Annotated in this window: 62 protein-coding genes, 1 tRNA gene and 5 other annotated features (2 of these 68 running past the window's edge); of the genes, 6 read left to right on the top strand and 57 right to left on the bottom strand. The window is 30.9% G+C overall.

Annotation, left to right across the window (positions count from 1 at the left end):
* The 48 genes from pheT to ychF all read right to left on the bottom strand — a co-directional run.
* Nucleotides 1-419, bottom strand: partial view of a phenylalanine--tRNA ligase subunit beta gene (gene pheT / locus KQI68_RS09880; RefSeq protein ID WP_216549956.1) — the start only. Its footprint begins 1,954 nt before the window's first position; the window shows 419 of its 2,373 coding nt (coding positions 1-419); it begins with the start codon at nt 417-419; its stop codon lies off the left edge, out of view.
* 11 nt (nt 420-430) lie between these two features.
* On the bottom strand, nt 431-1,453 hold the full coding sequence (pheS, locus tag KQI68_RS09875) for a phenylalanine--tRNA ligase subunit alpha (RefSeq protein WP_216549955.1): 1,023 nt from the start codon (nt 1,451-1,453) through the stop codon (nt 431-433).
* 376 nt (nt 1,454-1,829) lie between these two features.
* Nucleotides 1,830-1,905 (bottom strand) — tRNA-Trp (locus tag KQI68_RS09870).
* 83 nt (nt 1,906-1,988) lie between these two features.
* Nucleotides 1,989-2,594: a dephospho-CoA kinase gene (coaE, locus tag KQI68_RS09865; protein ID WP_216549954.1), complete on the bottom strand. Its 606-nt coding sequence runs from the start codon at nt 2,592-2,594 to the stop codon at nt 1,989-1,991.
* Nucleotides 2,581-5,229: a DNA polymerase I gene (polA, locus tag KQI68_RS09860; protein ID WP_216549953.1), complete on the bottom strand. Its 2,649-nt coding sequence runs from the start codon at nt 5,227-5,229 to the stop codon at nt 2,581-2,583. The genes coaE and polA overlap by 14 nt, the downstream gene beginning before the upstream one ends.
* A 79-nt stretch (nt 5,230-5,308) precedes the next feature.
* On the bottom strand, nt 5,309-5,599 hold the full coding sequence (locus KQI68_RS09855; protein WP_216549952.1) for a rhodanese-like domain-containing protein: 291 nt from the start codon (nt 5,597-5,599) through the stop codon (nt 5,309-5,311).
* Nucleotides 5,600-5,637: 38 nt separating this feature from the next.
* Nucleotides 5,638-6,015, bottom strand: coding sequence for a RidA family protein (locus KQI68_RS09850; protein ID WP_246541304.1), 378 nt, complete (start codon nt 6,013-6,015; stop codon nt 5,638-5,640).
* Nucleotides 6,008-6,352: a ribosome silencing factor gene (gene rsfS / locus KQI68_RS09845; protein ID WP_216549951.1), complete on the bottom strand. Its 345-nt coding sequence runs from the start codon at nt 6,350-6,352 to the stop codon at nt 6,008-6,010. The genes KQI68_RS09850 and rsfS overlap by 8 nt, the downstream gene beginning before the upstream one ends.
* Nucleotides 6,349-7,242, bottom strand: coding sequence for an LCP family protein (locus KQI68_RS09840; RefSeq protein WP_216549950.1), 894 nt, complete (start codon nt 7,240-7,242; stop codon nt 6,349-6,351). Before KQI68_RS09840 ends, rsfS begins: the two co-directional genes overlap by 4 nt.
* The gene (gene yqeK / locus KQI68_RS09835) at nt 7,239-7,808 is read right to left on the bottom strand and encodes a bis(5'-nucleosyl)-tetraphosphatase (symmetrical) YqeK (protein ID WP_216549949.1); all 570 of its coding nucleotides are present in this window, start codon (nt 7,806-7,808) and stop codon (nt 7,239-7,241) included. Before yqeK ends, KQI68_RS09840 begins: the two co-directional genes overlap by 4 nt.
* Nucleotides 7,801-8,406, bottom strand: a complete 606-nt coding sequence (nadD, locus tag KQI68_RS09830) for a nicotinate-nucleotide adenylyltransferase (protein WP_216549948.1) — start codon at nt 8,404-8,406, stop codon at nt 7,801-7,803. The genes yqeK and nadD overlap by 8 nt, the downstream gene beginning before the upstream one ends.
* On the bottom strand, nt 8,403-8,693 hold the full coding sequence (yhbY, locus tag KQI68_RS09825) for a ribosome assembly RNA-binding protein YhbY (RefSeq protein WP_216549947.1): 291 nt from the start codon (nt 8,691-8,693) through the stop codon (nt 8,403-8,405). Before yhbY ends, nadD begins: the two co-directional genes overlap by 4 nt.
* A gap of 8 nt (nt 8,694-8,701) precedes the next feature.
* On the bottom strand, nt 8,702-9,970 hold the full coding sequence (obgE, locus tag KQI68_RS09820; RefSeq protein WP_216549946.1) for a GTPase ObgE: 1,269 nt from the start codon (nt 9,968-9,970) through the stop codon (nt 8,702-8,704).
* Between the two features lie 157 nt (nt 9,971-10,127).
* Nucleotides 10,128-10,427, bottom strand: coding sequence for a 50S ribosomal protein L27 (gene rpmA, locus KQI68_RS09815; RefSeq protein WP_216549945.1), 300 nt, complete (start codon nt 10,425-10,427; stop codon nt 10,128-10,130).
* Nucleotides 10,420-10,758: a ribosomal-processing cysteine protease Prp gene (locus KQI68_RS09810; RefSeq protein ID WP_216549944.1), complete on the bottom strand. Its 339-nt coding sequence runs from the start codon at nt 10,756-10,758 to the stop codon at nt 10,420-10,422. Before KQI68_RS09810 ends, rpmA begins: the two co-directional genes overlap by 8 nt.
* Nucleotides 10,758-11,063, bottom strand: a complete 306-nt coding sequence (gene rplU, locus KQI68_RS09805; RefSeq protein ID WP_216549943.1) for a 50S ribosomal protein L21 — start codon at nt 11,061-11,063, stop codon at nt 10,758-10,760. The genes KQI68_RS09810 and rplU overlap by 1 nt, the downstream gene beginning before the upstream one ends.
* A 202-nt stretch (nt 11,064-11,265) precedes the next feature.
* Nucleotides 11,266-13,176 carry a threonine--tRNA ligase gene (gene thrS, locus KQI68_RS09800; RefSeq protein ID WP_216549942.1) on the bottom strand — a complete coding sequence of 637 codons (1,911 nt, stop codon included), beginning with the start codon at nt 13,174-13,176 and terminating at the stop codon, nt 11,266-11,268.
* A 32-nt stretch (nt 13,177-13,208) separates the two neighbouring features.
* Nucleotides 13,209-13,387 (bottom strand) — a binding site (T-box leader).
* A gap of 453 nt (nt 13,388-13,840) precedes the next feature.
* Nucleotides 13,841-14,524 carry a DUF6873 family GME fold protein gene (locus KQI68_RS09795; RefSeq protein ID WP_216549941.1) on the bottom strand — a complete coding sequence of 228 codons (684 nt, stop codon included), beginning with the start codon at nt 14,522-14,524 and terminating at the stop codon, nt 13,841-13,843.
* Nucleotides 14,521-15,267 carry a TrmH family RNA methyltransferase gene (locus KQI68_RS09790; RefSeq protein WP_216549940.1) on the bottom strand — a complete coding sequence of 249 codons (747 nt, stop codon included), beginning with the start codon at nt 15,265-15,267 and terminating at the stop codon, nt 14,521-14,523. The genes KQI68_RS09795 and KQI68_RS09790 overlap by 4 nt, the downstream gene beginning before the upstream one ends.
* Nucleotides 15,268-15,304: 37 nt before the next feature.
* On the bottom strand, nt 15,305-15,808 hold the full coding sequence (locus KQI68_RS09785; RefSeq protein WP_216549939.1) for a DUF4342 domain-containing protein: 504 nt from the start codon (nt 15,806-15,808) through the stop codon (nt 15,305-15,307).
* Between the two features lie 51 nt (nt 15,809-15,859).
* Nucleotides 15,860-16,933, bottom strand: a complete 1,074-nt coding sequence (locus tag KQI68_RS09780; RefSeq protein WP_216549938.1) for a DUF3048 domain-containing protein — start codon at nt 16,931-16,933, stop codon at nt 15,860-15,862.
* An 83-nt stretch (nt 16,934-17,016) separates the two neighbouring features.
* Nucleotides 17,017-17,667, bottom strand: a complete 651-nt coding sequence (locus KQI68_RS09775; RefSeq protein ID WP_216549937.1) for a potassium channel family protein — start codon at nt 17,665-17,667, stop codon at nt 17,017-17,019.
* Nucleotides 17,668-17,669: 2 nt separating this feature from the next.
* Entirely contained in the window at nt 17,670-18,998 is a 1,329-nt protein-coding gene (locus KQI68_RS09770) for a TrkH family potassium uptake protein (RefSeq protein ID WP_216549936.1), read from the bottom strand.
* A gap of 115 nt (nt 18,999-19,113) precedes the next feature.
* On the bottom strand, nt 19,114-19,464 hold the full coding sequence (gene rplT / locus KQI68_RS09765) for a 50S ribosomal protein L20 (RefSeq protein ID WP_216549935.1): 351 nt from the start codon (nt 19,462-19,464) through the stop codon (nt 19,114-19,116).
* Between the two features lie 15 nt (nt 19,465-19,479).
* On the bottom strand, nt 19,480-19,671 hold the full coding sequence (rpmI, locus tag KQI68_RS09760; protein WP_216549934.1) for a 50S ribosomal protein L35: 192 nt from the start codon (nt 19,669-19,671) through the stop codon (nt 19,480-19,482).
* Nucleotides 19,672-19,683: 12 nt separating this feature from the next.
* Entirely contained in the window at nt 19,684-20,247 is a 564-nt protein-coding gene (infC, locus tag KQI68_RS09755; RefSeq protein ID WP_216549933.1) for a translation initiation factor IF-3, read from the bottom strand.
* Nucleotides 20,226-20,334: a sequence feature (ribosomal protein L20 leader region), on the bottom strand. It overlaps the preceding gene by 22 nt.
* Nucleotides 20,335-20,384: 50 nt before the next feature.
* Nucleotides 20,385-20,999 (bottom strand): uridine kinase, encoded by a 615-nt coding sequence (gene udk, locus KQI68_RS09750; RefSeq protein WP_216549932.1) that lies wholly within the window; start codon nt 20,997-20,999, stop codon nt 20,385-20,387.
* On the bottom strand, nt 20,992-22,221 hold the full coding sequence (locus KQI68_RS09745; RefSeq protein WP_216549931.1) for a peptidase U32 family protein: 1,230 nt from the start codon (nt 22,219-22,221) through the stop codon (nt 20,992-20,994). Before KQI68_RS09745 ends, udk begins: the two co-directional genes overlap by 8 nt.
* Complete coding sequence (locus KQI68_RS09740; protein WP_216549930.1) at nt 22,208-22,864, bottom strand: O-methyltransferase; 657 nt, start codon at nt 22,862-22,864, stop codon at nt 22,208-22,210. The genes KQI68_RS09745 and KQI68_RS09740 overlap by 14 nt, the downstream gene beginning before the upstream one ends.
* Before the next feature lie 45 nt (nt 22,865-22,909).
* On the bottom strand, nt 22,910-24,571 hold the full coding sequence (locus KQI68_RS09735) for a ribonuclease J (RefSeq protein WP_216549929.1): 1,662 nt from the start codon (nt 24,569-24,571) through the stop codon (nt 22,910-22,912).
* Nucleotides 24,558-25,028, bottom strand: a complete 471-nt coding sequence (locus KQI68_RS09730; protein ID WP_216549928.1) for a Fur family transcriptional regulator — start codon at nt 25,026-25,028, stop codon at nt 24,558-24,560. The genes KQI68_RS09735 and KQI68_RS09730 overlap by 14 nt, the downstream gene beginning before the upstream one ends.
* 8 nt (nt 25,029-25,036) lie before the next feature.
* Nucleotides 25,037-25,276, bottom strand: a complete 240-nt coding sequence (locus KQI68_RS09725; protein ID WP_216549927.1) for a DUF1292 domain-containing protein — start codon at nt 25,274-25,276, stop codon at nt 25,037-25,039.
* A gap of 10 nt (nt 25,277-25,286) precedes the next feature.
* Nucleotides 25,287-25,700: a Holliday junction resolvase RuvX gene (gene ruvX / locus KQI68_RS09720; protein ID WP_216549926.1), complete on the bottom strand. Its 414-nt coding sequence runs from the start codon at nt 25,698-25,700 to the stop codon at nt 25,287-25,289.
* Between the two features lie 70 nt (nt 25,701-25,770).
* Nucleotides 25,771-26,028: an IreB family regulatory phosphoprotein gene (locus KQI68_RS09715; protein WP_216549925.1), complete on the bottom strand. Its 258-nt coding sequence runs from the start codon at nt 26,026-26,028 to the stop codon at nt 25,771-25,773.
* 47 nt (nt 26,029-26,075) lie between these two features.
* The gene (gene alaS, locus KQI68_RS09710) at nt 26,076-28,688 is read right to left on the bottom strand and encodes an alanine--tRNA ligase (protein ID WP_216549924.1); all 2,613 of its coding nucleotides are present in this window, start codon (nt 28,686-28,688) and stop codon (nt 26,076-26,078) included.
* An 80-nt stretch (nt 28,689-28,768) separates the two neighbouring features.
* Nucleotides 28,769-30,067 (bottom strand): AI-2E family transporter, encoded by a 1,299-nt coding sequence (locus KQI68_RS09705; protein ID WP_216549923.1) that lies wholly within the window; start codon nt 30,065-30,067, stop codon nt 28,769-28,771.
* 8 nt (nt 30,068-30,075) lie between these two features.
* Nucleotides 30,076-31,200: a cysteine desulfurase family protein gene (locus KQI68_RS09700; RefSeq protein WP_216549922.1), complete on the bottom strand. Its 1,125-nt coding sequence runs from the start codon at nt 31,198-31,200 to the stop codon at nt 30,076-30,078.
* A gap of 7 nt (nt 31,201-31,207) precedes the next feature.
* On the bottom strand, nt 31,208-31,603 hold the full coding sequence (locus tag KQI68_RS09695; RefSeq protein ID WP_216549921.1) for an RrF2 family transcriptional regulator: 396 nt from the start codon (nt 31,601-31,603) through the stop codon (nt 31,208-31,210).
* Nucleotides 31,604-31,615: 12 nt separating this feature from the next.
* The gene (gene sufU / locus KQI68_RS09690) at nt 31,616-32,068 is read right to left on the bottom strand and encodes a Fe-S cluster assembly sulfur transfer protein SufU (protein WP_216549920.1); all 453 of its coding nucleotides are present in this window, start codon (nt 32,066-32,068) and stop codon (nt 31,616-31,618) included.
* On the bottom strand, nt 32,055-33,299 hold the full coding sequence (locus KQI68_RS09685) for an aminotransferase class V-fold PLP-dependent enzyme (RefSeq protein WP_216549919.1): 1,245 nt from the start codon (nt 33,297-33,299) through the stop codon (nt 32,055-32,057). The genes sufU and KQI68_RS09685 overlap by 14 nt, the downstream gene beginning before the upstream one ends.
* Nucleotides 33,299-34,351 (bottom strand): SufB/SufD family protein, encoded by a 1,053-nt coding sequence (locus KQI68_RS09680; RefSeq protein WP_216549918.1) that lies wholly within the window; start codon nt 34,349-34,351, stop codon nt 33,299-33,301. The genes KQI68_RS09685 and KQI68_RS09680 overlap by 1 nt, the downstream gene beginning before the upstream one ends.
* A gap of 7 nt (nt 34,352-34,358) precedes the next feature.
* A complete protein-coding gene (sufB, locus tag KQI68_RS09675; RefSeq protein ID WP_425516620.1) occupies nt 34,359-35,738 on the bottom strand; it encodes a Fe-S cluster assembly protein SufB in 1,380 nt (459 codons plus the stop codon).
* A gap of 37 nt (nt 35,739-35,775) precedes the next feature.
* A complete protein-coding gene (gene sufC, locus KQI68_RS09670) occupies nt 35,776-36,522 on the bottom strand; it encodes a Fe-S cluster assembly ATPase SufC (protein ID WP_216549916.1) in 747 nt (248 codons plus the stop codon).
* Nucleotides 36,523-36,649: 127 nt separating this feature from the next.
* On the bottom strand, nt 36,650-37,009 hold the full coding sequence (locus KQI68_RS09665; protein ID WP_216549915.1) for a YraN family protein: 360 nt from the start codon (nt 37,007-37,009) through the stop codon (nt 36,650-36,652).
* Nucleotides 37,003-37,620, bottom strand: coding sequence for a ribonuclease HII (locus KQI68_RS09660; RefSeq protein ID WP_216549914.1), 618 nt, complete (start codon nt 37,618-37,620; stop codon nt 37,003-37,005). Before KQI68_RS09660 ends, KQI68_RS09665 begins: the two co-directional genes overlap by 7 nt.
* On the bottom strand, nt 37,610-38,458 hold the full coding sequence (gene ylqF / locus KQI68_RS09655; protein ID WP_216549913.1) for a ribosome biogenesis GTPase YlqF: 849 nt from the start codon (nt 38,456-38,458) through the stop codon (nt 37,610-37,612). Before ylqF ends, KQI68_RS09660 begins: the two co-directional genes overlap by 11 nt.
* Before the next feature lie 4 nt (nt 38,459-38,462).
* Nucleotides 38,463-39,284, bottom strand: coding sequence for an HAD-IIB family hydrolase (locus KQI68_RS09650; RefSeq protein WP_216549912.1), 822 nt, complete (start codon nt 39,282-39,284; stop codon nt 38,463-38,465).
* Between the two features lie 7 nt (nt 39,285-39,291).
* Nucleotides 39,292-40,380 (bottom strand): redox-regulated ATPase YchF, encoded by a 1,089-nt coding sequence (ychF, locus tag KQI68_RS09645; RefSeq protein WP_216549911.1) that lies wholly within the window; start codon nt 40,378-40,380, stop codon nt 39,292-39,294.
* 122 nt (nt 40,381-40,502) lie between these two features.
* Here ychF and KQI68_RS09640 point away from each other — a divergent pair, with 122 nt between their 5' ends.
* On the top strand, nt 40,503-41,792 hold the full coding sequence (locus tag KQI68_RS09640; protein WP_246541303.1) for an ATP-binding cassette domain-containing protein: 1,290 nt from the start codon (nt 40,503-40,505) through the stop codon (nt 41,790-41,792).
* On the top strand, nt 41,782-42,621 hold the full coding sequence (locus KQI68_RS09635) for an ABC transporter permease subunit (RefSeq protein ID WP_216549910.1): 840 nt from the start codon (nt 41,782-41,784) through the stop codon (nt 42,619-42,621). Before KQI68_RS09640 ends, KQI68_RS09635 begins: the two co-directional genes overlap by 11 nt.
* 30 nt (nt 42,622-42,651) lie before the next feature.
* Here KQI68_RS09635 and KQI68_RS09630 read toward each other — a convergent pair whose 3' ends face one another.
* The 8 genes from KQI68_RS09630 to hflX form a co-directional block, all read right to left on the bottom strand.
* On the bottom strand, nt 42,652-43,446 hold the full coding sequence (locus KQI68_RS09630) for an ABC transporter ATP-binding protein (RefSeq protein WP_216549909.1): 795 nt from the start codon (nt 43,444-43,446) through the stop codon (nt 42,652-42,654).
* Nucleotides 43,433-44,317, bottom strand: coding sequence for an ABC transporter permease (locus tag KQI68_RS09625; RefSeq protein WP_216549908.1), 885 nt, complete (start codon nt 44,315-44,317; stop codon nt 43,433-43,435). The genes KQI68_RS09630 and KQI68_RS09625 overlap by 14 nt, the downstream gene beginning before the upstream one ends.
* A 19-nt stretch (nt 44,318-44,336) precedes the next feature.
* The gene (locus tag KQI68_RS09620; RefSeq protein WP_216549907.1) at nt 44,337-45,332 is read right to left on the bottom strand and encodes an ABC transporter substrate-binding protein; all 996 of its coding nucleotides are present in this window, start codon (nt 45,330-45,332) and stop codon (nt 44,337-44,339) included.
* Between the two features lie 36 nt (nt 45,333-45,368).
* Nucleotides 45,369-45,600 (bottom strand) — a binding site (T-box leader).
* Nucleotides 45,601-45,676: 76 nt separating this feature from the next.
* Nucleotides 45,677-46,666: an ABC transporter substrate-binding protein gene (locus KQI68_RS09615; protein ID WP_216549906.1), complete on the bottom strand. Its 990-nt coding sequence runs from the start codon at nt 46,664-46,666 to the stop codon at nt 45,677-45,679.
* A 49-nt stretch (nt 46,667-46,715) separates the two neighbouring features.
* Nucleotides 46,716-46,945 (bottom strand) — a binding site (T-box leader).
* A 68-nt stretch (nt 46,946-47,013) separates the two neighbouring features.
* Nucleotides 47,014-48,009 carry an ABC transporter substrate-binding protein gene (locus KQI68_RS09610; RefSeq protein WP_216549905.1) on the bottom strand — a complete coding sequence of 332 codons (996 nt, stop codon included), beginning with the start codon at nt 48,007-48,009 and terminating at the stop codon, nt 47,014-47,016.
* Between the two features lie 50 nt (nt 48,010-48,059).
* Nucleotides 48,060-48,288 (bottom strand) — a binding site (T-box leader).
* A gap of 71 nt (nt 48,289-48,359) precedes the next feature.
* Nucleotides 48,360-49,082: an NAD(+) synthase gene (gene nadE, locus KQI68_RS09605; RefSeq protein WP_216549904.1), complete on the bottom strand. Its 723-nt coding sequence runs from the start codon at nt 49,080-49,082 to the stop codon at nt 48,360-48,362.
* 8 nt (nt 49,083-49,090) lie between these two features.
* Nucleotides 49,091-49,720, bottom strand: coding sequence for a YigZ family protein (locus tag KQI68_RS09600; RefSeq protein WP_216549966.1), 630 nt, complete (start codon nt 49,718-49,720; stop codon nt 49,091-49,093).
* On the bottom strand, nt 49,713-51,002 hold the full coding sequence (gene hflX, locus KQI68_RS09595; RefSeq protein ID WP_216549903.1) for a GTPase HflX: 1,290 nt from the start codon (nt 51,000-51,002) through the stop codon (nt 49,713-49,715). Before hflX ends, KQI68_RS09600 begins: the two co-directional genes overlap by 8 nt.
* 94 nt (nt 51,003-51,096) lie before the next feature.
* Between hflX and KQI68_RS09590 the strand changes: the two genes are divergently transcribed.
* Nucleotides 51,097-53,979, top strand: coding sequence for a transglycosylase domain-containing protein (locus KQI68_RS09590; protein WP_216549902.1), 2,883 nt, complete (start codon nt 51,097-51,099; stop codon nt 53,977-53,979).
* 9 nt (nt 53,980-53,988) lie between these two features.
* The gene (locus KQI68_RS09585) at nt 53,989-54,162 is read left to right on the top strand and encodes a hypothetical protein (protein WP_216549901.1); all 174 of its coding nucleotides are present in this window, start codon (nt 53,989-53,991) and stop codon (nt 54,160-54,162) included.
* 268 nt (nt 54,163-54,430) lie between these two features.
* Here KQI68_RS09585 and KQI68_RS09580 read toward each other — a convergent pair whose 3' ends face one another.
* Nucleotides 54,431-54,931 (bottom strand): macro domain-containing protein, encoded by a 501-nt coding sequence (locus KQI68_RS09580; RefSeq protein WP_216549900.1) that lies wholly within the window; start codon nt 54,929-54,931, stop codon nt 54,431-54,433.
* Between the two features lie 59 nt (nt 54,932-54,990).
* On the opposite strand from KQI68_RS09580, the gene KQI68_RS09575 reads away from it, so the two are divergent.
* On the top strand, nt 54,991-56,838 hold the full coding sequence (locus KQI68_RS09575) for a TRAP transporter permease (protein ID WP_216549899.1): 1,848 nt from the start codon (nt 54,991-54,993) through the stop codon (nt 56,836-56,838).
* Nucleotides 56,831-57,671, top strand: the 5' portion of a protein-coding gene (locus tag KQI68_RS09570; protein ID WP_216549898.1) for a TAXI family TRAP transporter solute-binding subunit. The gene runs 104 nt beyond the window's last position; only the first 841 of its 945 coding nucleotides appear in the window; the start codon lies at nt 56,831-56,833; its stop codon lies off the right edge, out of view. The genes KQI68_RS09575 and KQI68_RS09570 overlap by 8 nt, the downstream gene beginning before the upstream one ends.

The raw sequence follows: 57,671 nt of genomic DNA, 5'->3' as shown, positions 1-57,671 counted from the left end.
ATGAAAATTCCATTTCTTGCTTCTTTAGGTATAACTGAAGTTTCAAATCCAAGTTCTTCAAGTGAGCAAAGCATTCCATTTGACTCAACTCCACGAAGTTTTCCCTTTTTGATTTTAGTTCCACCTGCAATAGTTGAACCGTGAAGTGCAACTGGTACATATGCACCCTCAAAAACGTTTTTTGCTCCAGTTACTATTTGAATTTCTTCTCCCACATCTACTTGACATACTACTAGCTTGTCAGCATCAGGGTGTTTTTCTATTTTATTAATTTTTCCAACTACGATTTTATCTAATCCTTCAGAAGGATTTATAATTGACTCAACATGAGAACCAGAATTTGAAAGTCCATCAGCTAGTTTTTTAACATCGAAGTCGAAATCAACATAATCTTTTAGCCATTTAATTGGTAAATACATTTTATGCCTCCTTAAAACTGTTCTAGGAATTTCTTGTTATTATCAAACATCATTCTAATATCTGAAATTTGATATCTAACCATTGCAATTCTGTCGATTCCCATGCCAAAGGCAAATCCTGAATATTTTTCAGGGTCAATGCCACAATTTCTTAGTACATTTGGATGAACCATTCCACATCCTAAAAGTTCCATACTCCAACCAGTGTGAGAGCAGCTTGGACAGCCTTCACCACCACATCTTGGGCAAGTAGTATCGACCTCTAAACTTGGTTCAGTAAATGGGAAATAATGTGGTCTAAATCTAGTTTTCATATCTTCTCCAAAGAAGGATTTTACAAAATAATTTAGAGAATCTATTAAGTTTGCAATTGAAATATTTTCATCAACTACAAGTCCCTCTAATTGGTGAAACATTGGAGAGTGAGTCGCATCTACTTCATCAGATCTAAAAACTCTACCTGAACAAATCATTCGAATTGGAGCGCCATGTTCTTTCATTGCTCTAATTTGTACTGGGGAAGTTTGCGATCTTAAAATTGTATTCTTATCAAAATAAAAAGTATCAGACATATCTCTAGATGGGTGATCCTTAGGAGCGTTAAGAAGATCAAAGTTGTTTTCTACAGTTTCTATTTCCGGTCCATCATAAACTGTAAAGCCCATATGTGTAAATAAATCTTCTAAGTCTTCAAGAGTTTTCTTAAGAGGATGTCTATGTCCAAGAATTAATTCATCAGTTTTTAAAGTGACATCAATTCTTTCATCGTGAAGTTTCTTTTCTAAAATCTTTTCGTTAATATCAGTTTTTTTGTTTTCTATAGCTTTTTCAATTTCTTCACGAACTTCGTTGGCAAGAGCACCCATAGCTGGTCTTTCTTCATTGGAAAGGTCTTTCATTCCCTTTAAAATGGAAGTAAGTTCGCCCTTTTTGCCTAAGTACTTAACTCTAATTTCTTCTATTTCTTTAATGTTTTGTATATTTTTTATAAGATTTAAGGATTCTTCCTTAATCTTTTGTAATTGTTCTTTCATTTTGACCTCCAATTCATAATATTATAATTATACCATACCTAGTATATTTTTTTAAATAAATTCATCTAATCTCCCATTCTTTCAGTGCTTGCTTGAAATTTATTTATGTATTAATTTTTTTTAAAATAAAAATTTTCACAAAAAAAAAACAGCTTTACAGCTGCCTATTTATAAATTTTCTTTCGATAGTCTAAATCAATTACTAAAATTATAAGTTCTTCGTATTCTTCTAAGCCTAATTGTGATAAGTAGTAAATACAATCCTAATAATATATAATATTTTAAAATAAATTAATAAGTAACTGAATTAAGTAATGTATCATAAATATTAAAAAAACAAAAAAATAATGGCTGTATAAAAATACAACCATTTCATTGGCAGGGGTAGCAGGACTCGAACCCACGGCACCTGGTTTTGGAGACCAGTGTTCTACCAACTGAACTATACCCCTACAATAGATTCTATTTTAACAAAAATTCTATAACTTGTAAAGTGATTTTTACAATTTAAAATTAATTTAAAAAGGATGAGTTTTTAATTCTCATCCTTTAGTCTTTTTAAATTGTCATCAACTTGCTTAATTGTAAAGTCTAGGTCAAATCTATTGTCTATAATAACATCGGCAAGTTCTTTTTTTCTCTCAATAGGAATTTGCGAGTCAATTTTTTTCTCTGCATATTCTCTGTCGATATTATCTCTAATCATAAGTCTTTTTACTTGAGTTTCTCTATCTACATAGACAACCCAAATCTCATCAAACTTTAATCCAAACCTTTCATTAAGCTCACTATTTTCAAAGAGAAGTGGAATGTCTACAAAAACTATTTCATTACTATTTTTTATCTCTTCTAAAATAATTTTATAAATCTCTGGATGAGTAATTTCATTTAGCTTTTCTCTTGAGTTATCATCATTAAAAATAATACTTGCAAGCTTTTTTCTATCAAGTCTTCCTGAAAGGTACAAGTTATCTCCAAATTGAGATTTTATTTTATCTACAACTTCAGGTATATCCACCACATCTCTTGCAATTTTATCTGTATCGATTAATTTTAATCCCTTTGATTTTAAATAATTTGAAATTTGAGATTTGCCAGTGGAGATAGATCCTGTAAGTCCAATTACTTTATTTTGATTCATAAAGATTTTTACCCGTATTCATATCTACGCTAAGTTCAACATTTAAATCTACTGCATTTTCCATTAAGTCTTTCATTATTTCCTTAACTTCAGAAATCTCATCTTCAGCAGCATCTACTACAAGCTCATCGTGAATTTGTATAATTAGCTTAGATTTCATATTTCTCTTTTTAAGTTCATTGTAAACTTTAACCATTGCAATTTTAATAATATCAGCTGCTGATCCTTGGATAGGAGTATTAAGTGCAACTCTTTCCCCAAAACTTCTAATGTTAAAGTTTTTTGCCTTTAGCTCAGGTATATATCTTCTTCTGTGTAAAATTGTTTCAACATAACCTTGCTTTTTACCCTTTTCAACTTCTTCAGTCATGTAATTTTTAATTCCAAGGAAGTGATTTAGGTAATTATCTATATATTCTTTGGCTGCTTTTCTTGGAATATTTAAGTTTTGTGAAAGTCCATAATCTGATATTCCATAAACTATTCCAAAGTTAACTGCTTTTGCCTCAGATCTCTGCAAGTTTGTAACTTCATCATAATCAACTTTAAAAACTTCTGATGCAGTTTTTCTGTGAATGTCTAAGTCATTTTCAAAGGCGTGGAGCATTTCCCTGTCATCTGATAATGCTGCAAGTACTCTAAGTTCTATTTGAGAGTAGTCAGCATCGACTAATGTATAGCCCTCTGTTGCTAAAAATGCCTTTCTTATAAGTCTTCCTTCTTCAGTTTTTATTGGAATGTTTTGAAGATTTGGATCAGTTGATGAAATTCTTCCCGTTGCAGTAACAGTTTGCACAAATCTTGAATGAATTCTATTTGTCTTTTCGTTGATAACTTCTTTAAGCCCATCTATATATGTGCTCTTTAGTTTAGAAAACTTTCTGTAATCAAGTACATCATCGATTATTTTACCTTGACCTTTTAGTTTTTCCAACACATCAGCTGAAGTTGAATAACCAGTTTTAGTCTTTTTGATAACTGGAAAATCCATTTTTTCAAATAAAATTACTCCAAGTTGTTTAGGAGAATTTATATTAAATTCCTCATCTGCTTCTTCGTAGATATCTTTTTCTAAAACTTCAAGTCTTTCATCAATTTTTTCACCAATTTCATCTAAAACTTTTTTATCGGTGTTAATTCCAATGTATTCCATTGAGGCCAACACTTCCACAAGTGGCAATTCAACTTCTGTGTAAAGTGAATACATTTCTTCATCTTTAATCTTTGGAATTTGCACTTCTTCTAATTTATAAACAGCATTGAGCATAAAGGAGAAATATTTAAATAATTCATCTTTATCTAAGTCTGAATAATTTTTCTTCTTTGCACCTTTTCCTAGTAGCTCCTCTTCATCTTTATATCCATTATTAAAGTATGAAACAACTAATTTATTTATGTCATAGTCTGATTGAGTTGAATTTAAAATATACTCTGCAATTTCAGCATCATGAGTGTAGCTTTTAAGTTCAATATCTTTGTCAAAGAGAATAATTATATCTTCTTTTAAGTTATAACCTAACTTTTCAATCTTTTCATCTTCAAAGATTTCTCTTAAAATGCCTAAATCTAGGTCTTCATATTTAATAAATGAAACTTCTTCGCCTTCAGGTTTTATTGCAAGATAAATTGGCTCAACACCTTCATAAATCTTTCCATCAGTTATAAATTTAAAAGCAAAGGAGTTTTTGTCTTTTAATATATCTCCAATCTCAGAAATTTCACTGTATTTAAAATTATCTTCAGAAATCTTTTCCACAACTTCTTTTTGATATTCTTCAGGAAGTCTTGCAATCATTGAGTTAAACTCAAATTCTCTATACATCTTTGAAAGATTTTCATAATCGTAATCTACTTTTTTAAAATCACTTAAATCTTCTTCAATTGGTACATTTCTTACAATTGTTCCAAGTTTTTTACTCATAAAAGCTAACATTTTGTCATTTTCTAAGTTTTCCACTAATTTTTTGCCAGAAACTTTATCTAAATTGTCATAAAGATTTTCAATTGTGTGAAATTCTCTAATTAGTTTAAGACCAGTCTTTTCTCCAACTCCCTTAACTCCTGGAATATTATCTGAAGCATCGCCCATTAGAGCTTTAAGCTCAATGAATTCAGAAGGCTTAATTCCATAATCTTCTTTAATACTTTCAACTGATATAATATCCATTTCTGTAATTCCTTTACGAGTTAGGAGTACATTTGTATTTTCATCAACGAGTTGAAAATAATCCTTGTCACCAGTAAGTAAGAAAACTTCAAAATTTTCTTCAGAAGCTTCCTTTGCAAGAGTTCCTGCAATATCATCCGCTTCATAAACAGGTGACTCTAGAATTTTTATATTCATATGTTTTAAAATTTCACGCACTAGCGGAAATTGTTGCTCAAGTTCATTTGGAGTCTTTTGTCTTGTTCCTTTGTAATCCTTATAAATATCAGATCTAAAAGTTTTGCCCTTCATATCAAAGCAAACAACAACATGATCTGGTTTTATTTTTTCAATAGAATTTTCAAGCATCATTACAAATCCATAGATTGCATTCGTATAAATTCCCTTTTTAGTTTTTAAAAGAGGAAGTGCATAAAATGCTCTAAAAAATAAGGAAGAACCATCTATAATTAAAAATTTATTTTCCATAAAAACCTCCTTTATACATTATAACAGAGATTGAAATAATTTAAATTTCAACATAAAAAAAGCCACTTCACGAGTGACTTTATTTTACAGTTTCTCCCTTATAATCCATTATTCCACCTTCTAAGTTAATTGTATTAAATCCAAAACTTCCAAGAAGTAGTCCAACCATTTTTGATCTGTTGCCACTTCTGCAAAGAATATAAATATCTTCATTTTGTGGAATTTCTTTAACTCTTTTAAGAATATCATTCATTGGAATGTGAACAGCTCCCTTTATAGTTCCAGTTTCTTCAAGCTCGCTCAATTCACGAACATCTAGGATATAAGGATTTTCAATTTTGTCTATGTCATTTACATTTATTTCTTTCATTTTTCACCTATTAAAAAAGACCCAATAAGGGCCCTTAATTATTTTACAGCAATTGCTTCAATTTCTAATAATCCACCCATTGGAAGATTTGCAACTTCTACACAAGACCTTGCTGGCTTATGAGTATCAAAGTATGTGCCATATACTTCATTAACTGCAGCAAAATTATTAATATCAGCTAAGAAAATATTAACTTTGACTACTTTATCAAGACCTGAACCAGCTTCTTCTAGTACAGCTTTTAAGTTGTCAAGACTTCTCTTTGTTGCTTCTTTTATATCATCGGAAATTAATTCTCCTGATTCAGGAATTAGTGGAAGTTGTCCTGAAGTGAAAATAAATCCATTGAATTCTAGTGCTTGTGAATATGGTCCTACTGCTTTAGGAGCCTTATCACTGTGAATAACATTAATCATTTTGTTCCTCCTTGTCATTATCTTCCCAAAGTCTTTCAAGATTATAATATTCTCTCTCATCTTTGTGGAATATATGAACTATTATATCACCAAAATCAAGTATTATCCATCTACTTGAATTCTTGCCTTCAGTATTTTCTACATTCTCTCCCTTTTCATACATCTTCTCATCAATTTCTTTAGCAAGAGCATCAACTTGTGTGGAAGAATTACCACTTACAATTACAAAATAATCTGCAATTGAGGACATTTCCTTGATATCTAAAACTTTGATATCAATTCCCTTTTTATTTTCACAAGATTCTACAATAATATCTAATTTCTCGTTAACTGTCATTTTGCCTCCTTATCTATAAAGCCATTATTTTTTAACATTACATTTGCTTTTTGTTCATCCATTATAAAATAAGAAACACCATTCATATATCTTGGTACACCTGGAAGTGTATTTGTGTTTATATTTTCTGTGCTAATTCCTTTCATGCTAATTCCAACTTCAGCAAGTTTTTTAATCGGAATATTATTTTCAGAATAACTTAAGTAAGGTCCTAGAAGAAGTGGAATTCTTACCATTGACTTAGGATCTCTAATCTTATTTAAAAGAGCAGACATAAATTGTTGCTGCGCCTTAACTCTACCAAGGTCAGCATCCTTATATCCCTTTCTAAATCTCAAAAATCCAATGGCATCGTGGCCATTTAAGTTTTGAGTTCCTGCCTTTATATCAATTTTTAAAGGTGGATCAGCTGTTGGATCTTCATAATTCATATCTATAGGAACATCTACAGTTATTCCGCCTAGTTTATCGACAACATCTTCTACAAATCTATAATCAATTGTCATATAGTATTTAATATTTGTTCCTAATAAATTATTTACACTGTCAAGAGTTAGCTCACTTCCTCCGTATTTGAAAGAGTGATTGATTTTTTGCTTTTTATAACCTCTAATATCAGCATAAGTATCTCTTGGTATTGAAATTATATTTACCTCTTTAGTTTGAGGAATAACATTTACAATCATTATAGTGTCACTTCTCGCGTTGTCAGCTTTTTTAGAGTCAAGGGAGTCAACGCCAAGCATTAAAAATTGTAAACTATCAGCTCCATCATCAGTTTTTCCTTCTTCTGAAGGAGATATAAAATAATAATATCCTGCTAAAGCACATAAGCCCAAAACCAATATGGCTATTACAGTAAGGAAAAAAGATTTAAAAAAAGTTTTCAATTATTCATCTCCCAATAGAAATTTCTAGCATGTACAGTCTCTGTAGCTATAAAATTATCTTCTTCTACTAAAAATTTCAAAGTGTTGTTTAATGCAAAATACATTGCCTTGTCAAGATTTACTCTTGCAAGTTCTCTCGCCCTTTCAACTCCAGGAAAGTTTCTCTTTGGCTCAATATAATCAGCTAGAAAAATAATTTTTTCAAGACCTGACATATTTGGTCTTCCAGTTGTATGATAGGCTATGGCATTTAGTATATCTTCATCATCTATACCATATAATCTATTAGCAAGAATTGCTCCTAGATGTGAATGAATGATTTGTGGTGCCCTCATCATATCTTGAGTTAATAACAAATCATATTTTTTTGCTTCTAATTTCAATAAATTTATATCTTTAATTTTTGCACAGTCGTGAAGCAGTCCTGCAATCTTTGCTTTTTCTGAATCAATTCCATGAATTTCAGCAAGTTCAACTGCAGTTTCAGCAACTCTTAAAGTGTGTAAAAATCTTTTTTCTCCAATTCTTGATTTTATTTCAGATTCATATTTTTTTAAATTACTCATCTTTATAAAAACCACTTCCTTTAATATATTCTAAAACTTTATCAGGAATTAAGTATCTACAAGATTTATCTTCCTTAATTCTATTTCTTAGCTCAGTTGATGAAATCTCATATAGTGGAGTTGTTATAATTTCAACCTTAGTTTCATACATTAAGTGAAGGAAATTTAGTTCTCTGTTGATATTTTCTTCGTCGATATACTTCGGTCTAAGTGCAACTACAAACTCAATTTCTTTAGAAAGTTCATCAATTTTTTTCCAAGTCTTTAACTGATAAAGTGTGTCAAGACCAATTAAAAAGTAGAGCTTTACATCGCTGTGGACTTTTTTAAGTTCTTGAATAGTGTCTACAGAATATGAAAGTTCTTCTCTTTTTGTCTCTATATCAGATATTTCAAAATCTGGATTTGTCTTAATGGCTATATCGACCATCTTGTATCTGTCTTCTGCAGATACATGTAAATCTTTGTGAGGAGGATTACCTGTAGGTATGAAAATTACCTTATCAAGACCAAGTTCTTCTTTTAAATATTCAACCACCATGAGATGTCCATAGTGTATGGGATTAAAAGTTCCTCCAAATATTCCGTATTTTTTCATTGTAATTCAATCTTTTTATTTTCTACAGATTCTCTATAAATAGTTAATTTCTTGCCAATTTTTTGTACAAATTCAGAATTTGTCTTTTCAATAATTTCATCGACAATTTCATCAACTTCTACTGGTGAATTTTGTAAAACTTTAATTTTTACAAGTTCGTGATCTTCTAGAAGTTTATCTAGTTGAACAATAAATCCACGATTTATTCCGTCTTTTCCCACTTGAATCAGTGGATCAATATTGTGAGCAAGACTTTTTAAGTATGCTCTTTGTTTTCCTGTTAACATATTAACTCCTATTCAAAAAATTCAAATTCATATCCACCAATAAATACAGATTCGCCTTCTTCTATTCCAAGTTCCTCAAGCTTTTCTACAACCTTATTTTTTCTTAGGTTTTCTTGGAAATACTTAAGTGAATCGTAATCTTCAAAATTAGTGGAACGAAGTAATTTATCAATGTATGGACCATCTACAAAATATTCGCCATGTTCCTTATATACTCTAATTGCCTCAACTTCTTCCACAACCTCAACATGAGCCTCATCGTAAGTTTCATAGTTTTTATAATCAGATTCTTGTAACTTGTTGTATGTTTTTCTAAGAAGTAAATCTATATTTTCTGTTGTGGCAGCAGATCCTGCAATTATTTCGTATTTATCACCAAGTTCAGCTTTTAATTTTTCTAAATTTTCTTCTGCCCCTGGCACATCCATTTTATTTGCAAAAATAATTTGGTCCTTGTCCTTTAATTTTTCATTATATCTTACAAGCTCTTCATTTATTTTATAAAAATCTTCTACTGGATCTCTATATTCAGAACCTGAAATATCAATTACATGGATTAAAATTCCAGTTCTTTCGATGTGTTTTAAAAACTCATCTCCAAGTCCAATACCTTCAGATGCCCCTTCAATAAGCCCAGGTATATCTGCAATTACAAAGGACTCGCCCTCTGCTACTTTAACTACTCCAAGATTTGGAGAAAGTGTTGTGAAGTGGTAGTTTGCAATCTTTGGCTTAGCTGAAGTTACTATTGAAAGAAGAGTTGACTTTCCTACATTTGGAAATCCAACAAGGCCGACATCAGCAAGAAGTTTAAGCTCTAGAATTATTTCTCTTTCTTCTCCTCGATTTCCAGCTTGGGCAAAAGCAGGAGCTTGTCTTGTGGCAGTTTTAAACCTAGCATTTCCTAGTCCACCCTTACCACCTTTACAAACTACAACAGACATATCATCTTCTTTTAAATCGTAGATAACTCCACCAGTTTTTTGGTCTCTAATTAAAGTTCCAACTGGTACTTTTAAGATGATGTCTTCTCCATCTTTACCAAACTTTAATTTACTCATTCCATTTTGACCATTTTCTGCTTTGTATTCTCTTTTATATCTAAAATCCATTAAGGTATGAAGACCTGAATCAGTTTTGACAACTGCATCGCCACCTCGGCCTCCATCGCCACCTGCAGGTCCACCTGCTGGCTCATATTTTTCTCTACGCCAAGCAACGGCACCATCGCCGCCATTACCTGCCTTAAGTTTTATATTTGCTATATCTATAAACATTTTTAACCTCACATTTTTTAATATTATATCATATTTATGTACTAGAAATTTGAAGCTTTTGTGAGTTATGTAAAATCTTAATGAAAATTATAAGTATAGAAACAAGCAGATTTTACAAAATCAAAAAATAAAAAGCAAGGTTTCCCTTGCTTTTGTTTTATGCTAATTCAGCTTTTTCTTCTTCAAATACATTGGCGAATTTCTTTCCGCCTCTACCCTTAGTTGTGAATCTTACAACTCCATCAACTGTTGCAAAAAGTGTGTCATCAGAACCCTTCATAACATTTTCGCCTGGGTGGATTTTAGTTCCTCTTTGTCTAACAAGAATGTTTCCTGCAAGAACAAATTGTCCGTCGCCTCTTTTAACGCCAAGTCTCTTAGCATTAGAATCACGACCGTTCTTTGAAGAACCTACCCCTTTCTTAGAAGAAAACAGCAATAAATCAAATTTAATCATTTTGCACCTCCATTATCTTTAGTGTCAAATACTCTGGATATGCTTTATTAATAAGCTCTATACCAGTTATCATAAATTCAAAACAAGTTTGAATTTCTCTTTTCCTATATATTTTTTCATCGGGAATTTTAATAATTAAAAGCCCGTCACCTTGTGTATCAACTATATCTTTCTCTTCTATCTCAAGCTTATTTATAAGAGTAAAATATAAAGTTTGAGTTAGTGTAGAAATACTAGAGCAGACAATTCTATCGAATTCTCCCTCTGCATGACCTATAGACTTAAATCCAGTATAAAAACCATCTTTTCTGTAAAGGTCAATATTTGTCATTAGTTAATACCTGAGATTTCTACTAAAGTATATGGTTGACGATGTCCCTTTTTAGTTCTTTCGTTTTTCTTAGATTTATACTTGTAAACAACGACTTTTCTTCCTTTGCCTTGTTCTAAAACCTTAGCTTCTACTTTAGCTCCTTCAACATATGGTGATCCAACTTTTGGTTCATCACCTGAAAGGAAAAGAACTTTATCAAAAGTTACAGTATCGCCTTCTTTAACATCAAGCTTTTCAACTCTTAATTTGTCACCAGCGTTAACAACATATTGCTTTCCGCCTGTTTCGATAATTGCGTACATTTGTAGCACCCCCTCATTACAAGACTCGCCATTGTAGGTAAAATTTTTAAGACCTATTCTGTGCGGTTACAGAACCCTAATTAAATAAGATTACAGAATCCTATTTCCATAAGACCAGAATCCTACTTTCATAAGACCAGAATCCTATTTTTATAAGATTACATTTGATGATTCTATCATATCTAAAGGTATTTGTAAAGATTTATTCTGTAATTTCTTTATTTTTAATTTCTTCTTGAAGTGACTTGATGAATTCTTCTATTTCAACATCGTGAACTTCTTCTCCGCTTCTCTTTCTAACTGAAAGTTTGCCAGAAGTTTCTTCTTTTTCTCCAATTACAAGCATGTAATTAATCTTTTTAACTTGTGCTTGTCTAATTTTATATCCAACTTTTTCAGTTCTTGCATCAAGGTCAACTCTTAGTCCAGCTTCTCTTAATTTGTCTGCAACTTTTTCTGCATAATCTAAGAATTTATCAGAAACTGGAATAACTTCAACTTGAACTGGTGAAAGCCATAATGGGAATTTACCAGCAAAGTGTTCAATTAAAATACCCATAAATCTTTCAACAGACCCTAGAAGTGCTCTGTGAAGCATGATAGGTTGTTTCTTTTCACCATTTTCATCAACATAAGTTAAATCAAAGTTCTTTGGAAGTTGGAAATCAAGTTGGATAGTACCGCATTGCCAAGTTCTTCCAATAGCATCTTCTAAGTGGAAGTCAATCTTAGGACCGTAGAAAGCTCCATCTCCTTCATTTATCTTATATGGTAGTCCTCTTTCATCAAGTGCTTCTTTAAGTGATTTTTCGGCAAGTTCCCAATCTTTTAAATCTCCCATGAAGTCATCTGGTCTTGTAGATAGTTCAAGAGTGTATTTAAAACCAAAAGTATCATATAAAAGACTTGCAAGGTCAATCATCTTGAATACTTCATCTTTAATTTGTGATGGTAAGCAGTATACGTGAGCATCGTCTTGAGTGAAAGTTCTTACTCTAAATAATCCGTGAAGTGCTCCTGAAAGTTCATGTCTGTGAACAATACCATACTCAGCAAGTCTAACTGGTAAGTCTCTATAAGAGTGATTTGTTGAATTATAAACTAGAATTGATCCAGGACAATTCATAGGCTTAACTGCATATTCTCCACCATCAATTTCTGTAAAATACATATTTTCTTTGTAGTGATCCCAGTGACCTGATCTATGCCATAATTCTTCGTTTAGAATAATTGGAGTTTGAATTTCTCCATAACCATTTTTTTCAAGAACTCCTCTCCACCAGTTAAGAAGATTGTTTCTTAAAATCATTCCATTTGGGTGGAAGAATGGGAATCCTGGTCCTTCTTCGTGCATGCTGAATAGGTCAAGTTCTTTACCAAGTTTTCTGTGATCTCTCTTTTCTGCTTCTTCACGTCTTTCAATGTATTCGTCTAATTGTTTTTTCTTTTCAAAAGCAATTCCGTAAATACGTTGAAGCATTTTATTATTAGAATCTCCTCTCCAATAAGCACCAGCTATTGAAAGAAGTTTAATTGCTTTAATTTTCTTAGTTGAAGTTAAATGTGGTCCCTTACAAAGGTCTACAAAATCTCCCATTTTATATAGAGTTAGCTTTTCATCTTCTGGTAAATCTTTAATAAGTTCAACTTTATAATCTTGATTTCTTTCTTCAAAGTATTTAATAGCTTCTTCTCTAGAAATTTCAATTTTTTCAAACTCTAAATCTTTCTTTGCAATTTCTTTCATTTTTTCTTCAATTGCAGGGAAATCCTCTTCTACTAATTTATGTTCTAAATCAAGGTCATAATAAAATCCTGTTTCTGTTGCAGGTCCAATTGCAAGCTTAACATCTGGATAAAGTTCAACAATTGCTGCAGCCATTAAATGAGATGCTGAATGCCAAAAAATTTGCTTTCCTTCTGGGTCTTCAAATTTTACAACTCTGTATTCACCACCATCTACAACTTCGTCATTTTTTCCTAAAATAACTCCATCGACAACTGCACCTACAGAATCTTTTAAAAGGCCTTCTGAAATATCTCCAGTAATTTTACTAACCTTAACTCCACTTTCGTATTCTCTTTCTGATCCATCTGGTAATCTAATAATCATATTTTCCTCCTAAAATAAAAAAGATCCATCATCCAAAGGACGATAGACCGTGGTTCCACCTTAATTAAACTCAAATGACTTAACGCGTCAAACGCTGTAGTTTGCTACAGAACTCCGAGTTAGTTTTCAAAAATATAAAATTAGAAATTTGCACCACACATTTCCTCTCTAAAAATCTTATATAATTTACTCTTCTCATCTATGTTTTAGTTTATTATAATAGTATTAATAAAATTATTTTAATAATAGCACAATTAAATTTTATGTGCAAGTAATATCTAAAGAGATTATTACCCACCTAATACATAAATAATCATAAGTTTTAAATCGAGGATAAAATGAAAAATAAAACTACATTTATATTAATTCTTTTAATTTTAATATCATCTATTCCTATATTATTCATACCTGAATATGGACTTTATAGAATAATAGCATTTCTTAATTTTTACTTTTTAAGTCCTTTTTGTCTGCCAATTTTAATAGGGCTACCATTTATACTTAAAAATAAAAATTTTTATTTATTATATATTTTGTTAATTCCTTTAATATATAATAATTTCTTTATTGTTTATTTTTTCAAAAATGTAGATTTCTCATTTATTTCAATTTTATCCTTAATATTCGGTTTAATAATTTCAATAATTTTTAAAAATAAATTAAATTATATAAAATAAATACTTCCATAATCTTCAATAGGATTATCAGATAGTATTTCTACTTCATAATCATATTTTTTAATTATTCTCATAATTTCTTCATAAGAGCTGTGTTCTTTTATGCTTCCTGTGAAGAATAATTTTTTACCAAGGCTTCCACTTGCACCACCAATAAATCCATAGTTAAATTTCTCTAGCTTTATCTCCTTGTGATTTATCCTATAAATTGGCATAATGTCCTTTAGCTTTTCATAAGTTCCGCCATCACTTGTTATTAAAAAGTCTTCTGTCACAAGTGTAGTACATTTTGAATATCCTTGCTTTATATCAATGAGTTCATATCCATTTTCTTTATAATATTCAAGGAGTCTCTTGTCAGTGAATTTTAAATTGTGAACAAAATAATTTTTAAAAGTGAAGGCATTAAGGGGCACATCACTTGGATACTTCGCATCTAAATATGATTCTGACTTTATAACTGTTTTTCTTAAAAGCATATCGTAGTACATGAAGTTATCCCTATCTACTACAATTTCACCATTTGGAAGTGGATGAACTAATATGTCAGGATGAGTATTAAGCCCTTCCATGACTTTTCTATTTTTTTTAGTTCGTAAAACTCTTCCATACTGTTCTAATTTTTTCGCAGATTCTTCTGGAAAATTTTCTGCTATTATTACATAATTCATTTCATCATCTCGTAAATTATTATTGAAGCTGCAACATTGGCATTTAGTGAGTCTACACTTTCACTTATTGGTATATTTAAGTAGCCATTGGCATTTTCCATTAAAAATTTAGAAACCCCTTTTGCTTCATTTCCTATTACTACAATATCTTTATCTTTAAATTCATAATCTCTAGTTGAAGTTGAATTAGAAAGTGCTGTCGCTAAAATATTAAAATCAAGTTTAAGTAAATCTTCACGCGGCATAAAATAAATTGGAACTTTAAATATTGATGACATAGAAGAACGAACTGTTTTTGGATTGTAAACATCAACAGAGTTTGGTGAAATTATTACACCATCTAAATTAAAGGCATCAGCAGAACGGATAATTCCTCCAAGGTTTCCGGGTTCTCTTATATCATCAAGATATAAAAACTTTCCTCTATTTTCATTAAAATCTCTGTGAATTTCCTTATAATAAGCAATAATTCCAGGTGATGTTACAGCGTCTGCGAGATTCTTAAATAGATTATCTGAAAATATAAAGATTCTCTCTTTATCAACAATTTTTAGTATTTCTTCAAATTTATTTTCATTGTATGCCTCTTCGCTAATTGAAATATACTCAGGCACAAATTCAATCGCTTCTTCAATTACAACTGGCTTTTCCACCATAAATAATTTATTTTCTTGTCTATACTTTTTTTCTTTTAAACTTTTAAAAAATTTAAAATGTGAATTATTTTTACTTGAAATTATCATATTTCTCCTAATTAAAAAAGCCCCTAAGGGCTTCTTATTATAAAAATTTACTTTTATCTTTTAAATACTCTTTAATATCTATAACTTCTCCATTTTCCATAATAATCTTGAAAGAGTAATCATAGATATAAGCAGCTGAAAGTCCAAGAAGTGATGCTGGAAGAGCTAGTACCATTCCAATTGCTGAAGTTGTAAGTGAAAGTGAAAGGATTGTTTCATTGTCTTTTTCGACAAGAAGTCTTCTTGCATTTCCTTTTCTCCAAATTTCTTTGATTGCGTCTATAATTTCATCAAGTGAATTTATAACTTCATCAAAATATTCATTTCCGCTTTTAGAATTTGACTTTCTCTCTTCTTCTTTATTTTTTTCTTCTTCATTTTCATATACTTTAGAAGCATCTACATTTTCTTCTTTATTTGCGTTTATATATTCTATTGCCTTATCAACGTCTCCATCACTTTCAAGAAGTGCTTTCCTAACTACTTCATAAGTAGCACCAGTTACATTAATTACATAATCAATTTTTGTCATATTAATCATAATATCACCTCTATGCTACATTTACCCCTAATGGTCAAAGTTAATCAAATATTATTTTTGATTTGAAGAATTTGAAGTTTCTCCCGTTATTTGTGTATTTTCTTCATTTAAAGTTTCATAAACTGCTGAGTTTTTATCATCTACAACAGATATAAAAGTATTTCCTGGGTGAAATTTAATTAAATTTCCTTCTGCATCTTTAAAAATAGTCATGGCATCTTCATTTTCCTTTTCCCAAGTTATCGGAATTAATTTTCCATTTTGAAGTAGAAGTCCATCTCCCGCACCAATATTTGCAATTTTTAAAGTTCCTTTAGGACCAGCTACAACTCCCTTTTGGAATAATACCACTAAATTCTTTGCAGTAAATTCTTCTTTAGTATTTTCATCTATTACAGGCTCTCCTTGACGAATATATTTATATTTTTCAGTAGCTTCATCATAAATGAAATTAGTTTTATATCTGTCATTGAATTTTAAAGTAATTTCTTTAACATCTTCACCTTGAAGATTTTCACTCTCCTCATAAAAATTTAGAGAGGCAGCATTATTATTTACATCTACATTTTTTTCAACTAAATAATTTTTAAGTTCAGGAAGTGATACATATCCATTGTGTGGAGCTCGCTTTCCAACATCTTTATTTCTGTGAAATACTATTCCTTCAAGAGCAATTCCATCAAGGTCTACTACATTTCTACTTCTAACTTCTGATAAACCTGCTTCGCTACCGCCCCAATGTGTATAAATTGCGTCATATTCCTTAGCAGTTTGCACAAAATAAGGTCTTGCAGAACGAACTGGTCCTACATTTTCTGGCAAATGACTTTGGAAAAGCGCCATATATCTTGTGAATTCGCCTTCAACTCTGTACTCATAAATTATGTCAGCTTGATTTATTGCAGCTTGAGGTCTAGCATCGTCGTGATTATCAAGCATAACTGCAAAGATTTTTTCTTTAGATTGATCTTCGTCCCTCTCTTCATGAGTAAGTGGAGTGTAATAAACTATCTTTTCTGGTTCTTTTTCTTCAACTGCTGCAGTTTCTTTTGTATTAGAATTACTACAAGCAATTAGAGAAAAGGAAACCATCGCTAGCATTAAAGCTATAAATTTTTTCTTCATGTCTTTACCTCTTTTACGTTATTTACCTTTATTTTAAAATAAATTTACATATATGTAAAGAAGGCTACATGAAATGCAGCCTCCTAATTTTCTTCATTGAATTTTTTAATTTCTTCATCTGCTCCCAGAATTGTGAGTGTATCATCTTTTCTAATTTGAAAATCCGAAGTTGGGTTTACAATAATTTCGCCCTTTCTCTTAATCATAAGAACTATAAAATTATAATCTTCTCTAAGTCTAATTTCATCTAAGGTTTTGTCAATCATTTTGTCATTTGCTTCAATCTCAAACATTCCGTAGCCTTTAGAAACCTCAAAGGAATCGATTAAATTTTTGTTGGACAGATTATTTGCAAGTCTATATCCCATATCTCTTTCTGGATAAATAATTTTGTCAGCTCCAACTTTTTGTAAAATTTTGCCAGCTCTATAGTTTGCAGCCTTTGCTACTATTCTAGGAATACCAGCTTCTTTCGATGCAAGGACTGCCATAATAGCAGCTTCTAAGTTTTCTGCAATTGCAACAACTGCCACATCAAAATTGTTAAGTCCAAGCTCATCAACAGCGCCTTCATCTTCTAGGTCGCATACAATTGCTTCTGTGACATTGGAAGAAATTTTATCAATTTTTTCCATATTTGAATCCACAACTACAACATCATTATTTAAATCATATAATCTTCTCGCAACAGTAGAACCAAATCTACCACATCCAAATACAATAAAAGTTTTCATTTTTACCCCACTATTATTTTTCCATGTGCATATTTTGTGTGTTTCTTTTTCTTTCTATTTATAATTCCAATGCCAAGAGTGGCCGCACCAACTCTACCTAAATACATTAAAATAACTAATATCATCTTTGAAGCTGTGCTTAAATCAGATGTAATCCCTCTTGTAACTCCAACAGTACCAAAAGCCGATACAATTTCATAAAGTATGTCGAGATATAAAAATCTTCCATCTTCTATAATCATAAGACCCAATGAAGAAAATATAACAAGACCTGATGCCAAGAAAAATATGCATAAACTTTTTACTAGGACATCATAAGGAATAGTCTTGTGGAAGAATTCAGCTTCTTCATCTCCTCTTAAAACTGAAATTGTTGAAAATAATAAAACTGCAAAAGTTGTAGTCTTGATACCACCACCAGTAGAAGCTGGAGATGCACCTATAAACATCAAGATTATAGTTAATATTACTGATCCTTCTTGAATTTTAGAAAGATCAAGAGAATTAAATCCTGCTGTTCTTGATGATGCAGACATAAAATACGATGTCAAAAGTTTACCCTTCATATCAAGTCCCTCCATAGAAACTTGATTGTGTTCTAGAAGGAAAAATCCAAAAGTTCCAAGTATTAATAAAATAGCAGAAATAGTAATTACAGTTTTTGAGTGAAGGCTTAGATTTTTAAATTTTTTCTCTCTATAAATTTCAAGAAAAACCGCAAATCCAAGTCCACCAATAATAATTAAACTTGAAATTGTAAAAGTCATTAAAAAGTCTGACTGATAATCCATTAAGGAATTTCCTATTAAATCAAAACCTGCATTACAAAAAGCAGAAATAGAATGAAATATTGAGAATAAAATCCCCTCAATCGCTCCAAACTGTGGAATGAATTTAAAGGAAAGTAAAATTGCTCCCACAAATTCAACTACCAAACTAAATTTAATAATATAAATCACAAGTTTTATAATTCCTTTGTTGGTATCATAACTCACTTGCTCCTTTAAAATTCTTCTCTCGACAATTCCAATTCTTCTGTGAAAAATCATTGGGATTAAAGAAAGAAAAACCATGGTGCCAAGTCCACCGATTTGAATTAATGCGATTATTATAAATTTACCAAAAGCACTCCAATACTCTGCAGTATTTACAACTACAAGACCTGTCACACAGCTTGCAGATGTTGCAGTAAAAAGTGCATTGATAAAACCAATTCGCTCTCCATTTACTGAAGCAATTTTTGTATTCAAAAGAAAAGCTCCTGTAAATATAAGCACTAAAAATGAAAGGCATATTACAAGAGGTGGATTCTTTTTTAAATTTTTAATCATAATTTGACCTTCTATAATAAAATTTTCTTAAATAAATTTTACCCATAACAATACAAATATATCAAAATGGATAAATTTATAAATTAAAAAAACCTCCCTTTAAAAGGGAGACTTCTTATTGTTCTTTTGCGATTTCAACTAATTTTGTAAAACCAGCTGGATCGTTAATAGCCATTTCAGAAAGCATCTTTCTGTTGATATCTATATTAGCTTTTTTAAGACCGGAAATGAATTTTGAATAGCTCATTCCATTAAGTCTTGCAGCTGCATTAATTCTTGTAATCCAAAGTTTTCTAAAATCTCTTTTTCTTTGTTTTCTTCCAATGTATGCGTAGTTAAGAGATTTCATAACAGCTTGATTAGCTACTCTGAATAGTTTTGATTTTGCACCAAAATATCCTTTAGCTTGTTTTAGAATATTCTTATGTCTTTTTTTTGCGTTAACGCCTCTTTTTACTCTAGCCATTCTCTACCCTCCTAATTACGGAATCATGTGATCAATTCTCTTTTGATCACCTTTAGATACAATACCGCTTTTTCTAAGTTTTCTAAGTCTCTTAGCAGTTTTTTTACCAGTTAAATGTCCTTTAAAAGCACTAAATCTCTTTAGCTTTCCTGAACCAGTTCTTTTAAATCTTTTGGCGGAAGCTCTGTGAGTTTTCATCTTTGCCATAAAAAATCCTCCTTAATTATTAGACTTGTCATCGTCTTTTTTCTCTGAAAGGAACATCACAAGACTTCTTCCTTCCATTTTAGGTTTTTTGTCCACAACTCCATACTCAGAAACTAAATCAACAAATTTGTCTAGAACTTCTCTTCCAAGATCAGTGTGGCCCATTTCTCTTCCTCTAAATCTTACTGAAACCTTAACTCTGTCACCATTTTTTAAGAAATCAATAGCTCTTTTGGCCTTTGTATTTAAATCATGGTCTTCAATATTAGGGCTAAATCTTAACTCTTTAATATTGATAACCTTTTGTTTTTTCTTTGCTTCTTTTTCTTTTTTCTCCATGTCGTATTTGTATTTACCATAATCCATTAAACGACATACTGGTGGCTTTGCATTAGGAGCAACCTTTACAAGATCCAGCTTTTTAGATATAGCCATGTCAATAGCTCTATTAGTAGCAACAACTCCAAGTTGTTCTCCATTTTCGTCTACTAATCTAACTTCCTTCTCTCTTATTTCTTCATTGATTTGAAGTTCTTTAATTTCTAAGCACCTCCGTAAAATTAAAAAAGCGGACACCAAAAGATGCCCGCAAAATCATCATAATTTTCAAATAACCTAAAAAGCTCTTGCCATTAGGTGAGAAGCGGACTTCTTCTTTAATAACAGATGATATTTTATCACAGTAAATACTACTTGTCAAATAGTTTTTTAATTTATACAATGGATTTTATTTTTTGGTATAAAAGATCAATTGCTACTTCATTTGCACCACCTTCAGGTATGATTATATCTGCATATCTCTTTGATGGCTCAACAAATTGCAAATGAGCAGGTCTTACAGTTTCAAGATATTGATCAATTACAGAATCAAGACTTCTTCCCCTGTATTTCATATCCCTTTTAATTCTTCTAATAATTCTTACATCAGAATCTGTGTCAACAAAAACTTTGATGTCTAAAATATTTAAAAGAGGTCTTTCATTAAAAATTAAAATTCCCTCAAGAATAATAATTGATTTAGGATAAATTATTTCAGTTTCCTTTTTTCTATTGTGTTCTGAAAAATCATAAATCGGCTTGTCAATTGATTCTCCATTTTTAAGTTTTATCAAATGCTCTAATAAAAGTTCATTGTCAAAGGCAAAGGGATGGTCGTAATTAGTCTTTACTCTTTCAGAAAATTCAAGATTGGACTGATCCTTATAATAAGAATCTTGCTCAATAACTGATACATTTTCATTTCCCACAAGCTCTATTAATTTTCTTGTGACAGTGCTTTTTCCGCTACCACTGCCTCCACATATGCCAATAATACAAGGCTTAGTCAAGATTTTCTCTCCTTAAAATATATCCAGGTTTAATGTCTTCTTCTACTTTAATTTTAAAAAGTTGTTGTGCATGATTTGCAACTTCAATTTCTTCATCTTTGTCGTTTAACATCTTTTCTATTTTATAATCAAAATGCTTAACTCCTGGACCAAATATTTCTACTTCGTCTCCAACAAAAACTCTATTTCTTTGCTCAATTGTTGCAATCTTAGAATCTTTGTCATATTCTCTAACAATTCCAACAAAATCATATCCTCTGATATATGAATTATCCTCATAAACTTGAGAATCTTCATTGGCCTGTCCATAGAAAAATCCAGTTGTAAAGTCTCTGTGACTTACTTTTTTGATTTCTTCTAAATAATATGGATCGTATTTATAAGTCTCTGGATTTTCATAATATTTATCAATTGCCATTCTGTAAGATCTAATTACAGTTGCAAGATAATATTCACTTTTTACTCTTCCCTCAATTTTTAGACTTGCAATCCCTGCTTCAATCATCTCATCAATGTGTTCAATCATGCAAAGGTCTTTTGAGTTCATAATAAAAGTGCCTTCATCATGCTCCTCTATCGGGAAATACTCTCCAGGTCTTTTTTCTTCAACTAAGTGATACTTATATCTACAAGGTTGTGCACAGTCTCCCATGTTAGCATCTCTTCCAGTCATGTAATTTGAAAGTAAGCATCTTCCTGAGTAAGACATACACATTGCACCATGAAGAAAAGTTTCGATTTCAATTGAATCTCCAACTTCTTTTATAATGTCAGAAACTTCCTTTAAACTAAGTTCTCTAGCCATTACAACTCTTTCTGCTCCAAGTTGTTGCCAAAACTTTACAGTTTGAGTGTTTGTTACTGATCCTTGAGTTGAAATATGAATTGGAAAATCAGGTGCAACTTCTTTGACCTTCATGAACATCCCAGGGTCTGCAACAATTAGTGCATCTACACCAATATCATAAAGCTGTTTTATATAATCTTCTACTCCTACAATGTCTTTGTTGTGAGGAATTATATTAAGTGTTACATGAAGTTTCTTACCTCTCTCGTGTAAGTAATCAGCTGCCCATTTTATGTCTTCCATAGAGAAGTTTTTAGAAGCTTTTCTAAGTCCAAAACTTTCTCCTCCAAGATAAACTGCATCTGCTCCATATTCCACAGCCATTTTTAATTTATTAATATCACCTGCTGGTGCTAAAAGTTCAATCTTCTTCATCTTTTCTCCTAACTAATAATACTCCATCTCCAATTGGAATAATTGACGAAATAAATCTATCATCTTTTGATACATCGCTTAAAAAAGTTCTAAGTCTTTTTACAATAGTCTTTTTTCTTCTAATTATCAAATCATCCTCTGCGACCATTCCCTTAAATAACACATTGTCGCAGATTATAATTCCTTTATCATTTAAATTTTTAAGAGCACTATTAAAATATTTTTCATACTGTCCCTTAGCAGCATCTATAAAAATCATATCATACTTGTCTTCTAAATCTTCAAGAAATTCATAGGCATCACTTTCATAGACATAAATTATATCAGAAAGATGAGATTCTTCAATATTTTTATTTGCAATTTCAACCATATCGCTTCTAATCTCCACGCTGTCAATTCTCTTTATATTTTTTGAAAATTTTGCAAAGGAAATTGATGAATATCCAATGGCTGTGCCAAGTTCTAATATCTTTTTCGGCTTAGTTATAGAAATTAAAAATTTTATAAACTCCTCTGTTTCTCTTTCAATTATTGGAACATGATTAGCTTCTGCATATTTTTCCATTTCCAATAATTTTTCATCTTCTACTTCTATAATATCTCTCAAATAATTTTCTATATAATCATAATTTATATTTGTCATCTAATCCCTCTAAAAAAGGGAACCATAAAGATTCCCTAAATAATCCTAAACTTCCATAATAATTGGTAAAATCATAGGATTTCTCTTTGTATTTTTGAAAATAAAGGATCTTAAATCATCTCTAATATCAGATTTTAATCCATTCCAATCAGTTAATTTTTGTCCAGAGTTGTCGCTTAATATTTTTCTTACAACATTCTTCGCATTTTCTATTAAATCTTCAGATTCTCTAACATATACAAACCCTCTTGAAATAATATCAGGTCCAGAAATAACTTTACCTTGTTTAGAAATTGAAACCACAACTATTATTAGCCCGTCTTCAGAAAGATGCTTTCTATCTCTTAATACAATATTTCCAACATCTCCAACGCCAAGTCCATCTACTAAAATATTTCCTGATGGCACATCTCCCACAAGTTTTGCATCTTTTTGGGAAATTTCAAGACAATTTCCATTTTCAAGTATAAATATATTTTCTTCATCCATTCCCATTTTTTGAGCAATTTCAGCATGCTTCATTAAGTGTCTTACCTCACCATGAGCTGGAATAAAGTATTTTGGTTTAACTAAGCTTAAAATTAATTTTAATTCTTCTTGACAAGCGTGTCCTGAAACATGAATTTCTGAAAGAGTTTCATAGATTACCTTTGCCCCTCTTTCAAGAAGTCTATTGATAACTTTTGTAACTGCATTTTCATTTCCAGGAATTGGTGTTGCCGAAAGAATTACTGCATCATTTGGAGTAAGCTCAATTTTTTTATGTTCTCCGTATGCGATTCTTGTAAGAGCTGACATTGGCTCACCTTGTGAACCTGTAGTAATAAATACAATTTCATTGTCTTCGTATTTATCCATATTTCTAATGTCTACAATTGTGTCATCTTTTACTCTAAATTGTCCAAGTCTTCTAGCAGTTTCTGTTACATTAAGCATTGATCTACCAGAAAGTATGACTTTCCTTCCATATTTTTCAGCCGCATTTATAATTTGTTGGACTCTGTGTACATTTGATGCAAAAGTTGCAATAATAATTCTATTTTCAGATAGAGATTGGAATAATCGATTAAAAGTTTCTCCAACCTTGGATTCACTCATCGTATATCCTTCTCTAAGGACATTTGTAGATTCACCAATCATTGCAATTACGCCTTTTTCACCAATTTCAGCAATTCTTGTAAGATTAATTGGTTCTCCACTAATAGGAGTAAAGTCCACCTTAAAGTCTCCTGAATGGTAAACATATCCAAGAGGTGTCTTAATAGCTAAGGCACATGAATCAGGAATTGAGTGGTTTACATTAATCCATTCAACTTCCATTTTTCCAAGTTTAACTACATTACCTGCTCTAACTACATGAAGTTTATCTCTTGATAGTCTATGTTCTTTTAGCTTATTTTCTAAAAGTCCAATAGTAAGTGCTGTTCCATAAATATCAAGATCTAATTTTCTAAGAACATAAGGGATTGCTCCAATATGGTCTTCGTGTCCATGCGTTAAAACAAGACCTCTTATTTTATGCTTGTTATTGATTAAATAAGTCACATCAGGAATTACCACATCAATACCAAGCATTTCATCCTCTGGGAAAGTCATCCCACAATCGACGATAATAATATCATCTCTATATTCTATGACTGTAAGGTTCTTACCAATTTCATGTAAGCCTCCCAGGGGAATTATTTTTAATTTGTTATTGTTTTTCATTTAATTTTGCCTTCTCCTCAATTTTTTGGCAGTCTTCGCAATAACCCATAAATTTAAGAGTGTGGTCAATTATTTTAAAATTCTTTTTTTCTTCAATTTCTTTTTCTACTTCATCTAAATTATCGACGTCAAATTCTTCAACTTTTCCGCAATTCATACATATTAGGTGATGATGTCTATGTCCCTCATGAGGCATTCTAAGCTCATATCTAACTATATTATCATCGAAAATAATCTGATCTAAAATTCCAAGTTTAGTAAAAAGGGAAACATTCCTATAAACTGTTGCTATACCTAGCTCTGGATATTTCTTTGATACTAAATTATATACTTCTTCAGTTGTAAGATGTTTATCTGAATTTTCAACAAAAGTTTCAAAAACCTTAGCCCTTTGTGAAGTATATTTATATCCATTTTCTTTTAAAATTTCTTTAACTTGATCAATACCTGCAAGCATGTTCTCACCTACTCTAACTCATTTAAAAGCTCTTCGTATGCATCTTGTGCAACTTTAAGTTCATTGTCGTCTATCCCAGAAAGAAGTTCTTCACCATTTTCATCTTCAATAATTTTTAATATATAGATTTCTGGATCTTCTTCATCAGTAAACAGTGCTACATAATCAGTGTCATCAACTGTGAATTTTGCATCTACGTAAAATTCAGTTTCAACATTATTTTCATCATATAACTTAATTTTTTCCATTAAATCACCTTTACCTATTTTGATCCAAATAGCTCTGCAGTATAAATGTCGCAGCTATTTTATCTATATATTTCTTTCTGTTTTCTCTTCTTACTGATCCTTCAATTAACACTTGCTCCGCCATTAATGTAGTCATTCTCTCGTCGATGTATTCTATATCTATATTAAATTTATTCTTTAGTTTTGTCGCAAATTTAATGACTTTTTCGCTTTGTGGTCCAAGTGTATTATTCATATTTTTTGGAAGACCTACCACTATTTTTTCAATATTTTTCTCTAAAATTATATTGTGAATTTTTTCATAAGCTATTTTATTGGATTCTCTTTTTATAGTTTCAAGGGGTTGAGCAGTAAGCATTAATTCATCGCTTATGGCAACTCCTATCCAAACATCTCCAACATCTAGTCCTAAAATTCTACTCATATAACCACAACCTTTACAGGTACATATAAAATATGTAAATATGAGATGGACTAGCCATCTCATATAATAATTACTTTATCTCTAAATAAACTTTTAACAATTCTTGTAAAAGTTCATCTCTCTCAACTTCTGCTATCATGGATCTTGCATTATCATGGCTTGTAATATATGTGGGATCGCCTGATAAGATATATCCAATAATTTGATCTATAGGATTATAACCCTTCTCTTCAAGAGCATTGTAAACAACTTTTAAAATACTCTTAATTCTCTCTTGTTCCAAAGCTTTCTTTTCAAAAATTTGTGTATTATTGTTGTTTTGATCCATAATATACCTCCATTTAAATTATAACATAAAAAAGGTAATTTGTAATATTATAATAATTTAGTCAAAGTATCTAAAGCTTCATCAATTTTATCTATATTCTTAGCTCCTGCAGTGGCCATATCTGGTCTTCCGCCACCGCCACCACCTGCAACTTTAGCAACTTCTTTGATAATATTTCCTGCAGAAATCTTTTTAGCAACGAGGTCTTTAGAAACTGCACAAACAAAGTTTAATTTTCCATCATTAACTGTTGCAAATAAAACTACAACTGAGCCTACTTTATTTCTAACTTCATCAGCTAAATCACGAAGTGTATTTACATCTACATTTTCAAACTTTGAAGTAACATATTGAATGCCATTAACTTCCTTAACTGAGTCAGTTATTCCACTAATTTGGTCCTTAGCAAGGTCATGTTCAAGTCTTTCTATTTCCTTTGTAGCTTCTTTTAGGCTCTTGACATTAGCTTTAACTTTTTGAACTATTTCATCTTTATTTGATTTTAATTCAGAAGCAATTTCTTCTTGTTCAGATTTTAATGAATTTAAATAATTATAAACTGCTGGTCCTGTAATAGATTCGATTCTTCTAACACCATTACTTATACCACTTTCTGATAGTATTTTAAACATAGAAATTTCAGAAGTATTTTTAACATGGGTTCCACCACATAGTTCAGTTGAGTAATCTCCCATTGAAAGAACTCTAACTACATCGTGATACTTATCTTCAAATAGTCCAATTGCTCCCATTTCTTTAGCTTTATCAATATCAGTAATAGTTGTCTTAACAGGAAGAGCTTCAAAAATTTTTTCATTAACTCTAGCTTCAACTTTTTCAATTTCTTCTTTTGTCATTGCTTCAAAGTGTGAGAAGTCAAATCTCATTCTATCTTCCATTACAAGAGAACCTGCTTGACTTACATGGCTTCCCAAAACTTCTTTTAAAGCTTTGTGTAATAAATGTGTTACGGAGTGATTTCTTCTAATATTATTTCTTCTCTTGTAATCTACTTCAGCTTTTACTTTAGTTTTTGTTGCTTGTCCCTCAACTACTTTAACAATGTGAAGATGAAGTTCATCCTTAGTTTTTTTAGTGTCTATAACTTCAAGTTTAAAATCATCATTATAGATAAATCCAGTATCCCCTACTTGTCCACCACTTTCGCCATAAAATGGAGTTCTATCAAGTACTACAATACCTTCTTCGCCTTCTGATAAACTTTCAACTTCTTCATTATTCGAAATGATTTTTATAATTTTTGCATCGCAACTATCTACTTCATAGCCTAAGAATTCATTAGAAAGACCTTCAAATAAGTTTTTATCTTCTTGATTTGACCATCCAATATTTGAATCTTCTCTTGCAGATCTTGCCCTTTCTTTTTGAATGTTCATCTCTTCATCAAAGGCAGCCATATCAACTTTAAATCCTTCTTCTTTTAAGATTTCTTCAGTTAAGTCAATTGGAAATCCATAAGTATCATAAAGTTTAAAGGCATCTTTTCCAGCTAGTGTATTCTTTTTGTTTTCTTTTAATTCTTCAATATGAGAGTTAAGTCTAACAAGACCTTGTTCAATAGTTTCTAAGAATTTTTCTTCTTCTCTTCTAATTATTTCTTTTATTGAGTCTTTATTTTCAACTAATTCTTTGTATTCCACGCCCCAAGAATCAATTACAAGATCAGCTATTTCTGATAAGAATGCTTTTTTGATTCCAAGCTTTCTTCCGTGTCTTGCTGCTCTTCTAATAAGCCTTCTTAAAACATATCCTCTTCCTTCATTCGAAGGCACAATTGTATCAGAAATCATAAAAGTCATGGCTCTTATGTGGTCAGTAATAACTCTAAAGGAAATGTCAAGCTTGTCATCTTTTCCATATTCCGTGCCAGATACTTCTGAAATTCTCTTAATAATGTCTTTTATTGCGTCGATTTCAAAAATGTTATCAGTTTTTTGTAAAACTGTTGCAATTCTTTCAAGACCCATTCCAGTATCGATATTTGGATGAGATAGTGGATTGTAGTTTCCAGCTTCGTCTTTGTCAAATTGAGTGAAAACTAGATTCCAAACTTCTATAAATCTTTCTCCTTCTCCACCTGGTCTTTCATCGTCAGAGCCATATTCAGGACCTCTGTCTACATAAATTTCAGAGCAAGGACCACTTGGACCAACTTCAAGTTCCCAGAAGTTATCTTCTTTTCCAAGTCTAACAATTCTTTCTTCAGGTACTCCAATAACATCCTTCCAGATATTATATGCTTCGTCATCTTCGTGATATACAGTAACCCAAAGATCTTCTTTTGCAATTTCAAGATTAACTGTTAAAAATTCCCATGCCCAAGGAATAACTTCTTTTTTAAAATAATCTCCAAATGAAAAGTTTCCAAGCATTTCGAAAAATGTTGCATGTCTGTCAGTTATACCAACATTGTCAATGTCTCCAGTTCTTATACATTTTTGACTTGTTGTAACCCTTTTTGCTGGTGGTACTTCTTCTCCTGTAAAAAATTTTTTCATTGGAGCCATACCTGCTCCGATTAGTAGTAAGGATTTATCATTTTTTGGAATCAAAGAAAAGCTTGGTAAAATTAAATGTCCCTTAGATTCAAAAAATTTTAAAAATTCCTTTCTTATATCATGTAAACCTAAATATTTCATTCTACACTCCCCTATTTAAAAATCCTCCCATTCCCTGGGAGGATGTGCTATCAATATTATAATTATAACGTGAGTAAATGTCAATTAGAGCTACTTATATCATTGTATTTCATCTTGAAATAATCAAAGAAAATAAATCCAATTGAAACAATAGGAACTGAGATAACCATTCCCCATACACCAAATATTCCACCACCGATAATTATTGAAATTAAAATTACAAGTGGATTAAGTCCAGTTGTGTTACCAATAAGTTTTGGCGCCAAAATATTGTTTTCTGACCATTGAATTACAAAGAATAGAATTGTAACCCACACTGCCTTTATTGGAGAATCCATAAAGGCAAAAAGTGCTGCTGGAAGATAACCTAAGAATGGTCCAATGTATGGAATAATATCTGCCACACAAGTTATAAGACCAATTACTATTGCAAAATCAACTCTTAAAACAAGAAGATATAGCATAGTCAAAACTCCTACAAAGATTGCCATTAATAATCTTCCTCTTATAAATTGTTGCAGAGCTGTATCAATTCTAGTTCCTAAAAATGTAATGTCGTCTCTGTATTTATTTGGAATTGATTTTTTGATGTTTTTTGTAAATTTTTCCTTGTCTACTGAAAAGTAGAAAGAGAAAATTACAATTAAAACAATCCTAAATACACTTGTAACAAGTCCATAAATCTTAGAAACAATATTTGTAAGTGACTCCATAGCTGAAGCTTGGAGTGTTGCTATCAATGAATTAATCGTGTTTCTAATAGAATTTAGAATATTTGTAAGTATTTCTGGTGACTCTAATTCGTTTACTCTAGCAGAATTTGGCCCAGCAGGTTTTGTTTCATTATAAATATTCATAAAATTCTCTGGAAGTTCAATGTTAAATTTTGCAAACACATTTGTCAAAAATTCATTTGAAGCCCTTGTAATTGAATCAACCATACTTGGTATGCTTGCAAGAAGATTTGAAATTTCATTAATTGTCTTTGGAATTACAGAAACTATCAAAACTCCAAATATTAAAAAAGCAGTTATATAAACTATGATTACACCAAAGGATCTCTTTATTCCCTTTCTCTCTAGATAATTTACTATTGGGTCAATAATATATGCAAAAATAATTGCAATTATCACTGAAGATAAGGTGTATCCCAAAATTTTATATTTATTAAAAATTATTGAGATTAAGTATAGCACTAAAATCCCAATAAATATCTTGGTAATAAGCTTTAAATCTATTTTTATTCTCTTGTTGTTGTCAATATATCTGTTGCCAATATTTATCAAATAATATGTGGCAAGAAACATTAAAATTAGCGACAATATAATAAGAGCATAAATCATAAATCTAGCAGCATTACCAGAAATTTGTTCCAACATAATATCACCTATTTTTTAAACTTCTTCATTCCCCTTAGTATTTTATCAAATACAAAATCACATTCTTCTTTTGTGTTGTTGTGATTAAGAGAAATTCTAATCATGGAAAGAGCAAGTTCTTCACTTCGTCCAATTGCTGAAAGCACATAGGAAGGTTCAATACTTCCCGCTGCACAAGCTGACCCTTGAGATACGCAAATATCAAACATATCTAAGTATCTGACCATTGTCTGTGGCTTTACACCCTTTAGTGAAATATTTATATTTCCTGGCAGCCTATTTTCTATTGGACCATTTAAAATAATTCCGTCTACATTTAAAAGTTTTTCAAGAAAATAATCTCTTAAATCTTTAGTATACTCAATATTTTCATCAATATTTTCAGATGCATCAGAAATTGCTCTTGCAATTCCTACAATTGATGCAACATTTTCTGTGGATGCGCGTCTGTCTCTTTCTTGTGAGCCGCCGTGAATAAAAGAATTAATTTCAGTTCCATCTTTGATGTATAAAATTCCAATTCCCTTTGGTGCTCCTAGTTTATGACCTGATATAGACATCATATCGACATCTAAATCTTTCAAATTAAACTTAACATTTCCAATAGCTTGAACTGCATCTGTATGAAATAAAATATTATTTTCTCTAGCAATTTTTGAAATTTCATAAACTGGCTCTACTGTTCCAATTTCATTGTTTGCAAACATAATTGAAATAAGACCAGTCTTATCATTTATGCTGTTTTTTAGCTCATCTAAATTAACATTCCCAAATTCATCAACTGATAAAAGAGTAACATCAATACCTTTACTTTCTACATATTTAAGTGAATTTAGAACAGCTGGATGCTCTATCCTTGATGATATTATATGATTTTTCTCTTTCTTATTCAATATATCTTTTATTGCCCAGTTGTCAGACTCTGAACCTGAAGAAGTAAAATAAATTTCACTGGGCTTTATTTTTAAAATTTCTGCAATTTTTATTCTCGAATTTTCAATTGCCGCCCTTGATTTTTGCCCTAAAGAATAAATGCTTGAAGCATTGCCATAATTTTCTTTTAAATATGGCATCATTTCTTCAAGCACATTTTCTGAAATTTTTGTAGTGGCAGCATTGTCAAAATATATCATAGTTGCCTCACATATCTGCTAGAGTCATTGACTCCATTGCAATTTCAATTTTACCCTGTAATTTATTTAAAATATCTCTTGTCGCACATTCATTAAGTTTGTTGCAATTTTCATTTTTACCTAAATCACAACAAGATAAGGATAAGTCTCCTTCTAAGGCATTTATAATATCTCCAATTGCAATTTCTTTAGGATCTCTTGAAAGTTCATAACCTCCTCCAGCTCCTCTAATTGAATTTACAAGTCCTGCTTTTCTTAAAAGTGTAAAGAGTTGTTCTAAATATGATTCTGATAAATTTTCATCTTTTGCAATGTCTTTTAAAGAAATTGGACCCTTGCCCATATTTTCTTTAAGATTATACATTGCCATTAGTCCGTATCTACCCTTAGTTGAAAGTTTCATTTAATCACCTCATTACGGAGTAAAAGATCCTTCAGTTTTATCATTAACAAGTATATCCTTTAAGGTGTACCACGAAAGAACGGCGCATTTGACTCTTGCTGGTAAATTTTGAATTGATTCAAAGGCAATTGCATCATCAAGCTCTTCTAATTCATCTTCGTCAGTAATTTCGCCTTTAACCATTCCTATAAATTTATCTGCTCTTTCAATGGCTTCATCAACTGTAATTCCCTTTACATTGTCACACATTATTGAAGTAGAAGCTTGTGAAATTGCACATCCATGACCAGTGTATGAAATATCTTCAATGACATTATCCACTACATTTAGTTGCAAAGTTATCTCATCTCCACAGCTAGGATTGTGTCCAAGCTCCTTGTGAGTATATTCATCTAAATCTCTTCTATTTTGTTTGTTTCTAGAATGTTCTAATACAAGTTCTGTGTAAATACTATTTAGATCCAATTCCTAAAACCTCCCTTACATCTTCAAGATGTTCTACAAAATAATCAATCTCTTCTACTGTGTTATAAATTCCAAAACTTGCTCTACAAGAAAAGTTAGAACCTAAAAATCTGTGAAGTGGTTGAGCACAGTGGTGTCCTGATCTAATTGCAATTCCAAAAGTATCGAGTATAGATGCAACATCATGGGGATGAGCTTCATTAAAGTTAAAGGAAATTACTGGAGCTCTATCCTTTGAATTTGTTGTATAAACTTTAATATAATCAAGTTTTGATAATTTTTCGTAGCAATAATCTGTAAGATACTTTTCGTATTCTTCGATTTTTTCCATGCCATATTTATTTATATAATCAATTGCTGCTGCAAGATTAACAGCTCCTTCAACATTTACTGTTCCTGCTTCAAATCTTTGAGGAGCATCTAAAAATGTTGTGTGATCTTCGTAGACATATTCAATCATGTCTCCACCACTTAGAAATGGCTCGATTTTATTTAAAAGTTTTTCCTTACCATATAAAACGCCAATTCCCATTGCAGAATACATTTTATGTCCAGAAAATGCCATAAAATCCACATCAAGTTCCTTGACATTTACCTTTTTATGAGGCACATATTGTGCTCCATCTAAAATAAATATTGCATTTGAATTTTCTCTTGTGTATTTTACAATTTTTTCGATATCTGGATATGTTCCAACAACATTGGAAGCTCCAGTTATTGATACAATTTTAGTCTTTTCAGTGATTTTTTCTTCAAATTCAGAAAATGGAATTTGCATATTTTCATCAACATAGACATATTTTAAAACTGCTCCAGTTTTCTTGCATACTTCTTGCCATGGAACAATGTTAGAATGATGTTCTAAAATTGAAATTAGGATTTCGTCTCCTTCTTTTAGCTCATTCCTACCATAGGAGTATGCAACAAGGTTTAAAGCTTCTGTTGCATTTCTAAGAAAAATAACTTCACTGGATTTTTCTGCACCAATAAAGTCTTTAACTTTTTCTCTTGCATTTTCATAAACTTCAGTAGATTTCATTGCAAGATAATGTGCTCCTCTGTGAGGATTTCCATTTTCTCCTTCGTAATACTTAACAATATTATCTATGATTTCTCTCGGTTTTTGAGTAGTTGCTCCATTGTCAAAATAAATTATTTCTTTGCCATTTGGTTTTATATTAAGATATGGAAATTCTGATCTTATATTTTTAATTTCTTCTTTTGTAAACATTAATTTCCCCTCTTTATAATTTCTCTAACAACTTCCCAAACTTCATTTTCAAGTTCTTCGTCTTCTAATTTATCAATTGCTCCTGAAAATTTAGATTCAACGATTAGAGCTTCAGCTTCTTCAAGACTGATTCCTCTAGTCATTAAATAGAAAATTTGATCCATGTCTAGCTTACCAGAACTTGATGCGTGATTTCCTACAACATCATCTTCATGAGCAAGCATTAGCGGAACAGAAATTGAGTGAACTGTTTCATCTAGAAGAATTGAATATTCTTCTTCTGATCCAACTGATCCACAAGCACCTTCAATAAATTGAAGATTTGATTTGAAATTTTTATTTGCCTTATCCTTTAAAGCTCCGTTGACTAAGATATCACTTTCAGTTTTCTTGCCTTTGTGAATCATGTCATAACTCATGTTTAGGTATTCATCTTGTTGACCAAAATAAACTGAATCGACAATTGAATTTGCCCCTTCTCCAATTAATTCACATTTGTAATTTGTGTAAAGCTTTGAAGATCCAAGCTCGTATTGGTGAACTGCAATATTTGCTTCATCGTGAGCATAAATTCCAACTGACTCAAGAGAAATCGTATTTACATCATCTCTTTGAATAATAAAAACTTCTACATTTGAGTTTTCGTGAGCAAGAATTCTAATTACAGAATTTCTAAATTTTTCTTCCTCTCCAGTAGAAGTGTAATCAAGAACTAATCTTAATTTAGAATCTTTTTCTGCAACTACATCGTGAAGGTCATTTAGTTCACTATATTCGTCATCTAATTCAAATAATTTTAAACCAAAATCTTTTTCTTCGCCGACTTTAGTTTCATAAGAATTATAATAATTAAGATATTCTCTGTTGAGTTCAAGTGCTTCCTTAGAAACTCCGTATTCAATTTCATTAAATTCTTTTAATTCTAATGGAGATTTTTCTCCTTCTTCTCTATATAATTTTCCCTCAAGTTCAGGGATTTCTATTTCAGTTTCATTTACCTTTAAGAAATTAAATGTCTTAAAGGCAATTTCATTTCCAATTATAGTCTTCATATTTCACCTACCCAATAGCTCCAACAAGTTCAAGATTGATTAAATTATTCATCTCAACAGCATATTCCATAGGAAGTTCTTTGGCAATTGGCTCAGCAAAACCTCTAACTACCATTTGTTTTGCTTCGTCTTCAGAAATTCCCCTAGTCATTAAATAGAAAATAACTGAGTCGCTTATTCTCCCTATTTTAGCTTCGTGTCCAATATCTATATCATTATTTTCTATCTTAATTGATGGAATTGTATCTGATCTCGATGCACTATCAAGCATTAATGATTCACATGAAGTTGAATTCTTTGATCCATAGGCATTTTCTTTAATATCCACAAGACCTCTGTAAATTGCAACTCCACCAGATTTAGAAATTGACTTAGTGTTAATTGTTGACTTTGTGTGAGGTGCTGCATGAATAACTTGTGATCCTGTATCAAGATTTTGTCCTTCACCAGCAAAAGAAATTCCAGTGAATTCACTTTGTGCATTTTCTCCAACAAGAATTGAAGCTGGATATAGCATTGAAACTTTAGATCCAAAAGAGCCTGAAACCCATTCGATTTTGCCATCTTTTTCTACAATTGCTCTTTTAGTGTTTAGGTTGTACATGTTTCTTGACCAGTTTTCAATTGTTGAATATCTAAGTGTTGCTCCTTCTCCTACAAATAACTCAACTGCACCTGCATGAAGATTGATTACATTGTATTTAGGAGCTGAACATCCTTCAATAAAATGACAATATGCACCATCTTCAATTATTATTAAAGTGTGTTCAAATTGTCCAGCCCCTGGAGCATTGAGCCTAAAATAAGATTGAAGTGGAATATCAACCTTAACTCCTTTTGGTACATATACAAAGGAACCACCACTCCATACTGCATAGTGAAGAGCAGCATATTTGTGAAGATTTGGTGTAATACATTTGCTAAAGTATTTTTTTACAATATCTTCGTATTCTTTTAGTCCAGTTTCAAAGTCTGTATAAACTACACCTTGATCTAATAAATATTTTTGAATATTGTGATAAACAACTTCAGAGTCATATTGTGCACCAACACCTGAAAGCATGGCTTCTTTTTCTGCTTCAGGAATTCCAAGCTTATCAAAAGTATCTCTAATTTCATCAGGTACATTTTTCCAATCATCAGAAAGTTCTGCATCAGGTCTTATATAAGTTGTGATTTCATCCATATCAACTTCTGATAGGTCTGGTCCCCAATTAGGATTTTGTTTTTCATTGTATATTTTTAAAGCCTTAAGTCTAGATTCAAGCATCCATTCTGGCTCATCTTTTTCCTTAGAAATTTGTCTTACTATTTCTTCTGTAAGTCCCTTTTCAGTTTTGGATTTGTAAGTGAATTTATTTTTTATATCATAAACTCCACGGTCCATATCCTCTACATATGTTTTCTCTTTTTTGTTAGCCAAGTTATTTCACCTCTTCTCTAATCCAGTTAAATCCTTCTTCTTCAATTCTATCTATTAGAGAAGCATCTCCTTCTTTAACAATTCTTCCATCTAAAATCACATGAACATAATCTGGTTTAATATTATCAATTAGCTCTTTGTGGTGAGTGATAATTAATACAGAATTATTTTCATTTAAGAATTTTTCAATTCCCTTTGATACAATTCTTGTGGCATCAACATCAAGTCCTGAATCAGTTTCATCGAGGATTGCAAGTTTAGGATCAAGCATTAACATTTGAAGTATTTCATTCTTTTTCTTTTCTCCACCAGAGAATCCCACATTTAAATATCTTTCGGCATAGGAAGAATCCATTTTTAATTCTTCCATTTCCTTTTTAATTTGTTTTTTGAATTTTAAAATAGGAATTGTCTTGTCTTCTTTTGCAGATTTTGCAGTTCTAATAAAGTTTTCTACAGAAATTCCTGCAACTTCTTCTGGTGTTTGGAAAGACATAAATAATCCCTTATTTGCTCTCTTATCAGTAGATAAATCAGTGATATCTTCTCCATCTAAAAATATTTTTCCACTAGTCACTTCGTATTGTGGATTGTTCATAATTACATTGGCAAGTGTTGACTTACCTGAACCATTAGGTCCCATAATTACATGAACTTCTCCATAATTTATTTTAAGATTTATATCCTTTAAAATCTCTTTGTCTTCTACTCCTGCTGATAAATTTTCAACTCTTAATAACTCAGTCATATACCCTCCATTTATAATAAAAATTAATCATACAAAATTACTATGTTTTATTTCATTACTTATGATAACACATTGTTTCTTAAATTAATAGTCTTTGTGCAATAAAAAAACTAGGTAAAAACCTAGTTTAAGATAGCATAAAGGCCGAAATTATGTGGTTGATTTCCTTTTCATTAAAATAAACTTCAATAATATCAAATCTCACTTGAATATCGTAAAGAGATTTTTCCATTATATAAGCTGTTGCAGTTTGAATAATATTTTTCATTTTATAGGTCGTAACTGCTTCTGAAGCATTGCCAAATTTTCTAGAATTTCTTGATTTTACTTCAACAAAGACAATTTCACTTTTGTCCCTTGCAATAATATCAATTTCTGTTCCTATTCTTCTGTAATTTCTTTCAAGAATTTTATATCCCTTTTTCTCTAAAAATTTTGTGGCAATATCTTCTCCCTTATTTCCATAAAATAAATTGTGCCCTACCATGACGCTATATTTTTTAAAAAACTCTTTCTGTGCATTTTACTTGGCCCCATTTCTTTTAACGCCTCTCTGTGAAACTTAGTTGCATAGCCCTTGTGTTTTGCAATACCATAATTTGGAAACTCTTCTTCCCATTTCTTACATAGATTATCTCTGTAAACTTTGGCAATTATTGAAGCGCAAGCAATTGAATAGCAATTTTCATCACCTTTAATAATGGAATTCTGCATAATATCTGTGTTTATTTTTTCTGCATCAATTAATAGAAAATCAGGAAGGACTTTTTTTCCATTTTTATCCCTCATATTGTCTATGGCATTTATCATTGAAAAATGTGTTGCCATTTTAATATTTATCTTGTCAATTAAATCTGCATCTGCTCTTCCAATACCAACAGCAATAGCAGAATCTAAAATCTTCACATATAAGTCTTCTCTCTTTTTAACAGAAAGTTTTTTAGAATCATTTACTCCTTCAATGAATTCACCGCGAGGCATAATTATTGCGCAGGAAACAACATCTCCGAAAAGACATCCTCTTCCCACTTCATCAATTCCTGCAATTAATTTGTATCCTTCTCTTTCAAAATCATCTTCAAAAGTTTTAAAATTCATCGGGATCCTCCAATGTAATTCTTCCTAAAACTCCCTTTCTAAATTCATCGAGAACAATAGAGGCTACTTTTTCATAATCAATGAGGCCTCCCCTTATAAGAGCTCCTCTTCTTTTTCCAATTTCATCCATTATTTCAATTGGCTCCATATTTTCAGTGTCTTCTAAATCGTATCTCTTTCCTAAAATCTTTGTATCAATATCTCTAAGTCTTTCGATAAGTCTTAAAGCGAGAGTTTCTCTATCCATAATTTCATCCTTAATTGCACCAGTAAAGGCAAGATGAAGTCCAACTTTATCTTCAAACTTAGGCCAAAGAACTCCAGGTGTGTCAAGTAGATGAAGTCTTGGGTTTATTTTTATCCACTGATTTGTCTTAGTAACTCCAGGTCTGTTTCCAGTTTTTGCAGATTTACTTCCTGCAATTGAGTTAATAAAAGTTGATTTACCTGAATTTGGTATCCCTACAATCATTGCACGAAGGGGTCCTCTGTTAAGTCCCTTTTCAGTATATTTTTTTATTTCTTCTGACATCAATTCTTCAGATTTTGATACTACTGCTCCTACATCAGGTTTAGTGGCATTGTAAGATATTGCAAAATTACTTGTATCTGTGATTTTATCCATCCACTTTTTATTTATAACTGGGTCAGATAAATCAGACTTGTTAAAAATTAAAAGTCTTTTCTTAGATTTTAATAAGTCTTTAAAAATTGGATTTCTACTAGAATATGGAATTCTAGAATCAATTATCTCAATACAAAAGTCTACAAGTTTTAATTTTTTCTCAATATCCTCAATGGTCTTTTTCATGTGACCTGGATACCAATTTATGTTCATAAAATCACCCAAATATTACCTTGTCGAGCATTTTAATTGCTCCATCATTGTTGTTATCATAATCAGAAATTAAATCTGCTGCATCTTTAAGAATTTCTACAGCGTTTATCATTGCAATGCCAAGGCCAGACTTTTCAATTAACATTTTGTCATTTGAATCATCTCCAATTGCAATAACTTCCTTCATATCTACATTTCTAGTCTTTGCATATTCCTTAACGCCAAAGAATTTATCGCCATTTTTTTGAAGAACTTCAAGCATCCACTTTGGTTCTCTCTTTATCTTCATAATGTGAAAATTAAATCTATCTGATAATTTTTCTTCCATACTATTTTTCATTTCAAGAAGTTCATCAAATTTTCCAGCAAAAACTATGGAAAGAGGCATTCCATTAAAATCAATAAAGTCATCTACTCCTTCATTTCTTCCATCAAAAGCATAGACATAGGTTTTATCAAAAGTCTTGAAATTTTTCTTTTTATAAAGTAAATTTATTCCATCTTCTCTTGATACATGAATTGTAGAATAGACATTTTCATTAGTATCAAAACTCATTACATCTTTTAAATCCTCTGGCTCAATTGGATTTATATATTCAATTTTTCCAGTTTTGTTGTCGCGAATTATATTTCCATTGTTGCAAATTAAATCTATATCCACATCTCCTACAAATTTCTTTGCAGAATAGTATTCACGTCCAGTTGCAACAACAGGCATATAATTATGGTCTCTTAGCTTTTTTACAAAGGGTTTAAAACTTTCTGTCATTACCTTGTCTGTCGTAAGTAGGGTTTCGTCTAAATCCATTGAAATAATTTTATACATAAATCACCTATACGTTGAATTTAAATACAATTACATCGCCATCTTCTACAACATAATCTTTTCCTTCACTTCTTATAAGTCCCTTTTCTCTTGCAGCAGCAGTTGAACCTGAATTAATTAAATCTTCATAGGAAACTGTATCAGCTTTAATAAATCCCCTTTCCATGTCAGTGTGGATTTTTCCTGCCGCTTCAGGTGCCTTAGCTCCCTTTCTAATAGTCCAAGCTCTTGTTTCAACTTCTCCAGTTGTAAGAAAAGATATTAGTCCAAGTAAGCTATAACTTGATTTAATTAGCTTATCTAAACCAGATGAAGAAAGTCCAAGTTCTTCTAAGAATAAATCTTTTTCATCTGCATCAAGTGCTGCAATTTCAGCTTCAATTTCTGCAGAAATAACTACTACTTCATCTCCGCTTTCATTTGCAAATTCCTTAACTTTTTTAACATATTCATTGTCTTCGTTTCCAATTTCATCTTCAGACACATTACATACATATATTACAGGTTTTGCACTTAGAAGAGCGTAGTTTTTTATGATTTTTTTCTCTTCATCATCAACTTCAACAACTCTTGCAGATTTTCCTTCTTCAAGAGCAGTTTTAATTCTTTCAAGAAGTTCCTTTTCTTTATTAAGTGTCTTATCAGCTTTTGCTTTTTTTACAATTTTAGAATATCTATTTTCAATTTGTTCTAAATCTGAAAAAATAAGCTCTAAATTTATATTTTCAATATCACGAATAGGATCAACAGAGCCATCAACGTGAATTATATTTTCATCATCAAAGCATCTTACAACATGAACAATTGCATCAACTTCTCTTATATTAGAAAGGAATTGATTGCCAAGCCCTTCGCCCTTACTTGCTCCCTTAACAAGACCAGCAATGTCGTAAAATTCTATAATAGCAGGAATGATTTTTTGTGAGTTACTAAGTTTTGATAGTTCAGTCAACCTTTCATCAGGTACATTAACTACCCCAACATTAGGCTCAATAGTTGCAAAGGGATAATTTGCAGCTTCTGCTCCTGCACTTGTTAGCGCATTAAATAAAGTAGATTTCCCTACATTGGGAAGTCCAACGATTCCTAGTTTCATTAGTAAACCTCCATTCAAAATTAAATTATATCACAAAAGACAAATTTATATATTATTAATAAATTATTTTAAAAGGCAAAATCACAAGTACCAGCTTTAATTTAGTCTTTTTTTATTGTATAATGAATTTATCAATTATAAAAGAGGTGAACAATGTGAGTGCCATCGTCATAACTGACCTGACTAAACGTTTAGGAAAACAACGAGTACTATCAAATATTAATTTGGAAATTTTAGATGGCGAATTTTTCTCTCTACTTGGGACGGAAAATTCCGGCAAGACTACTCTTGCTAAAATCATTATGGGATATTTAAAACCTAATAATGGATCTATTAGGATTTACGATATGGACTCATTTAAAGAGTCAAAAGAAATTAAGGAAAGCACTAGCTTAGTTTTTGAAGATTTAATTTTAAATTCAAATTTAAAGGTGCATTCTCTATTAAAGAAAACACTTAACGCACATAATTTAACAAGCACTGAAGATATTGATGCATTGTGTGATTATTTTGAATTTAATGGTTCAAATAGAATTTCAGCTTTGGATAATAGAGAAATGAAAATTCTTTCTATTATTAATGCTTTAGTTACTAAACCAAGACTTCTTGTATTAGATAATCCAACTAAGGATTTAAATGAAAGTGATATTAATAAACTCTTCTCTCATATTAAAAAACTAAATGAGACTGAAGGTTTAACAGTTCTACTTTTATCTGATTCTTTATCAGAAGCGAAAAAATATTCTTCAAGAATTGCTTACTTATCTAATGGCAAAATTCAAAATATTGAATACAACAACCAAAAAATTTCAGAAGATAAAGTTTTAAAAATTCCTGAATACAGAGGAAATTTAAATTATTTTACTTCCATTGGTGCAAGAGTTATTAAAGATGAAGATGATGAAACAATACTTTATTACGACAAAGAAATTCCTGCACTTTCAAAAGTTATTTATGAAGAAAATCTTGTAAACTATGAGCTTAAAAATGCAAAATTAGAAGACAAAATAAATGCTTACTACAGTGGAGATAATCCTAACCCAGAAAATTTTGCAAAACCAGTTGAACAAGCTGAAGTTGTTGAGACATCAGTAGCGGATGATACTACAATTCATGCAGAAGAAATAAATGGAGTTACTGAATCAACTATAAAGATAAATGAAGAACCTAGTGCTGAATTTACAGAAATTGAAGGAGTTAAAGTTGAAGATACTAATCCTCAAAAAGATGAAATTCACAACACTAAGACAAATTTATTTGTTGATGATGAGTACAGAGAAACTGTAATAAATAACGAAGCAGTAGTAAATAATAATGACGAAACTATCTTCATTCCTTCTGAAACTAATGAAGATTCTATTTTCAACGCAACAGAAAATACATTATCAAAGGAGGATAAAGATGATATTTAATATGGAATTTAAATCAAATTTCGGCAAGATGATTTCTTGGGCAATTGTTCTGATTATTTTACTTGGACTTATGCTTGCCTTTTATCCTTTCCTAGCAGATTCACAAATGAGTTCACTTTTAAATTCAGTTGTTGAAAACTTTAGCGAAAGCACTCGTGAAATCCTTGGATTTTACAATAATTTAGACATTACAAATATTAGTGATTTTCTTTCACTTATTTATCATTATCTTGCATTTTTAATTTTAATATTTGCAATGCAACTTGGTGCTAATTCCCTAGCAAAGGAACAATCAAGTGGAAATATTGAATATATTTATTCAAATCCAATTTCCAAATCAGAAATCGTAACTTCAAAAATTTCTGCAAATATTTTAATTTATATAATATTTTTAATAATTATGGCTGTTGCAACTTGCGGACTTTCAATACTATTAACGTCAATTAATATTGGCAGCGTTGATCTTCCTGCAGTATCAAATTACGAAATCTTACAAGCTGTAGTTAAAATCTTTGTTGGACTACTTGGCAGTGGATTAGTATTTATGTCTTTTGGATACTTCTTCTCTTCAATGTCAAGATCATCAACTCAACAAGATGCAGTTTCTGCACTTTTTGTATTTTTAATTTATTTAGTTACAGTTATTGGAATGACAATTGGAGGAGTTTTTGAAAATGTTGTAAAATTCTTCCCAAATTTAGCCTTTGCACCTTATTCTTTTGTAAGTGCAAATTTAGATTTTATAGCAGTTGCTGTAAATCTTGGAATATTTATTTTAATGATTGTGCTAACTTATGCAATCTATTCTAATAAAGAACTTAAATATTAAAAAAACCTACTCATTTGAGTAGGTTTTTATTTATGCTATCTTTTCTAATCTTTCTAATTTTAAATTATTGCTTTCTTCAATTTTTTCGTTGTAAATTCTATTTAATTCTTCTTCTGTTATTTCATCAGGTTTAATATCAAGTACTACTTCTCCCTTATTAAGCATTATGATTCTATCAGAATATTCTATTGCATGTCTTAGATTATGTGTAATCATAAGAGTCATAATCTTTTCTTTTTTCACAAGGTCATTAGTTTTATCCATTATTATCTTTGATGTCTTTGGGTCAAGGGCTGCTGTATGTTCGTCGAGAAGAAGTATATTAGGTTTTTTAATAGTTGCCATTAAAAGTGAAAGTGATTGTCTTTGTCCTCCTGATAAAAATTTTACTTGAGTTTTTAATTTGTTTTCAAGTCCAAGTCCTATTCCCTTTAACTTTTCAACTATTGGATCTATATTATTTCTGTCGATTAGTTTTCTAAATCCAAATTTTTGTCCCTTTTTATATGCCATTGACATATTTTCTAAAATATTTAAAGTTGATGCAACTCCCTTTGAAGGATCTTGATTAACCTTACCAATGTGGATTGCTCTTTGGTCTTCTGAAAGTTTACATAAGTCATTTCCGTCAAGTTCAATTGAACCTGAATCACAATTTAAAGCTCCACTAATCATATTAAATAAAGTTGATTTTCCGCAACCATTAGGCCCAAGTATTGCCACACATTCGTTGTCATTAATTTCTAATGAGAAATTATTGAAAATTCTATTTTCTTCTTCTGTGCCTTTGTAAAAAGTTTTTGATAAGTTTTTAATTTTTAACATTTTCTTCCCTCTTCTCTTTTAATACACTAAGTCCCTTTGACGAAATATTATTATAAATTAAGAATGCTACAACTATTACTGCTGTAATTCCCTTTAAATCACTTGGTGCAAGTCCAATGTATAGTGCGATTCCATAAATTATTCTATAAATTACCGCTCCAATTATAGCTCTTGTTGTTCTATTTAATGCATTTACATTTTTAAGGAATGCATCTCCTATTACAATTGATGCAAGTGCTGATACTATAATTGATTGGCCCATTGTGATATCTGCGTATCCATTTGACTGAGCCATAAGAGATCCTGCAAGTGCTGCAAGTGCATTTGAAATCATAAGTCCTGTACAAACATATTTGTTTGGATTTTTTCCAAGTGATTTAACTAGAGTTTCATTATCTCCTGTTGCAAGTAAGAGATAACCCTTTTCTGTTTTTAAAAACCAGTCTATTGCAAGTTTTATAATAATTCCGATTATAGCCAAGATTACAATTTTTGGCACGCTTTCAAAAAGTTGAAATACAGTCTTATAATCAAAAAAAGTAACATTTGGTGTGCCAGTTATTCTTAAGTTAACTGAATATAAAAATGTCATTGTTAGAATACCAGCTAGGATTGCTTGGATATTTATCTTTCTGTAAAGTACATAGGTAATGTAACCTCCAACAGCTCCTGCAAGTAGGGCTGCCACCATTGATATTATTGGATTAATTCCAATTGTAAGCATCTTTGCGAATACAAAGGCTCCCAGTGGAAATGTACCTTCCACAGACATATCTGGAAAATCTAATATTTTAAATGTTATCACTACTCCAATTGTCAATATTGAGAAGACTAGTCCCATGACAATGGATTCAATTAATACTGAACTCAACTTTTTTCCTCCTAATTCTTTATTTCACTTCAGCATTTTCAAATAATTTTTCATTTTCAATCTTTAATGCTTCAGCTGTATCTTTATTAACTACTTTTCTAGCTTCTGTTGGAAACAGTACTGGAATTTCATTAACTTTCTTTCCCTTTAAAATTTCATCAGCTATAGTAGCTGCTTCCTCACCAAGTTTTGTGTAGTCTACACCTAAACTTAGAAGTATTCCATTTTCAACAGGTCCTTCTTCTGATGCAAAGGATGGAATATTTGCCTGTTTTAAACTTTCTGCAATTATTGATGATGCAGATGAGATTGTGTTATCTGTAATCGCCATAAAGATGTCCATCTTTGGCTCAAGTGTTTTTATTGCTGTTGATACGTCGTTTATGTTGTTAACTCCAACTTCTACAACTTCTAATCCAAAATCACTTGCTGCTTTTTTAAGTTCTTCAATTTGGAATTTTGAATTTGATTCATTTGTTGAAAACATTACTCCAATATTTTTTACATCTGGGAAGATGTCTATCATCTCTTCTAATTGAGCAGCCATTGAGAAGTAATCACTTACTCCAGTTACATTTGCTTCTGGGCTTTCAATATTTTCAACTAAGTCTGATGTTACAGGATCTGTTACTGCATTAAATATTATTGGAATATCTTTTTCTGCATTTTTAGCTCCCTGGGCTGCAGGTGTTGCTATTGCGTAAATTAAATCTACATTTTGATCACTAAAGGATTTTATAATTTGTGGAACAACTGTTAAATCTCCATTTGCATTTTTTGTAATAATTTCTACATCTGGATTTGTCTTTTTAAGTTCTTCTTCAAATCCAAGTCTCGCTCTTTCAAGTGCAATGTGATCTGCAAGTTGTATTACTCCGACTTTTTTATTTGAGCTTTCTGTGGAAACTTCATTTGCATTTGTCTTTTCTGTTGAAGCTCCATCTTCTTTTTTAGTGCCACATGCTACAAGAAGCATTGACATCATCACTAAAACTACTAACTTTCTAAATTTCATTAAAATACCTCCAAAATAAAAAAAGTCTTTCATCCACATTGGGACGAAAGACTGACTTCGCGGTACCACCCGATTTTATAATCAAAAAGATTACCTCATTTTAAGGTCTAACAACCTCTAGCCTGCGTTAACGGGGGCTTCCGTACTTGCCTACTACCTTCAACAAATAAGCTTAAGAGTGTATGTTAAATTCCGATGTATTGTCTCTCACCAAACGACAACTCTCTTAAATCATCTAAAATTCTTTTTTCTCTTGCACAGCTTTTATTAAAATTTAAATGTATTATAAGCTAGTAGCAAGTTAAAGTCAAGTCTTTTATCCAAAAATATTTTAAGTTTTTATTTTATTTTACAAGTTCTGCATCCTTTAGATTTTCACTATTTAAATCAAGTCCAAGTGCTTTAGCAGTTTTTTCATTTATTTTTTTAGCAGCTTTTTTATTATCTTCTGCGTGAACATTTTTAATGTCTTCCCCATTTAAAATTCTAATTGCTAAATCTGCTGCTTGTTTTCCATGTTCGTAATAATCTACACCTTCACTCATAAGTAGTCCCTTTGACATTTGTCCTTCTTCAGCTGAAACTGATGGAAGATTATTGTTTAGTAAAATTTCTGCAACTATTGGTCCTGCTGATGCAACTGTATTATCAGTTAGTGCATAGTAAGCATCGATTTTATTTGTAATAGTTTGAAGTGCTTGCGAAACATCATTGATGTTATTAATTCCTACGATTTCAACTTTAAGTCCAAGTTCATCACAAGCTTTTTTTAAATCTTCTATTTGAACTAATGAGTTAGCTTCTGATGTTGAATAAAGAGTTCCAATAGTTTTTACATCAGGATAAATCTTTAAGAAAGATTCAAGTTGTGTCTTAGCAGATACTGCATCATTAACTCCTGTTACATGGTCAATTTTATCTGGTGCTTCAATTAGTCCTGCTTCAACTGGATCAGTTACTGCAGCATAAATAATGTTTTTATTTGGTAGAGCTGTCTTTGCTCCTTGTGCTGATGGTGTTGCTACTGCATAAACAAGTTTGTATTCGTCTCCTTCAAACTTTTTAGGAGCTGTTGTTGTAAGAGCATTGTCTCCTTGAAGATTTTCAACTTCTAACTGAGCATTTATTCCTTCTTCTTTAAGTCTATCTTCAAAACCTTTAATTGCATTGTCTAGTGAAACTTGCTCAATATAAGATATAACGCCAATTTTTACTTGTTCATCTCCAGCTGCTGCATCTGCTGTTTCTGCTTTTTTATTTCCTCCACATGCAACAAGTGATGCTGCCATTAAACCAATTACTGCTAACTTTGATACTTTCTTTAAATATTTCATTTCTTCCTCCAAAAATTATTTTTAAAATAATAAAAAAATCCTTCACCCCATATAGGGCGAAGGATTCGCGGTACCACCTAAATTCGAAATTCAAAAAATTTCCTCTATTAAAGATCTAACAATCTCTAGTCTCTGATAACGGTGACTTCCGTGAAGGCCTACTTAATTCATCCTCCATGCTTTAGAGTGAATATTACATATAAGCTTATCTATGGGCTCTCACCATCCCCACTCTCTTTGAGACTTACTTGATATCTTTCTCTCTTTCATCGCATTTATTATTTTATAAATGGTATTATACTTAGTTAAAATTTTTTTGTCAACACTTTTTTTAAAAAATTTTAAATTTATTTTACAAGTGTTGCATTCTTGAAATAATCAGAATTTAAATCAAGACCCAATGCTTTTGCTGTATTTTCGTTTACTTTTCTGGATTTTACCTTATTATCTTCTGCATGAACATTTTTAATATCTTCTCCATTTAAAATTCTAATTGCAAGATCTGCTGCCTGTTTACCATGTTCATAATAATCTACTCCATCACTTACTAATAGTCCCTTCATTACCTGTCCTTCTTCAGCAGATACAGAAGGAAGATTATTTTCTAATAATGTTTTTGCAACTATAGGTCCTGCTGCTGCTACAACATTATCAGTGATTGCATAATAAGCATCAATTTTATTTACAATTCCTGATAGACCTTGCGACACATCATTAATACTATTAATTCCAACAAGTTCTAATTTTATACCAAGTTCATTGCAGGCATTTTTCAAGTCTTCAACTTGCACTTGTGCATTAACTTCTGATGGTGAATATAAAGTTCCTATTGTTTTTATATCTGGATATAATTCTAAGAATGAAGATAAGTATTCTTTAGCAATTGATTTATTATTTACACCTGTTACATGATCGATTTTATCTGGTGCCTCAATAAGTCCCGCTTTTATTGGATCACTTACAGCTGAATAAACTATATTTTTATTAGGTAAAGCTGTCTTTGCACCTTGTGCTGGTGGAGTCGCAACTGCATAAACAAGTTTGTATTCGTCTCCTTCGAATTTTTTAGGTACTGTAGTTGTAAGAGCTTGATCGCCTTGTAAATTTTCAACTTCTACAATTGCATTAATACCTTTTTCTTTTAATCTGTCTTCGAACCCTTTGATTGAATTATCTAATGATACATGTTCAATGTATGAAATAGCTCCAATCTTTATCGGCTCACTTCCACCTGATGCTTTTGCTTGTGTTTGTCCTTGGCTTCCACTTCCTGAGCATGCCACTAACATTCCTGATAACACAACTCCCGCTAACACTTTTGATAAACTTCTTAAATTTTTCATCTTTTTCCTCCGAAAATATTATTTAAAATAATAAAAAAATCCTTCACCCCATATAGGGCGAAGGATTCGCGGTACCACCTAAATTCGAAATTAAATAATTTCCTCTTTAAAGATCTAACAATCTCTAGTCTCTGGTAACGGTGACTTCCGTGAAGGCCTACTAAATTTCATCCTTCAAGCTTAAGAGTGAATATTACATATAAGCTCATCTGTGGGCTCTCACCATCCCCACTCTCTTTAAGATTTGCTAAATATCTTTTTCTCTTTCAACGCATTTATTATTTTATAAATGGTATTATACTTAGTTAAAATTTTTTTGTCAACAACTTTTTAAAAATTTTTAAATAATTTTATTTTTTAAGTTCAAAATGAGGTGCCATAACTCTTTTATGTGCTGAGTTTTTATGCATTCTGTCAATTTTCTCTTTTATCTTTTCATCAGGAGTTGATTCTCCTCTGATGTATGAATCAAGAACTTCATAAGTAAAGCCCATTTCATCTTCATCAGTTTGTCCTTTCCAAAGTCCTGCTGATGGTTTCTTTTCTATAATTTCTCTTGGCACTCCAAGTTCCTTTGCTATTTCAAATACATCTGTCTTTAAAATATTTACTATAGGCATTATATCTGCACCAGAATCTCCATATTTTGTTGAATAACCTAGATACCACTCGCTTGCATTAGAAGGTCCAAGAACTAAATATCCTAAGTCTTGGGCATAATAATAAAGTGTAGTCATTCTAAGTCTTGGCTTAATATTTGACTTTGCCATTTTATTTTCAGATTCAAAAGATGCTTCTATTAAAGTTCTGTAAGTTTTTGTTAAATCAATTGTCTCTGTTTTTAAATTGATTTTATCTGCAACAAGCTTTGCATGTTCTGCATCTTCATCAATGCTTTCACAGGGCATAATTAGTCCTAGCGAATTTTCTGGAAATACTTTTTTTGAAAGTGCTGCAATTACTGCAGAGTCAATTCCACCAGAAAGTCCAAAGACAAATCCCCTTGCACCAGTTTCTTTTGCTTTTTCCTTTAACCAATTAACTAAATCTTCTGTGACTTTTTTGTAATCCATAATTTCTCCTAATATATAATTTCTCCATCAATAGTTGGAAGTTCAATTGTCTTAATTTTTTCAACTTCAATATTTGCACTAGTCAAGTCATTTAATTTCTTAATAATGTCATCTTCGCAAATATCAATTACAACCTCAACTTTGTCAGTGTAATTTTCTTCTAGTATTTTAAAATTTTCATTATTTAAAAGATTTATTATAGCTCCGTGATAAGTGTAGTCGTATTTAATGCTCATTCTGCTAAAATCACGTCTTACAACTCTTTTTGCTGCATCAAGTGCAATTGAAACACCCTTGGTGTAAGCTCTAACAAGTCCACCAGCTCCAAGTTTAATTCCTCCAAAGTATCTTGTGACAATTACTAGCACATTTCTAAGCTCTTCTTTTTTTAAAACTTCAAGCATAGGTACACCTGCTGTGCCACTTGGCTCTCCATCGTCAGAATACCTCTGAGTCAGTGCATCTTCTCCGATAATATATGCATGACAATTGTGAGTTGCAGATCTATGTTCTGTTTTTATCTCTTCAATTATTTTTAAAGCTTCCTCTTCAGTCCTTACAAAAAAAGCTTGTCCAATAAAAGTCGACTTTTTAATTTCTACTTCATCTATTCCATGTTTTAAAACTGAATTATACATCTCTTGCATATTCCTTTACTAAATCATATTCTCTATCTTCAAGATATAAATCCAAATAAATTCCGTCATCTTCATATCTTGGAGTAGCATCAAATTTATCTACAAGTTTATATAATAAATCTGTGTCATCATATGGAAATTTAAGCTTTGCATCTATATATTTATCCGCAAGATTTTCTTCAATAATTTTTAAAAGAGCATCCATGTTTTCATCATTTTTTGCAGAAATATAAATTCTTTTGTCTCTAGGAATTGTTGAAATTAATGGAACATCTTCAATGTTTACCTTGTCGATTTTATTAAATACCGTGATTATATTTTTATCAAGTACATTGATTTCGTCTAAGATAGACATAGTAGTTTTATATTGAATTTCTAAGTCTTCACTTGAAGCATCTATCACATGAAGAATTAAATCAGAATACTTTATTTCTTCAAGAGTGGATTTAAAAGCTTCTACAATTTTTGTTGGAAGTTTTGAAACAAATCCTACTGTATCAGAGATTATAAACTCTCTACCTGAAAGAAGCCTTGCATGTCTTGAACTTGGGTCAAGCGTTTCAAAGAGCATATTTCTAACAGATACTTCCGATGATTCATCATCTTTTAATCTATTTAGTATCGTTGACTTTCCAGCATTTGTATAACCCACAAGTGAAACTATTGGAATATTATTGTTTAGCCTGTTGCTTCTTGTGATGTCACGAGTTTTTTCTGCTTTTTTTAATTTATCTCTAATTTTGTCGATTTCTCTTTTAAGTCGACGTCTATCTGTTTCAATTATTTGCTCACCAGGTCCTCTTGTACCAATTCCCCCACCTGTTCTTGACCATCCGTCAATTCCTAAAAGTCTTGGAAGTTGATACTCAAGCATTGCAAGTTCAACTTGAAGTTTTGCTTCATAAGTAGTTGCCCTTAGTGCAAATATATCTAATATTAAATTTGTTCTGTCTAGAACTTTCTTTTTTATTTTCTTTTCAAGATTACGCACTTGTATACCAGTGAGCTCATCATTAAAAACTATGGCATCAGCTTCAAGGAGCTCTGCCATTTCTTTTATCTCATCTACTTTACCTGATCCTATTAAATATTTTGGATTAAACTTTTCAATATTTTGTGTGATTTCACCTACAACTTCAGCTCCATCAGCAAATACAAGTTCATTTAATTCGTTCATTGAAGTCTCAAGTGAATGAGGATGAGCTCCTAAATTTGTGCCCACTGTTATAACGCGTTCTAATTTCTTTTGTGAATTTAAATTTTCTAAATAAACTTTATCCATATCTTAATTATACTATATTCTAACTTTACTTGCGAAAAACTTTTAAAATAGTAATTAAATGGCCGAAATGATATAATTATTTTAGGAGAAAAGTATGAAAAATCTAAAAATATTTATAAGCGATTTAAAAAATTTAAATAAGAATCAAAGGATTAAAGTTTTGCTTTTGACATTACTTTTAATTATTGTCTTAATCTTTTCTATTTTTGCGGCAATGATTGTTTCAATAATTTCTAAAACTCCATCCACTGACCTTGAAAGTCTAACGGATTCCTTTAATCAAAGCTCCTATATTTATTCAAAAGAGGGAAATGTTCTAGAAAAAATTGAATCTTTAGAGTATAGAACGCTAATTGATATTAAAGATATTCCTAAAAATGTTCAAGATGCCTTTGTTGCCATTGAGGATCACAGATTTTACAAACACTCTGGTCTAGACCCAATTGGTATTGCATCTTCAATTGTCTCAAATATTAAATCAGGTGCTCTAGTTCGTGGAGGTTCAACAATTACTCAACAACTTGTGCGTTCAGTTTATCTATCAAATCAAAAGACTCTAGGCAGAAAAATTCAAGAGGCCTATCTTGCTCTAAGAGTTGAAGATGAAATGACTAAAAGTGAAATCTTAGAAGCGTATCTAAATAGAATAAATTTAGGTCAAGGTGCTTACGGAATTGAAGCTGCATGCCAAACTTATTTTTCAAAAGATGTTGATGAAATAAATACAGCTGAAGCAGCACTGCTTGCAGGTATTCCAAAATCTCCTACAAATTATCCGCCTTTTAAATCAGTGCCAGGAGAATTTTTACAAGATGATTTTCACATCATTGGAACTAGAATTGTCGACGGCGAAGAGCTTTATCTTGTGCTAAATAAAGATGCCTTTGAAAGACAAAAAGTTGTGCTAAAAAGAATGTATGAACTTGGATATATTGACTTACAAGAGTATGAAAGAGCAAAAAATTATGATATTCTTTCATCTCTAAATCCAAAAAATTTCAAAAACCACAACATGAGTTCCTATTCTACTGATTATATAAAAAAAGAAGCTTCAAAATACTTGGCTTCCTTTTATAAGACATCACTAGAGGAAGGCGAGCACAAACTTTTCACTGGTGGATACAAAGTTTATTCTACAATTGATGAAAATCTTCAAGGCGACTTGGAATCAAAGTACGAAGAATTTGAAAACTTCCTTTCTAATAAATCATCAACTGGTGGATCTCGAATGTTAAATTTGAGTTTTGACGAATCTCAAAATATTATTTATGATGACGAGATTTTGTATATCAACAGAAATAATCTTTTAGATGAGAATTTTAATTTTATTATTCCAAAAGAATTTTACAATATTTCATCTCATGGAGATTTAAAAATTAAAAACATATACTTTAAAGAGGTTGGACAAAATATAGATATTATTGATGCCTACTTAATTGACGACAATAAAATTTTAAATACCTTTGAAATTGGAAGTCTTCAAATAGAAGATGGTGCTTGTGAACTTAAAAATGATTATTTAATAATAGATGGATCATTTTTAAATAATGTTGGCGATTTCTACACAATTGATAACAATAAAAATTTAATTATTTCAAAAAAATACTACAATTACAACGACAAACCTGTGCTTCAACCACAATCTGCCATGATTGTTGCAAATAATGAAAATGGTTTTGTTGAAGGAATTATTGGCGGACTTGATGTTAATTCTAAGAACGCAAAAATTTTAAATAGAGCAACAGATTCTTACAGACAACCTGGAAGTATTATCACACCATTTACAGTTTATCTTCCAGCACTACTTAATGGAAAGACTTTGTCTTCAGTTTATGATGATGTTCCTATTACAGTTGATGGAAACTTCTGGCCAGCTAATTATTACAATTCTTTTAAAGGACTAATGACTATTAGAAGAGCCATGGAAAATTCTTCAAATGTAATTGCCGCAGAAATCTTACAAGAAATTGGAATCCATAAGTCAATGGAAATATTAAAAGCCTTTGATGTTATAAAAGATAATGAAGGAAAAGACTTTTTTATAAAACAATCTGAAAATCCAAAAAAACACGATGAAAACTTAGATGCCCTTGCCCTTGGAAATATGCAAGTGGGACTAACTCTATCACAAATTTCAGAAATGTATTCTACTATTGCAAATAATGGAGTTAAAAAAGAGCAAACGGCAATTTTAAGAATTGAAGATTCAAGTGGAAATATAATCATTGACAACTCTAAGAAGAGTAAAAAAATTGTCGATGAAAAATACGCATTTCTACTTTCAGATGTTTTAAAATCAAATTCCATAAGAGGTAAATCAAGAGGAGTTAATAATTCTTCTACTTTTGCATCATACATTGGTCAAAACAGAGAAAACAGCGACTATTTTATTTCAGGATTTTCTCCTAAATACACTATCTCAATGTGGGTTGGTGCAGATTCGCCAAAGATTTCTCTTGCTTCAAATTCTAATTCCATTGTTGAGTTATTTAATTTAATGACAAGAGATATTGATTTAGCTACAGAATTTCCTGAAGATCCATCTTATATTCTAACAAGGTCCATTTCTTCAAAGAGCGGTAAACTTTCAACAAAGGAAAGTCAATACGCTGGCTTTAGTTACAGAGAAAAATTTATATCTGGCACTGAGCCAACTGAATACGACGACTTGTTTAAAAAATATTTAATCTGCGATGAATCAAATAAAATCGCAACTCAGTTCTGTCCTAGCGAATCAGTTCTCTACACTGTAATGTTTGAAAGACCTGATGTATATGATGCAAGAGAACACTTTGGAATTTATCCTGATGATTATATGACTATTCCAAAATCTTATTGTGATATTCACACTCGAGAATGGGTAAAAGAAAATGAAGAAGAAGAAAATTCTAATAAGGATAATAGTGATAAAGATAATAAAAGTTCTAAAACTACTAAAACTACAAAAGGCACTAAATCTACAAAGAAAAAATCTTAGGAGGTCAATATGAGGAGATTATTTAGCATAATAAAATTATTGGGATTTATAAAGTTTTTACTTCCAAAAAGAAAAACTGCAATTAAATTATTGCCACTTATAAATCCAAAAAGAGCTGGTAAAATTGCATTTCATGCAGGAAAAATAAGACTTAGAAATGAATTTAAAAGATTTATATTTTAAAAAAGTAGCTTGTCTTAATGACAAGCTACTCTTTTTATTTTTGAAAAAATAAAATCAAATGCAATAAATAATATTGAAGATCTCATAAAGTCAATTACACTAAAAATCTCTCTATAAAAAAAGATTTTATATAATATTATATAAGATATGAAAGTTCCAAGAATTAAAATTGGAATTCTAATTTTTAAATTATTTTTAAATCTAATTGTATAAAAAATAATGAATAGTATAGAATTTATAAAATGAATATCCATATTTTAAATTCTCATTAGATTTCTTTATTATATTTTTCTAAGGTCTCAACAATTTCATCATCAAGAGCTGCTATTGTAACTTCGAAATCTTTATCTTCAATATAATTTTTTATAGTATTGACTGCAACTTCTGCTGCTTCTTCAAGTGGATAGCCATATATTCCTGATGAAATTAATGGAAATACAATAGTTTTTAAATTATTTTCTTCAGCAATTTTTAGTGCAGAATTATATGCATTTTCTAAAATCTCTCTTTCATTTCTCTTTCCATCAAAATAAACTGGTCCCACTGTGTGAATAATATAATCAGCTTTTGTATTATACCCCTTAGTGATTACTGATTCTCCAGGATTAATTGGAGCAAGTACATCGCACTCTTTTTGCAAATTTTCATCATTTGCTGCTTCAAAAATTGCTCCACAAACTCCGCCGCCTCTTTTAAGTTCTTTGTTGGCAGCATTTACTATAGCATCAACTTCAAAATCTAAAATATTTTTCTTTTCAATATGTAACATGTCGCACTCCTTCTTGATTTTTCCACGATTTATATTATTATATATCCATGGAGGAAAAAATGAATCGTTTAAAAAAAATAAATACTCCCATTACAATTTTAATACTTATGTGGGCACTTTTGCAAATAATCTTTAATACTATATACCCAATTGATGCCATTTCATTTAGGGCTTTTCACGCAATGTGTATATGTATTTTTTCAATATTACTTAACAAAAAAAATCCCAAGGATTTAAATTATATTAAGTTTTTTAATGTAGTTTTAATTCTTGGTCTTTTATTTGTTTTTTCATACTTTTTAATCAATTACAATGTAATAGCAAAGAAAGGTGGCTTCACTAACCAATTCGATTTATTTGTCGCTCTTCTTGGAATTATTTTAATTTTTATATGTGGTTTTAGAATTAACAAAAATATTTCAATCTTAGCACTTGTTTTTCTTTTATACTTATTTTTTGGGAAATATCTCCCTTCAGTAATTGGTCACAATGGATTTAGCATTAAGCGAATTTTAAATCACATGTTTTGGGGCTCCCAGGGAATTTTTGGCGTGAGCATTGGTGTAAGTGCGACTTATATATTTTTATTTATACTCTTTGGATCCTTTTTAAAATATTCTGGATTTACAGATTTAATAAACGATCTTGCACTTTATTTCGTTGGAAATACAGTTGGTGGACCAGGTAAAGTTCCAGTTTTAATTTCTGCTCTTCTTGGAATGATTAATGGATCAGCTGTAGCTAATGTTGCAACAACTGGAACTATTACAATTCCAATGATGAAAAAATCAGGCTACTCAAAAGAGTTTGCAGCAGCCGTTGAAGCAACTGCATCTACTGGTGGACAGTTCACTCCACCAATTATGGGAGCAGTTGGATTTTTAATGGCAGAATTTTTAGCAATACCTTATGGAAAAGTAATTCTTGCAGCAGCAATACCAGCTTTTATGTATTATCTTGGAATATTTTTATCAGTGCATTTAGAATCTAAAAAATTGGGACTAAAAAGTGCAGAAAATTCAGACAAAAATATTTCTGAAATTATTAAAGAAAGAGGAATTTTAATTCTTCCTCTATTTGTTTTAATTCTACTGATGTTTCTTGGTTACACTCCAATTTTTGCATCAGTTAGTGGAATAATCTCTGCAATTATTTCTTCATGGTTTGTAAAAAAACACAAAATGGGCATGAGAGAAATTGTTGAAGCAACAATTGATGGTGCAACTTCTACAATTTCCATAGGACTATCTTGTCTATTAATTGGAATAATTATTGGAACAGTTTCTCTAAGTTCACTGGGACTTAATTTTGGATTTTTAATTTTAAACAATGAACTTTTCCAAAATCCAATTATTACAGCAATACTTGTAATGATTATGTCTACAATTCTTGGCATGGGCGTTCCTGGAGTTGCCGCTTATGTAATAGTTGTATCAATTGCAGTTCCAATAATGATTAAAAATGGAATCAGTCCAATACCTGCTCATTTATTTTGCTTGATTTATGCTTGTCTTTCAAATATTACTCCACCAGTTGCCATGAGCTCCTATGTTGCAAGTGGAATTGCAAAGTCAAATGTTAATAAAACTTCCATTCTTTCTGTAAAAATTGGAATTATAGGTTTTATAATTCCCTTCTTCTTTATAAAAAATGAAGCTCTATTACTAGGTGCTACAAACTTTGAAATTTATAATTTATATATGATTTTTACTTCAATTATTGGAGTTTTTGAAATTGTCTGTGGCTTTAGTGGATTTATTGACAGCGATTTAAAAAATTACGAGAGAGTCTTATTAATAACAGGAGGACTTCTTCTTATAAATTCGAGATTTTATACTGATGTCATTGGAATTTTAATCTTTATAACTATTTTTGTAATGCAAAGAAGGAGGGTTATAATTGCTTAAAATTATATTAATAGCACTTTTACTTTTAACAGGATGCGGAAGAGAAAACAAATATCCAATTAATCTTCCAACAGCAAACACAACTGGAACTCTTTATCCTCTTGGTGCATCTCTTGCCTATATGTGGAACACAAATTTAGATGACGTTTCAGTTTCATCTCAATCATCAAATGGCGGAATTGAAAATCTAAATTTAATATATGAGGGAGATGCCGAGGTTAGCCTTGGAGTTACAAGTATTGTTTATCAAGCTTATAATGGTGAAGGAAAGTTTAGAGACAGAAAAAATGATAAGCTTAGAATTATTGCAGGACTTTATTACAATCCCAATCAAGTTGTAGTTACTAAGAGTTCAAATATAAATTCACTTTTAGATTTAAAAAATAAGAGATTTGCTCCAGGCTCTCCTGGCTCAACAACTGAAGAAGAAACTAAAATTCATCTTGAAGGTGTTGGTTTAAATTATCCAGATGATTTCAGCCCAGTCTACATTGGACCAAGCGAAGCATCAGAGCTTATTAGAAATAAGAACCTCGACGGACTTTGGATAATGGCAGGAACCCCCACAGCATCTGTCTCAGAACTTTTGACAACTGCAGATTCAAAGCTCATAGAAATTTCTGAAGATGAAGTTAATTCTCTAAAAGAAAAATATCCTTGGTATGCAAATTATAAAATACCTAGTGGAACTTATCCAAATCAAAATGATGAGATTAATACTTCTGCAATAAAAATGGTTCTCTACACAACTTCTGATGTGCCAGATGAAATAATTTATAAAATGACAAAGACATTTTGGGAAAATATAGATGAGCTAAAAAAATCTAATAAAT

This window comes from Peptoniphilus ovalis (genome assembly GCF_018919265.1).
Classification (GTDB): Bacteria; Bacillota; Clostridia; order Tissierellales; family Peptoniphilaceae; genus Peptoniphilus_A; species Peptoniphilus_A ovalis.
The sequence above is the reverse complement of the archived record's forward strand: the minus strand, read 5'-3'. Positions and strand labels throughout refer to the sequence as shown.

Coding starts and splice junctions, on each gene's coding strand:
- KQI68_RS09705 (WP_216549923.1), bottom strand. CDS start 30,067: ATGTTGGAACAAATTTCTGGTAATGCTGCTAGATTTATGATTTATGCT.
- KQI68_RS09775 (WP_216549937.1), bottom strand. CDS start 17,667: ATGAAAACTTTTATTGTATTTGGATGTGGTAGATTTGGTTCTACTGTT.
- KQI68_RS09725 (WP_216549927.1), bottom strand. CDS start 25,276: ATGGAAAAAATTAAGTTATATGATGAAAATAATGTTGAAACTGAATTT.
- polA (WP_216549953.1), bottom strand. CDS start 5,229: ATGGAAAATAAATTTTTAATTATAGATGGTTCTTCCTTATTTTTTAGA.
- KQI68_RS09590 (WP_216549902.1), top strand. CDS start 51,097: ATGAAAAATCTAAAAATATTTATAAGCGATTTAAAAAATTTAAATAAG.
- KQI68_RS09780 (WP_216549938.1), bottom strand. CDS start 16,933: ATGAAGAAAAAATTTATAGCTTTAATGCTAGCGATGGTTTCCTTTTCT.
- KQI68_RS09810 (WP_216549944.1), bottom strand. CDS start 10,758: ATGACAAATATTGACCTTTACAGAAAAGATGGTTTTTATACTGGATTT.
- KQI68_RS09600 (WP_216549966.1), bottom strand. CDS start 49,720: ATGTATAATTCAGTTTTAAAACATGGAATAGATGAAGTAGAAATTAAA.
- KQI68_RS09575 (WP_216549899.1), top strand. CDS start 54,991: ATGAATCGTTTAAAAAAAATAAATACTCCCATTACAATTTTAATACTT.
- thrS (WP_216549942.1), bottom strand. CDS start 13,176: ATGATTATTAGATTACCAGATGGATCAGAAAGAGAATACGAAAGTGGA.
- ychF (WP_216549911.1), bottom strand. CDS start 40,380: ATGAAACTAGGAATCGTTGGACTTCCCAATGTAGGGAAATCTACTTTA.
- sufC (WP_216549916.1), bottom strand. CDS start 36,522: ATGACTGAGTTATTAAGAGTTGAAAATTTATCAGCAGGAGTAGAAGAC.
- KQI68_RS09730 (WP_216549928.1), bottom strand. CDS start 25,028: ATGCTTGCAGGTATTGATCAAGTTAAAGAAATTTTAAAAGAAAATGGA.
- KQI68_RS09695 (WP_216549921.1), bottom strand. CDS start 31,603: ATGAAACTTTCAACTAAGGGTAGATACGGACTAATGGCAATGTATAAT.
- KQI68_RS09715 (WP_216549925.1), bottom strand. CDS start 26,028: ATGGATCAAAACAACAATAATACACAAATTTTTGAAAAGAAAGCTTTG.
- rsfS (WP_216549951.1), bottom strand. CDS start 6,352: ATGACAGTTAACGAGAAATTAGATATTATTGTAGAATCTTGTGAAAAT.
- KQI68_RS09640 (WP_246541303.1), top strand. CDS start 40,503: ATGAATTTATCAATTATAAAAGAGGTGAACAATGTGAGTGCCATCGTC.
- KQI68_RS09790 (WP_216549940.1), bottom strand. CDS start 15,267: ATGATAATTTCAAGTAAAAATAATTCACATTTTAAATTTTTTAAAAGT.
- KQI68_RS09740 (WP_216549930.1), bottom strand. CDS start 22,864: ATGACAAATATAAATTATGATTATATAGAAAATTATTTGAGAGATATT.
- KQI68_RS09650 (WP_216549912.1), bottom strand. CDS start 39,284: ATGTATAAAATTATTTCAATGGATTTAGACGAAACCCTACTTACGACA.
- KQI68_RS09665 (WP_216549915.1), bottom strand. CDS start 37,009: ATGGTAGGGCACAATTTATTTTATGGAAATAAGGGAGAAGATATTGCC.
- coaE (WP_216549954.1), bottom strand. CDS start 2,594: ATGAATCAAAATAAAGTAATTGGACTTACAGGATCTATCTCCACTGGC.
- KQI68_RS09680 (WP_216549918.1), bottom strand. CDS start 34,351: ATGAAGACTATAATTGGAAATGAAATTGCCTTTAAGACATTTAATTTC.
- KQI68_RS09635 (WP_216549910.1), top strand. CDS start 41,782: ATGATATTTAATATGGAATTTAAATCAAATTTCGGCAAGATGATTTCT.
- yqeK (WP_216549949.1), bottom strand. CDS start 7,808: ATGAGTAATTTAAAAAAATATGAATCTGAAATAAAATCAAGAATTGGA.
- obgE (WP_216549946.1), bottom strand. CDS start 9,970: ATGTTTATAGATATAGCAAATATAAAACTTAAGGCAGGTAATGGCGGC.
- KQI68_RS09615 (WP_216549906.1), bottom strand. CDS start 46,666: ATGAAATATTTAAAGAAAGTATCAAAGTTAGCAGTAATTGGTTTAATG.
- KQI68_RS09700 (WP_216549922.1), bottom strand. CDS start 31,200: ATGATATATTTTGACAATGCTGCCACTACAAAAATTTCAGAAAATGTG.
- KQI68_RS09630 (WP_216549909.1), bottom strand. CDS start 43,446: ATGTTAAAAATTAAAAACTTATCAAAAACTTTTTACAAAGGCACAGAA.
- KQI68_RS09620 (WP_216549907.1), bottom strand. CDS start 45,332: ATGAAATTTAGAAAGTTAGTAGTTTTAGTGATGATGTCAATGCTTCTT.
- ruvX (WP_216549926.1), bottom strand. CDS start 25,700: ATGAGTAGAATTTTAGGACTAGATGTTGGAGATGTTTGGATAGGAGTT.
- sufB (WP_425516620.1), bottom strand. CDS start 35,738: ATGGACCGTGGAGTTTATGATATAAAAAATAAATTCACTTACAAATCC.
- KQI68_RS09770 (WP_216549936.1), bottom strand. CDS start 18,998: ATGATTAAAAATTTAAAAAAGAATCCACCTCTTGTAATATGCCTTTCA.
- pheS (WP_216549955.1), bottom strand. CDS start 1,453: ATGAAAGAACAATTACAAAAGATTAAGGAAGAATCCTTAAATCTTATA.
- KQI68_RS09685 (WP_216549919.1), bottom strand. CDS start 33,299: ATGTTTACAAAAGAAGAAATTAAAAATATAAGATCAGAATTTCCATAT.
- KQI68_RS09610 (WP_216549905.1), bottom strand. CDS start 48,009: ATGAAAAATTTAAGAAGTTTATCAAAAGTGTTAGCGGGAGTTGTGTTA.
- hflX (WP_216549903.1), bottom strand. CDS start 51,002: ATGGATAAAGTTTATTTAGAAAATTTAAATTCACAAAAGAAATTAGAA.
- KQI68_RS09660 (WP_216549914.1), bottom strand. CDS start 37,620: ATGAATTTTAAAACTTTTGAAGATGATTTTGAAAGAGAAGGATACAAA.
- rpmI (WP_216549934.1), bottom strand. CDS start 19,671: ATGGCAAAGATGAAAACTCACAGAGCTTCCGCCAAAAGATTTAAAAGA.
- alaS (WP_216549924.1), bottom strand. CDS start 28,688: ATGAAATATTTAGGTTTACATGATATAAGAAAGGAATTTTTAAAATTT.
- nadE (WP_216549904.1), bottom strand. CDS start 49,082: ATGGATTACAAAAAAGTCACAGAAGATTTAGTTAATTGGTTAAAGGAA.
- KQI68_RS09745 (WP_216549931.1), bottom strand. CDS start 22,221: ATGAAGAAGATTGAACTTTTAGCACCAGCAGGTGATATTAATAAATTA.
- nadD (WP_216549948.1), bottom strand. CDS start 8,406: ATGAAAAAATACGGAATATTTGGAGGAACTTTTAATCCCATACACTAT.
- KQI68_RS09585 (WP_216549901.1), top strand. CDS start 53,989: ATGAGGAGATTATTTAGCATAATAAAATTATTGGGATTTATAAAGTTT.
- KQI68_RS09735 (WP_216549929.1), bottom strand. CDS start 24,571: ATGAAAAACAATAACAAATTAAAAATAATTCCCCTGGGAGGCTTACAT.
- rplU (WP_216549943.1), bottom strand. CDS start 11,063: ATGTACGCAATTATCGAAACAGGCGGAAAGCAATATGTTGTTAACGCT.
- KQI68_RS09855 (WP_216549952.1), bottom strand. CDS start 5,599: ATGAAAGAAATAAATGTAAATGACATAGACAAAATTGAAAATCCTTAT.
- KQI68_RS09795 (WP_216549941.1), bottom strand. CDS start 14,524: ATGAATTATGTAATAATAGCAGAAAATTTTCCAGAAGAATCTGCGAAA.
- KQI68_RS09785 (WP_216549939.1), bottom strand. CDS start 15,808: ATGATTAATATGACAAAAATTGATTATGTAATTAATGTAACTGGTGCT.
- ylqF (WP_216549913.1), bottom strand. CDS start 38,458: ATGAACATAAATTGGTATCCAGGTCACATGAAAAAGACCATTGAGGAT.
- yhbY (WP_216549947.1), bottom strand. CDS start 8,693: ATGTTAACAGGAAAACAAAGAGCATACTTAAAAAGTCTTGCTCACAAT.
- KQI68_RS09850 (WP_246541304.1), bottom strand. CDS start 6,015: ATGATTAATGTTATTCACAGTGATAAGGCTCCTAAAGCAGTAGGACCA.
- rpmA (WP_216549945.1), bottom strand. CDS start 10,427: ATGATTAAATTTGATTTATTGCTGTTTTCTTCTAAGAAAGGGGTAGGT.
- KQI68_RS09580 (WP_216549900.1), bottom strand. CDS start 54,931: ATGTTACATATTGAAAAGAAAAATATTTTAGATTTTGAAGTTGATGCT.
- rplT (WP_216549935.1), bottom strand. CDS start 19,464: ATGGCTAGAGTAAAAAGAGGCGTTAACGCAAAAAAAAGACATAAGAAT.